This window comes from Chryseobacterium taeanense, assembly GCF_900099685.1.
Classification (GTDB): domain Bacteria; phylum Bacteroidota; class Bacteroidia; order Flavobacteriales; family Weeksellaceae; genus Chryseobacterium; species Chryseobacterium taeanense.
Genome location: NZ_FNDW01000002.1, coordinates 57,672 through 115,342, shown reverse-complemented (window position 1 = coordinate 115,342; position 57,671 = coordinate 57,672). Strand labels below are relative to the sequence as shown.

Sequence of the window (57,671 nt, the reverse complement as noted above, 5' to 3'; positions counted from 1 at the left end):
ATTTCCATCTTGTATAGGCTTCCAGATATTGTTCTTGTTTCTCGTGTTCAGGCTCTATCACTGCTATTTTTTCGAGTGATGAAAATGCTTCTTTAGAATCTGCATAAAATCCTATTCCTATTCCCGCCGCCCTAGCAGCTCCTACAGCTCCGTCGGTATCATAAAGTTCAATAACCGCATTGCTTACACTGGAAAGTGACTGTCTAAAAATTGAACTTAAAAACATATTGGCATTTCCCGCACGAATCACCTGAATATCCATCCCGATATTTCTCATGATGTTCATTCCGTATTCGTAAGAAAATACAATTCCTTCCTGCGCTGCACGCAGAATATCTCCTTTTGTATGAATGTTGAAATTAATTCCGTGGATTGAGCAGTTGGTTTCTTTGTTTTCCAGTACTCTTTCAGCTCCGTTTCCGAAAGGTATAATGCTTAATCCTTTAGAACCAACCGGTGACAACGATGCAAGCTCATTCATGTCTCCGTATGAAGATAATGAGGTGGCAAAATTATGCTTCAGCCATGAATTTAAAATCCCCGTTCCGTTGATGCAGAGCAAAACGCCAAGTCTGATCTGTTCCGGTGTATAATTTACGTGGGCAAATGTATTGACTCTTGATAGTTTATCATATTCAAGCTGATCGAGTACACCGTACACAACTCCTGAAGTTCCAGCAGTGGAAGCAATTTCTCCTGGATTAAAAACGTTCAGTGAAAGCGCATTGTTCGGCTGATCTCCTGCTCTGTAGGAAATCGGTGTTCCTTCTTTCAGACCTAATTCCTGAGCTGCTGCAGCAGAAACCGTTGCCTGAATTCCAAACGTAGGAATAATCTCAGGAAAAAAACTTTTTGGAATTCCGTAATGGCCGATTACGTCTTCCGAAATACAGTTGTTTCTAAAATCCCAGAATATCCCTTCTGATAATCCTTCGATGGTCATTCCGATTTGTCCGGACAGTTTCATGGCGATATAATCTCCCGGAAGCATTATTTTATCAATCTGATCAAAGATTTCAGGTTCGTTGTCTTTTACCCAGGCTAGTTTTGATGCGGTAAAATTTCCTGGTGAGTTCAATAAATGAGATAAGCATTTTTCTTCTCCGATTTCTTTAAAGGCTTTCTCACCATACGGTACTGCGCGGCTGTCGCACCAAATGATGGATGGCCTAAGTAAATTTTGATCTTTATCTACCAGGATAAGGCCGTGCATTTGCCACGTAATTCCTATTCCTTTGATATCCTCAGCATGTACACCAGATTCATGTATAACAGCTTCATGCGCCAGTTTCAGGTTTGTCCACCAATCGGCGGGGTTCTGCTCTGCCCATCCGGGATTTATAGCGGTGATTTTCATTTCCTTTTTTGGGGAAAATTCTGAAGCAATCACCTTTCCGCTGGATGCCTCGATGAGACAAACTTTCACAGAAGAACTGCCAATATCATAACCTAGTAAATACATAATTTATATAGAAGCGTGTTTATTTGATTAGTTTAGTATTGTTTTTCTTGTAAATCTTGGCATCGAACTTATAATATCTTGCGGCACGATGCGATACATTTTTTTCAATTTCATCCAACGGTACTATGTAGTTGAATGATGATATTTTTTTATGAAAATTTTTAATATCAATATATTTTTCGCTTAATGCACTGTAGAGCTGATACAGTTGTCTGATCGTAAATCTTTTCGGCAACAGCTCAAAAATAATGGAGAAGTCGGATTCTATCCATTTTCTGATTTCCACAAGCGATTCGCTGATAATCTTATTATGATCGAACGGCAAGGTTGGTACTTCATCAATTGGAAACCAGTCTACCGTATCATATTTTGTGCTGTTGATTTTATGATCGATCTTACAGAGAGATAAATACGCAACTGTGATGATCCTGTCTATATGATGCTTATACTCCTTTCCCATCCATTTTATATCGTGTTCATTATTGGCACGACTGGGATCTGCAAAACACTTGAACTGCTTCAGAACCATTTTCCGGATTCCTGTCAGTTCATGAAGTACTCTTTCAGCAGCATCATCTACATCTTCATCACTAAAAATCAAACTGCCCGGTAATTTTCTCTGTCTTTCCAAAGGGATTTCATCCACATGTCGCCGAACCAATAAAATGTTTAATCGGTTTTCAAGATCAAATCCGAATACTACACAATCAACAGATACATACGTATGAATAAAATTAGGGCTCATTTAATTGTTAACATTTATGTAACATCACAAATATAAAAATTCAATTGAATAAAAAAAATAAATTTACTCCTATTCCCTACATATCAGTAATTTACATATCGATTTTTTATGATAACAATTGTATATAAAATATGATAAGGTTATCATAAAAAATACACTTATGATTAAGTTAATAGATGAATTTACAACGCGTTGTAAAAAAAATATTCAAAAAAAATGATAAAATTTTCTTTATGAAATACTATGATAAGAAACGTAAAAAAAAATATTAAGTTTTTTATTAAAAAGTGTAAAAAAAACACTTTTAAGAGTTAAAATATTCAAAAAAATTGATTTTTTCTTTACCATTTTTACATCCAAGATCACAAAATTGTAGTAAAAAAGAAATATCGATGAAAGTTTGTAAATTAATTTATGATAACATTCCAATGAAAAAACTTAACGTTTTATATAGGTTAAATTTTGCAATGATAGTTATAGATCAGAAGAATTACTGATATTAAAATACCTACTCTAAGCTTCATTAAATAAAGAGAAAAACAATTTAATGTTAATAAACACATGCTGCCAATTTTATATTTGAAAATTCTTTGTATGGCACAACTTCTGATATATACAACACACAACACTAAAAATCAAAATTATGTCTGTACAAATACAAGTTGCCCTATGCAAGGACTGTAATGGCCACTTATCCTCTGCTCCTTTGAATAAAAAAGATGTTCATCATCCTGAAATTACCGATCACTTTTTCTATTATGGCGAACCATACTTTACTTTGGATAAAAATGCTTTTGCAAAATTTAAATACTATGAAAATACGGAAATCATCACCGTTGATCTCCATAAGCATCAAAGTCAGGATCATCAATATTGCAAATGTATTAAGAGAAAAGCTGTATCAAGGAAAAAGTATAAACACAACGCTTCCAAAAAGCAGAAAGAAGCTGTTTTTGTAGAGAAAAATGATATTGACAACGATATCTATTTTAAAGATTTATACTATACTTATAATAATTTTCATGGTATAAATTCAAATACTTACGGCAGTTCTAACATGAAATTTTATTAAAGATCATATTAAACATATTTTAAAGAAAATTTAATAAAAGAACCGGAGATAATTTAGAATTATCTCCGGTTTTATTTTTTACGGATCAGTATTTTTTTAGTTTTAAAAAGTTTATCTCCTACGATAAACCAGGTAATTTAGGTATAAATGATTTGTGAATAAATTATTAATTATTCACTGGTAAGTGTGTGATTTATGAAACTAAAATATTCTTTTTATTTGAAAAAACATTCATCATTATTTTCTCAATTCTTTTTCGATCATCATCCGTAAGATTTGATCCTGAAGGAAGACATAGACTTGTATTGAAAAGCGTTTCAGCAACGTTTTCTCCATAGTATGGAGCATCTTTGAAAACTGGCTGCATATGCATTGGTTTCCATATAGGGCGCGACTCTATGTCATCTTCTAAAAATGCAAGACGAAGATCTTCATGATTTCTTGATGCCAGTTTTTCATCCACCGTAATTACAGACAGCCAATGATTGCTGTAAAAGTCTTCATTTGGTTCAGAGAACATTTTAACACCTTCCATATTTTTTGTAATATCGGTATAAAAATCATGCATTTTTCTTCGTCCCTCTACCCTGCTTTTAAGAACTTCCATCTGACCTCTGCCGATTCCAGCACAAATGTTGCTCATTCTGTAATTATACCCTATCTCAGAATGCTGATAATGCGGGGCCTCGTCTCTGGCTTGGGTGGAAAGAAATACGGCTCTTTTTTTGTCTTCTTCAGAATGACATACCAAAGCTCCACCACCGGAAGTTGTAATGATTTTATTTCCGTTGAAAGACAATATACCGAAGCGCCCGAATGTTCCGCATGGTCTTCCTTTGTAGGTAGATCCTAATGATTCGGCAGCATCTTCAATCAAAGGGATATCAAATTCTGCAGCTACCGCTAAAATTTCATCCATTTTCGCAGGCATACCGTAGAGATTGACAGCAACAATCGCTTTCGGTTTCTTTCCTTTGGCTATCCTGTCATTTACGGCTTCTTTTAAAGCTATAGGACACATATTCCACGTATCTTTTTCTGAATCTACGAATACCGGTGTAGCCCCAAGATACACGATAGGATTTGCAGATGCGGAAAACGTCAAAGACTGGCAAATCACTTCGTCTCCATACCCTACATTACATTCAATTAATGCAAGATGTAAAGCTGCTGTACCTGAAGAAAGCGCAGCAACCTTGGTTTTTTGATTCAAAAAACTTTCCAAATCTCGTTCAAAACCATTTACATTAGGTCCCAGAGGGGCTATCCAATTGGTCTCAAAAGCCTGGTTGACATACTTTAGCTCTTCACCGCCCATATGAGGGGAGGAAAGCCATACCTTAGTGCTCATTTTTTAATTTTAATTTTATTATTTATAATTCGATAACTTTTATTATTCTACCCGGATTTCCTACTACTGTAGCACCATCGGGGATATCATTAATAATAACCGCTCCGGCTCCAATAGTACACCATCTTCCTATTTTGATCCCTTGGATTACACTTGCGCCCAACCCGATATGTGTTCCCTCTCCTACAAAAACATTACCTCCCAATGTCGCATTTGGTGAAATATGTACAAAGTCTTCAATAAAACAGTCATGATCGATGGATGAATTGGTATTGATAATGCAATGTTTTCCTATACTCACTGAAGAGTTGATACTTACTCCAGACATTACAACACTTCCTTTTTTCACATCAGCTCTTTTTGAGATTAATGAATTGGGATGAAGTAAAGTAACATAATTAAATAACGTATTTTTATCAGCAATATTTTTCCTTATTTTATTATTTCCTATTGAAATAATGATGTCTATATTTTTTAAAGGCAATTCATGAAACACCTGGTAATCAAGTATTTTATTTTTAGATAAATTTTCATCTATAAAACCAATAATGTGGTATCCGTTTTCTTCTGCAACTTCAGCAACTACCTTGCCATGACCACTTGCTCCGTATAAATACATTGTTGTTTCAGTTTAATTATTTCCGTTAAATACCTCTGTAGTAGCCTGCCCTTCTTTATTAATTCCTTCTTTTTTAAAAACTTTTTTAAAAGTGAAAATTACAATTTTGCAATCCATTACAAAAGACAAATGATCAATATACCACACATCCAGTTCAAATTTCTTAGCCCAAGAGATAGCATTTCTACCGTTTACCTGGGCCCAGCCTGTAATTCCCGGACGAACCTCGTGCCTTCGTTTTTGAAATTCATTATACAAAGGAAGATATTGTGGCAATAAAGGGCGGGGGCCTATTAAAGACATATCTCCTTTCAGCACATTAATGAGCTGTGGGATCTCATCAAGGGATGTCTGACGCACAAAACTTCCTACTTTTGTTAATCTCTCAGCATCCGGCAATAAATTTCCCTTATCGTCTTTTTTGTCAGTCATTGTTTTAAACTTAATGATCCTGAACATTTTTTCATTCAGACCTGGTCTGATTTGAAAAAAGAAAGGTTTACCATCATTCTGAAAATATAAGATGAGGAAGACAATTACAAAAACAGGTGACAAAAAGATCAATCCGATAAAAGCAATCAGGAAATCAATCATTCTTTTGAATAAGTTTTTATACATCTATATTTTTTTCTTTAAGGAGTTTTTTATATTCATGTAATAATTCATTCCATATTACAGACTGCTCATATCGCGATTCTATCATCGGGCGAGAATTCACTTTCAGTTGATGATACAAATCTACGTCCGAAAGCAGAGTTTCCATTGCATTTTTCAGCTTTTGGTTGTTTTTAACAGGAATAATCATTCCGTTTTGTTTTTCAACAATGATTTCGTTGCAGCCATTTATATCGGAAACGATACTTGGTAGTCCCATAGCTCCTGCCTGCATAACAACATTAGGAAAACCTTCACGGTAGCTTGGAAAAACCAGCGCGTCTGAAATCGCAAAATAAGGTCTCACATCTTTCTGAAATCCTAAATCTAAAATATCCGGATTACTTTTTATCTCTTCCAATGTTTCCGGCTGCAAAGGATCAAGATGTTCTTCCAAAGGTCCGATTAACAATAATTTCACCGGTTTTGAAAGATATGCATTTTTACTGATTTGTGAAAACGCCTCCACCAATTCGTTAATTCCTTTATCGCCCACCAAACGTCCTACGAATACAAAAACAAAATCTGACTGGGATATATTGAGTTCAATTTTCAGGTCATTTTTTTGCTCTCCCGAAATTTTATCTGGTGAGAAATAATCAAGATCAATTCCGTTAACATTCCCGTTTGCGATAACTTTCAATGGTTTTGAAGTGATTTTATATTTTATCAAATCTTTTTTAACACCTTGTCCTTCCGGATAAATATTGGTAGCTGCACTGCAAAGGAGCCGATCCATACTAATAAGAACTTTTTGCATAAATCCCTTTTTTGTGGGAAAAATTAGCCCTGTAAAGGTATGTAATCGAATGGGTACTCCCGCCATTTTCCCGGCAAGCATGGTTAGCAACCCTGCTTTAGGCGTAATGGAATGCACTATTGTCGGCTTTTCCGATTTTAAAATATGATATAATCTGAAAAGAGAAACGAGATCTTTTGCGGGACTGATTCCTCTTTCTATGTTGATGCTGATGGTTTTTATACCTTCGCGCTGTCTCACCTCGTCAAGCAACTCATCTCCAGAGGAAATGCCTACCACATCGAAAAAACCATTGAGAAATTTTAGCTGACCTTTCAGTAAAACGTTTAAAGATATAGATATTGTTGATGTACGAATTATTTTCATTTAATATAATGATTTAATATCATGTATTAATCTGTTTCTACTCGCGATAACCAATCCCATGGATTTATCAAGCTGATTTTTTATATTATCGTATTCCGAGATGGCTTTATCAAACATATTGATGAGCAGGTCAGATTCCACATCTTGGATCTGTACTACATAATCATCCAGTCTGAAATCACCCATAATTCCTTTTGCCTTATTACCTCCGTAACCTATTGCTATAGAAGGCACAAGTGAAGTCAGTGAGAAAATGATAGAATGAAAACGGGTTCCGATAAAAAAGTAAAAATTGGAATATACCGCTTTTAATATATCACATGAAAGGTTTTCGTTAATCCATATTATATTAGGATTATCCACTTGAGCAAGTAAATCTTTGATGGCATTACGGTCATCTTCATGGGAATTTGGTCCCAGTGACTGATTGCACAAAGCTACTTTATATCCTTTCGCCAACAGATGTTTGGTTAGATCTGCCACTGAACTGATATATTTTTTATACAGTGCTTCAGGATTCGATAATCCCGGAAAGCGCCAAGGGCGAATTGTTACGCCAACAATTTTATCTTCTTTTGACAGGTTATATTTCTCAAGGATTTTTACGGCTTCTTCCTGGCTTCCTTTTTCAAGGAAAAAACCAAGATCCATTTCAACAGGTATTTTTTTATGCATAAGCTGTCCCAAACTTTGTGCGGAGACATTTTCTCTTGCATACACAAGGTCAAGTTTTCCGAATACGGAGCTTACCTGTTTTTCTACGGTAAGTCCTATAAATGGTCCGTAAGAGTTTGGCAGGAAAACCACTTTTTTACCCAAAGCTTTTGCAAGTCTCACATAGAACAAGAAATACCACATGAGATAAGGCGCTGTTTTTTCACCATAAGCATGGATAAAGCCACCTCCTTTTACAAAAACCGTTTTGGCTTCGTGAAACTGCTTTATGGTTCGGTAGGTTTTATCGTCGAAGTTCTTTCTTACTTTTTCAAGATCATTGCAGATTTTTAACAGATATCTGGTATCTTTAAAATCCATTGCTGCATTTTTTATCTGCTTTAAGAGTTCCATTCTAGACTCTTTAATATGTTCTCCGGATTTGTGTTGTCCTCTCCTCGGGTGCTTTAAAATATTTTCTAGCAATTTAAAACCATGTTCTTCTGATTGTCTACATAGCAGTTTTCTTTCTTCATCATTGTCTCCGGCATCCAGGATATATACTTCATCATACAGCCCGGTATCTTTAGCAAGCCTCCAGCTTTCCCAGACCAAAGCTTGATCTCCTTTATTTAAATCTGTTACTCCAGGTACTATTATAGCGTTCATTTTAGTTTAATTTTCCTTGTTTAATACGATCCGTATTTTGTTTAATTTTATAGTTTATATAGATGTTCAGCAGAATTCCGAAGGGGATTGCGGCCAGAGTATATGTTTTGGCAGGAGAGTTTTTAAAAAAGTTCCAGTTTCCCGCAAAAAGACAGGAAGACACATAATGTATCGCATTTTTAAGCTTTACTTTTTTATTGATTCCATATTGCATTTTCACTTTTCTGTATTCCATGAATGATTTCGGGCTGTTTTTATATCTTTTATAAAGCCCATTTGACAATCCGTCCTGCTGATACTCTACAATACAATATATCTCATTGGAGATCAAAAACTTATACTCCTGATCTATTAAAGTAAAGATCCAGCTCACCTCATGAAAAATCTCATCTTCAAAATAGGGGTAAGGCAGAAACTTTTTATATACCAGTGTATCAAAAATATATTTCTTATCACCTTCCATTTTATAATGATCTACCAGTTCGGAGTAAGTAGCTTCTGTAATATCGGGAAGTTTCTTTCCTGCTATTTTTCCGTCTTCGTAGGAATCAAGACCTATTATACCGGCAGAATTGCTTTTTTTGTTGATTTTCCAGAATTCTATTATTTTCTCCACAGCGTCAGCGGGCATATAGTCATCAGAATCTATACAAGTAAAAAGCTCTGTATCGATATAATCTAGGGCTAATATCTGAGCTGCTAGTTTACCTTTATTTGTCTGGTAGTAATATTCTAATTCAATTACATTTTCTGCTTTCCATCTTTCAAATAAAGCAGCCGTATTATCGGCAGAGCCGTCATCAATAACCATCCATTTAAAATCCTGACTGGTCTGGCTGCGTAAAGAATCATAAAGCCTGACAAGGGTTTTTTCCCTATTATAAGTGGGGGTAAAAATGGTAACTGATTTTTTCATGAATTGCCCAATTTTTTAAAGATTTTGTGAAATGCTTCTATTTGGTTTTCTTTAGCATAATTACTTGCTATTAAATCTTTTGCATTATCTGCAATGAATTTATAAAGTTCCGGGTTGTAATAAAGCTTGGTGATGTAGTCATAATAATCGTTCACGTCATTATGATTGGCGATATATCCTGTAAAGTTATGCAGGATATAATCGGTAACACCACCTACAGGATTTGCGATGGCAGGCATTTCAAAAGCGAGTGATTCCATGATTACTCTTGGAAGTCCTTCTGTATCGGAAGGATGAATCAACACATCGCTTTCCTTAAAAACATTATAAGGATCTTTATGATTCAGTAGAATTTCAATATCATTTTCTAGTTCGAAAAGGTTGATGTCAGATTTTATTTTACTTAAAAATTTTACAGAAACTGGCGAATCATATACCGCTCCCATAAAAATCATTTTAAAATTAATCTGATTATCCTTCAGTTTTTTTGCTAAAGCAAGCGACATTTCCTGTCCTTTGGCAGGTAAAAAACCACCACAATGTAAAATAACCATCGGGTCTGATTCTGTTCTTTCACGCCGCAGTTGTTTATACTGTGCTACCTTCGAAAGATCGATGGCATTGGGAACTACAAAAATCTTTTCCAGGGGAGCAAGTCCGCCCGTAAAAATTGCCTGTCTTGTAGACTGTGAAACTCCGATAAAATAATCAGAATTATATTTAAACATGAGTTTTTTCAGGAAACTTATGGAACTGTATGCGAACCATCCTCTGGCAAAATAAGCAATTTTATAGCCTTTGCCTTTTCTTAGAATTGAATTGGTTTTAATATTATTGATGATAACAACATCCGGTCTGAAAGTCCTCTGAAATGAATTGAATTCTTTTTTTAGACTTATCCAGTCAAGTAAGAAAAGTGTTATATTTATGAATATTTTAAGCGGATTTCTTGAATTAAAAATAGCAATGGGAGCATCATTTTTTTTAAGAATGGTAAGGGGAATTTTGTTGTTGTGTACATCTTCAACAAATTCATCACAATTGCCCCAAAAATCTACAATAACAGCATTATGACCTTCTTCATTTAATCTTTTCGCCAGCTCAATAGTACTTTTACGGGCACCTCCGTGAATTTGAACAGCTTCAAGGAAAATTATATTCATTTTTTAATCACTTTCTTTATAATTATTGCAATTTAATATCTATCTGATTCAGTTAATTTTAAAGCAGTATCAATATACATTAACATAATACAGAAATTCGATAAAAGTTCTGCATATATATTGTAAAACTGTCTTTAAAGCTCCTATACCATTTAATATACGATCAATTACAACGCACCTTCATAAACTTGCAATTAACAAAAAGCTTTAAATAAAATATTAACAGGTCTTTAAATTGCTTGTCATAAATCTAAAAAGATTGTAAGTTTCTACATTCAAAGTCTGTATGATATTCTGTAATAAAAAGATTATAATCATTATTTATTACATCCTTAAGGCCGGCACAATCAACTTTATGATTTAGTATATATACATTCCATTCGAATACTTAATATTTTACTAAACCTAAGCAAATATACGAAAATCGCATTAACTACTTGTGGTATATCAATAATATATGGTAAATTACAAAATCTTAATATTGTTAGGTAAATAACTCATTTATCGTAAATCTTTACATTTAAAAAAAAGTTTAATTATTTTACATCACTATCCAGATTCTGCTTAAAATCTGATAGAAATTGGTTAAGTGGTAATGAAACTGCAGATAATTTAGCAGAAGTTCCAGCAGCGTTTGATCTTTTAAAATTCATATTTTGAAAGGAAAGGTCTATATTACTTTTTTTACCTTTATAATTTCTTATAAAAGCCTTCCCGGGAAATGTGTAATTAGAATTACTAATTATTATTTTACCACTGAGTGGCTGTATGTAATTAAGATTATTTCGGGTAACACCCAATCCTAGAGCTATTGCCGAGTTATAATCGTGATGGTTATTTATGGTTATAGAAATTGGCTGTGTACTGCCATTTAAGTTGCCGGTTGAAATGATAATTCCGTGAACTGCATTATTTTTTGTAGTAATATTATTCAGTACTATATTGGTGAGCCTGTTTTTACCATTATTAGGTTCAATATCGATTCCGCTTTGTGGGTTATGTCCTTTTGTATTGCTTATCGTTATATTTTTGAGTGTGATATCAATTCCTGATATTACTGAAATTCCGTTTCTGCGATTGTCGTTAATCAATCCTCCATTTACCGTTATATTTTGAGGAACAGAAGTTTCCTGTCCGATATATATTCCGTCTCCCCAACATTTTGAAATCATGGGTTTATAAAGCATAATATTGCTGCTTGATTTTATTAATACACCGTGCCCCCATTCACCTTCTGAAGACAGATGGTGATATTTGTCTCCTTCGATATTTACAAAATATGCCTTTACATTATTTATATTATTCATTTTAATTATCTCATATCCTCCTTTACTACTGCTTTTAAAAATCAGTTTAGAATTAGGCTGAAATAAAATGTATTGATTGGATCTAAAATTGATTCCTTTATCTGAGATAAGAACAGGATAATTTGGAAATATAATTTTGGTGTTTTCGTCTACAGCCTTTTGGAGAAGATCAGTATAATCTGTATTTCCACTTTTATCAACATTCTTAGGAAAATAGGTTTCAGCATAGATTTCATTGCTAAAATACTTGCTTTTTATACTTGCAAATTCTGCAATATTTACCTGTTGACCAAAGAAAATGTTTATATAGAATAAAAGCAAAATAATTTGCAATCTTTTCATTTTTAATACTTTTGTTGAATTCAAATTATGTGATTAAATTGTTCGGTGTTAATTATTTTTTATTTTTAACAGAATTATTATAAGAATCACTCATACTTTTTGTATAAATTGTAGTTCGAAATCTATAATAATCTTCTTTATTAAAAATACTCGAATATGGATAATACATATTAAACTTAGTAGTATCATGTAAAATATAATCGTAGGAAATTGAATAATACTGATATTTATAGTATAGAGTACCAAACGAAAGAAATAAAATTAATACAACTCGCACTTTTTTAAATACGTTAACATGCATAATAAGATATAATGTATTTACTAAAAACACCAACATAAACAGTCCAAAGTAATTAATAAATCGACCGAAACCTGAATAAGCAATGTATATTGAAATAATGAAGAAGTAAGGAAAAATGAGCTTTTCAAAATCAAGATTATTATAATATTTTTCATTAAGCTTTATCAAGTAATAGGGAATAACTGCAAAAATGATAAAATTATAAATCATTCCATTTATACTTAAAGAGTACCTGGAATATTTAACAAATTTTGACGATAAGCCATCTGAGAACGCAAAAATATTTATAATATTAGGAAATATTGAAAATATCGTTGTGATTAAGAACATAGATACAATTAAAACAATAATTCCTTTTTTGTTTAGTGAAAATTTACTCAGAAATGGAAAAAGCAATAAAATTATTGCAGAATTATGAAAGAAAATAAGTAATACATTCAACAAATAATATTTTTTATAATTTTCTTTTGCTAACGCAGGAAACATAAATCTCACAAAAATGCATATTGTAAATATTTCTCTTAAAATTTCCATATTAAAGTAGAAATAATAGATAACAGAATAAAATAATACTGCGGTAAAATAATATGGTGTATAACGTTTAAAGAACTGAAACAGAATAATCTGGACAAAAGTTGCCTGTACCAATTGAAAAAACCAAAATTCAGGAACTATTGTCTTACATATAGAATTAATTAAAACATAACCTGGCTCCCATCCAACCTTAATAAAATCTATATTTCCGAATTGATATATAGGATATATAAGCTTTTCGAATCTTTCTTGATATCCTAAGGAATCACCTCCTACTTTCCATCTTAATCCTGCAATAAGAATAAGGATAATCATTGACGAATAATAAAAAAAATTCTTCGGCCCCTTAGCTTTCAAAAAATCAAAGGCTAGTGAAAGCAACAGCAGGTAAATTAAAACTATTAAATAAATCATCTTGTAATTGTCTTTACATTTTTATAAGCAAAGACCAGTTGTATTCCAAAAAACACACACGCTCCAATTGCTATTAATATTCTTATAAGCAAATCAATATCATAATACATGATTAATAAAACTACAAAAGTTGTAGGCACAAGCATTAATACAAATTTAGCTACACTAAAAGGTATAGGATAAAGTTTATTTGAAATAAACCATGATACGATTACTAAAAATAAATTGGTAATAATCATTGCTAAAACTACACCTTTCAATTCCAAGAGATTAATGAGAACAAAAAGTGATATTACATTTACTATGACAGATAAGATAAATGTAAGGGATAAAAATTTTGTTTTCTCCTTTATTTTCGGACCTATATCTACGGTTTCTTTGATAATATAAAATGAAAAAAACAAAGACAGGCCACCTACATATTTTGATGCTGAATAAAACTCTTTTGTCGCGAGTAATTTGACCAATTCTAATGAAAATAAACTGATGAGACAAACAAATAAAAAAGTAACACCTACAACAACAGGAAATACGCCGGCGAAAACTTTCTTATTTTTATTGTTTTTAAACTGCGCATGCATAAAGGGAGCCCATGCCATAATAAATGCTGTATTGACAAGCTGTATTGCCGAAGCCAGTTTCATAGATACAGAATAAATACCAATTGCGGCTAATGAAAGATATCCCAGCATGAAAAATCTGTTAGCCTGTCCCAATACCATGCTTCCAACCCGTGCCGGAAACTGTGGCAGAGCATAATGTAAGTTTTTTCGTGACATAACATTAGAAAGCCGGTACACAAATTGTTTACGGACATAAAACATTACCAAAGCCGTTGAGCAAAATATTGCAATCAGCTGAGCTATAAAAACGCCTTTCAAACCAAGTTTAAAGTAAATAACGAAAATATAAACAAATAATAATGTTGTAATAACCTTAGTAATAATTATAGATAAGAATTTAACGTTTTCTTTCTCATACCGCAATAAAACCAATCCCAACATACTTAAATTAGTCAAAGGAAGTTGAATGGCTATCGTTTTAATGAGAATTGCATATTCTGTACTCCCGAAAAGCTTTTGTGAAAGAAAAGGAGAAATCAAAAAAATGATTAAGCTGATTACTATGGAACACAATGAGATCCAATAATAAATCGTGGAAATTAATAATTTCCTCTTAACATTATTATACTCATAATAGTATCTTTGTAACGATGTTTCTAATTGAAGTAGCCCGAATATAGTACCTATTTGCAAAATAGTTCCTATCATATCAATTATTCCATACTCTGTAACACTGAAATATTTAGTATAGATAGGGAGAATAATAAAACCTAAAAGTTTTTCTATAGACGTTGCTAGACCAAAAGATAAAAATGCTTTCAGGAAATTATTCATACTTTGTAAATCTGTTTAACCAATTTGAAAAGTCAAAATAATCAACTATTTCAGATTTTAATTCTTTAAATGGAGTATTTATAAATTCATCTATCGTATTAAAATCGTCATACTCCAGTATAAATATATTTGCGGGGTCATAAAAAAGCTCCTTTTGAATATTAATATCATTAGTTATCAGTTTTTTTCTAAAAAAAATTGATTCCATAGTCCTTACTGTATTTCCCGATTGTCCCTTTTGTATATAATCAAAAATACATTTAGACTGTGATACTAATTTTAAATAATCAGAATATAATAATGGTTTTATGTTCTGAGGGTTTGGCTGTCCTTTGTCTGGAACAATGTGAAATAATGTCTTAATGTTCGCAGCAATAAGATCATTATTTATTTTGTCTAGAAGTATTTTTCGTTTCTTATCTGCTCCAAGAAATAGTACATCATATTCTTTTATTGAATTATTATCAATTTCAATATTATTAAGATAAAATGTAGTATTAAATTTAAGATTATACTTTTTACAGTCTTCTTCATCAAAAGACCAATACTCAATATTTTTTTTATTTAATTTATCAGGTTCAAAGCATCGAAAAACAGGATTCCAGTACCATACTATAATTCTTAGATGTGGATAGTTATCTGCCAAATACTCAATAAAGTCATAACGGTTAGTTGCAAATATTATTACAGTTTCATCCAGATATGCATGCTTCTTCCACTCCCCATACCAAATATTTTTCTTCAGACCTGTTTTGAATGAAATCATCCGAAGAATTCTCTCAATACTACTGACTTTTTTGAATGATGAAAAACATTTTATACCTTTTTTTTTCATAAAAGGTATAAAATATGGTATTGAATCATATATAACCAAGGTTTTATTTAAGTTCATATCAACAACATTATCCTTAAATATATAAAAAGTTATTTACAATCTGGAATCACAATCTGCCAGAATTCCTTTTACATCGTAGATTACACCGTTTTCTTTAAGGTAATCCTTGAGATTAAGATTTATAAATTCCTTATGGGCAACGGTAAGAATAATAGCATCAAATTTTTGCTTAGGAATTTCATTAACTATGGAAAGCCCATATTCGTGTTTTACCTCTTCAGGATTTGCCCATGGGTCGAATGTAGTGACTTGTAATTGGTAATCTTCCAGCCCGCTGATAACATCTACAGCTTTTGTATTTCTTACGTCCGGGCAATTTTCTTTAAATGTGATTCCGAGGTTTAAAACCTGTCCACCATTTATGTTGATATTCTTTTTTATCATGCACTTTACCAGTTCTGAAGCAACGTATTGTCCCATAGAATCATTCAGACGGCGTCCTGCAAGGATGATTTCAGGATGATAACCATTTTCCTGTGCTTTCTGGGCAAGATAATAAGGGTCTACACCAATACAATGACCTCCAACCAGTCCCGGTTTGAATGGTAAAAAATTCCATTTTGTTCCTGCAGCCTTTAAAACTTCATGCGTATCAATTTCCAAAAGATTAAAAATTTTCGCCAATTCATTAACAAAAGCAATATTGATATCTCTTTGGGAATTTTCAATAACTTTAGCCGCTTCTGCCACTTTAATGGTTGGTGCCAAATGGGTACCTGCAACAATTACAGATTTATAAAGGTTATTTACAACCTCTCCAATTTCAGGAGTAGATCCGGAGGTAACTTTCAGAATTTTTTCTACCGTATGTTCTTTATCTCCGGGATTGATACGTTCCGGAGAATATCCTGCGAAGAAATCTTCATTAAATTTCATTCCAGAAATTTTTTCTAAGACAGGGATACATTCCTCTTCTGTAACTCCCGGATATACTGTAGATTCATAAATAACAATATCACCTTTTGATAAAACCTTTCCTACTGTTTCCGAAGATTTATATAATGGTGTAAGGTCAGGACGGTTATGCTTATCTACAGGAGTAGGAACCGTTACAATATAGATATTAGCATCATGAATATCATTAAGATCTGCGGAAGCAAAAAATCCTTTCTCATTTTTAATGAAAGGATTCTGCTGTACCAAAACCGATCGCAAAACATCACTTTCAACTTCAAGTGTACTATCGTTTCCTGCTCTCAGTTCCTCAATTCTTTTCTGATTGATATCAAACCCTACTACCGGATATTTTGTTGCAAATAAACGAGCCAATGGTAAACCTACGTAACCAAGGCCGATAACGGCAATTTTATATTGTTTTTCCACAAAGATTCTTTTTAATAGTTTATTTTAAATTCTCCCAATACCATTTAATGGCTTCTTTCAGTCCATTTTCAATGGTATGGCTTGGATGGTATCCCAAAAGAGCTTTAGCTTTTTCAATAGATGCCAATGAATGCGGAATATCTCCTACCCGATTTGGCCCGTGTACGATTTCAATATTAGCAATCTGATCATCGTATTCACTCAGATATTTTTTAATATAATTTACAAGATCGTTTAATGTTGTACGATCCCCTACAGCCGTGTTATAAACTGTATTAATAGCTTCAGTTTTTTCTGTAAGCATAGCCAACTCGTTCATTTGTATAACATTGTCTATGTAGGTAAAATCTCGTGAATAATCACCAGCTCCGTTGATTTTCGGAGACTCATGATTCATCAGCTGCTTTACAAACAAAGGAATTACTGCGGCGTAAGTTCCGTTAGGATCCTGTCTACGTCCGAAAACATTGAAATATCTTAGACCAATGCATTCTATGCCATAGGTTTTAGAAAAAACATCAGCATATAGTTCATTAACATACTTAGTGATCGCATATGGTGATAATGGTTTACCAATAACTTCTTCTACTTTCGGAAGTGAAGCAGAATCACCATATGTGGAAGATGAAGCAGCATACACAAAACGTTTTACTTTCGCATCTCTCGCAGCGACAAGCATATTCAGAAAACCTGAAACATTCACTTCATTGCTTGTAATGGGATCATTAATAGATCTCGGAACAGATCCCAAAGCAGCCTGATGAAGAACATAATCTACATTTTCTACCGCGTTTTTACATATCTCAACATCACAAATACTGCCTTCGATCAGTTTATAATCCGGATTTTTTAAGAATGGCTCAATGTTGTGACGATGTCCTGTTGAAAAATTATCCAGACAAACAACCTGATATCCTTTATTTAAAAAGTACTCCGTAAGATTAGAGCCTATGAATCCAGCTCCTCCTGTAATTAAAATTTTACCCATTTTTATTTAAAAATTTTACTCCACCAAGTTTTTTTAGCTTCTTTATTATTATATCCATAGCCATAACCATAATTATAGCCATATCCGTAGCCTCTTGCTTTTTTGGAAACATCATTAACAACAAAAGAAACATTCTTTAATTTTGATTCTTTTACAAGATCCTGAGCGAAATCAATAAGTATATTTCTGGAAACTCCTGATCTTACCACATATAGTGTTGCATCTGCTACGTCTGCAATGCTTAGAGTATCCGAGACAAGCATAAGCGGAGCAGAGTCAATAATTATATAAGCATATTGAGATGCCATCTGAGCAATCAGAGCCTGATATCTTCCGTTGGAAAGAAGTTCCTGAGGGTTCGGAGGAATTGCTCCTGCGTAGATTACGTCACAGTAAGAATTAGTGTACGACGTATGGATCAAATCTTCTACGTTTACTGATTCATCGTATAAAAATTCCGTAAGACCTTTTCTTTTTACAGGCTCACTATCATATCTCTGAATCTGAGGATTCCGGATATCTGAACCTATGAGCAGCGCTCTTCCACTTTTATTTGCCAGAGTTAGCGCAAGATTTACTGAAACCAAGGTTTTTCCTTCGCCTTTTACAGAAGATGTGACGATGATAACCTTTGCAGAATCTTTTTTAGGAAGCACAAATTTAAGATTGGAAGCTAAAACTCTAAATGATTCTGCAAGCTCTGTAAAATCATTTCTTTGTACCAAATGATTATCATCTACTTCTAAGGAAGGGATATCGACCAAAACACTAAGATTTGATCGTTCCTTGATATCATCTTTAGTGTAAATCTTATCATCCAGAAGAAAAATTAAATAGAACGCAGCAAATGGAATAAATAAACCTAATAAAAATGCTCCTAAAATAATAATATCTTTTTTTGGAGAAACAGGAATATCATCTGTATATGCGGGATTTACAATTTTTGCCTTTGGAACATCAACAGATAAATTGATAGCATTTTCTTCTCTTTTCTGAAGGAGAAATAAGAAAAGCTGTTCTTTAAGATTCTGCTGACGTTCTATACCTCTGTAAATTTTAGATTGCCCCGGAACCTTTTCTATAAGATTATTACTTGTATTGATCTGATTCTGTAATTGTGAAATGGTGGCTTTTACTGCATCTTTCTGTTCACGGATATTGTCTCGGATAATATCTTTTAAAGAAGCAATTTCCCGATTCATTTCTATTACAGCAGGGTTTTCATTGGTGGCCTGCTTCAGAGTCTTATTTCTGCTGATGAGCATCTGATTGTATTGCGCAATTGACTGCTCGAGTGAAGGATTTAATCCCAAATTTGATGGCATTAGCTGATTATTGCCTTTTGCGGCTTCAGACGTAAGTGAATTTAAAAGATCAAGCTGAGCCTGCTGTTGAAGGAGCGCTTTTGTATTGTCACTTGTATTTTGTAAAGCCAACTCAGCCTGTGCCTGAAGGTCAACGATGCGGTTTTGATTTTGAAAATTTTCTTTCTGATTTTCTACACCTGAAAGATCCTTGGTAATTACCTCTAATCTTTTATCAATAAATTTCTGAGTATTTTCTGCCTGCAGGTTTTTATCTTTTTGTCCGTCTAAATTGTACTGACGTGTCAACTCGTTAAGAATTGTTTCCGACTTTATAGGAATGGTTCCTACGAGGCTGATATCCATTAACAAAGCCTTATCATCTGGTATATCTACCTGAATTGTTTTTTCGAGTTTTTTAACTTTTTCAATCGGATTCCAAAAAATAATTTTATATCCTGATTTTAAAGCGTACCGAGCATCTCTTCTCAATATCACAGTCCCAAAATCAAGCTTAAGAGGCATATTGAATGTTCCTGTGAACTTTCCATATTTTTCATTAACAAGCGTAAAATTGTTTCCGCTAATTTTACCCAGATTATATTCGGAAGATTTAAACTTTTCATCAAACTTTAAAATAGTTGCTGATATCGGAATATCCGTAAACAACTGAGAATCTTTAATATCTCCTGTATTAAAATATTCAACATTCAGATTAAGATTTTGAACAACCTGATTGAGGATTGGCCTTGAGTTAACTACAGCAGCTTCACTTTTAAGCTCATCCGCATTTCCAAGTCCTATACCCAGATTACTAAGGTCAGACAATGCGGAAGTAAGATCGTTTTCCTTTTTATCGAATTTAAGTGTTGTTTTAGTCTGATATTTAGGGACACTGTATCTGAGATAAATATATGCACCGATCACACAAACTAAAACAGATGCCACAAACCATGGCCATTTGTAAAGGTACTTGGAGATGGTCTTTCTTAAATCAATTTTCTCTTCCTTTTCCTGAAGTTCTATTTGTTGCATATTTACACTTATCTTTTTAAAGCAATAATTAAAGTAGCTGCCGTTAATAATGTACCAATAATCTGAAAAGTAAGAGCTCTGTTAGGATTTGAATTTGCCTGAATCTGCTTATTTTTATCTGGCTGTACATACAATATATCATTTTGCTTCATATAATAATACGGAGAGTTTACGATGTCGGATCTTGTAAGATCAAGATTTACGATTTCATCACTACCTTCGTCTGTTGTTCTGATAAGCTTCACATGAGTACGATCACCAAAATCTGTCATATCACCTGCAAGACCAACTGCCTGGAATACATTGATTTTCTGGGAAACGCTTTCTTTCTGTCCAGGTTGTTTAACTTCACCTAAAACACTGACATTAAAGTTTTTAAGAGTAATTGTTACCAAAGGATCGGTAAGATATCTTTTTAAACGTGATTCAAGATCTTGTTTTAACTGAATCTGTGTCATTCCTTTAGTATATATGCTTCCTAAAACAGGAAAGTTAATATACCCCTCTTCATTCACAAGATATTCACTAGGTTGTACATATTGATTCATTCCAGTGGCAGTCTCACTTCCAACCTTATTTGCTGTGTTGAGATTAAAAGGCTTTACAGCAGCCTCGTCAAGCGCGGAAACAAGGATAAGAAGAACATCTCCTTCCTGAATGTGTAAACCCTGAAATTTTGCTTTGGCGACTTCTTCTTCCATGTTGCTTTTTGACATGTACACCATATTCTGTTTGGGTTTGCATGATAATAAAGTAATAGATACTAATATCAGAAGAGTGATAATATTTCTGTTCATATATAATTTTAATCTACTGTAATAACGCGTCTGCTTGTTTAAATATCTAACTAATGAGAGAACTAAACTTTTAATAAATCTTTTTTAAATTAAATTTTTAAATTTATCAACGTACTTCTTAATCAATTTGTTTGCCGAAATTACATTTTTGATGTAAAATTTTAGCTAAAATTCGTAATTACCACACAAACAGACAAATTAAATTATGTTAACTTTTTCAAACTAAACATAAATACTTTTTTGGAAAATGTAATTTTGTTTATTCATCACTTAAACTACTTAAGATCATCATTTTTTCATTTTTTACTAAAAAATTGGTTTCTTACTTTTACAGACATCATACAAAAATGCATCTTTAAAAATCTTCTGAATGTAAAATTCAGAATTAGTTTTTGCAAAGAATAAGAAAAATTTAAAAAGAAAAAAATAATTGAAAGAGAAATCAGAATCAATGAATATCTTTGTATAAGACCTGCCTCCATGGTATTTAAAAAAAACATATCACTCAAAAGAGTGTGAAGAAAAAGGCACAAGAGTTTCATTTTAATAGTATATGATTTCAGTACCCAAATATAACAATTATGTATAGATTAGCTATCAGTAATTATTTTATTAAGACGGTACAAATATAAGTTTTATTACAATTTAATCTTAAAAATTCCAATACGGCAAATATACATATAATCTTAATATTGCAAATCCATATTTAAAATTCTAATATTCTAGCTATATAAAATATCAAATAACGTCATCATAATTAATAAATTATTTTAACGAAACCCAGATGAATATTTTACTATTATCATGATAAAAAATCTTGTTTTAAGAAGATCACCAGCATAAATAGCAGAAGGAAATTAGAATAAATTCTCCTTATATTTTAATTAATTATAGACTTTATTATACTTTACGGAAAATATTAAACACAAACATTCTAATAATAGATTTATCCGCAAATCATCGTTTACTTTCACCTGAGCCAGATTATCCTTTATTTATAAACCTCCAAAGACATATTTCCATCAAAATATTAAAAATAAATATTCACATTTATAAATAAAGACTAACAAGAAAAATATCGAAATAATTCAATACTAATATAGAATTATCTCTAATCAAATAATATTTATAGCATAATTCAAAAAATTATATTAGTCGGCTACAAATTTTACTACAATATAAGATGTATATAATTACAGATCAGTTAAAGGATATTGGGTTTAGTGTGAATCGACTGGATCATATTATTAAAAGAAACAATAACAAAAAAAAACTGAATACTCTGGAATTTTATTGTATTTGTATTATTTTGAAAGACATCCGTATGAGTGTAGAAAACGTACCTTATACCATAGAATCCAGCAATATGGTTTTCATTGGACCTCAGAAAACTGTTGAATTTGATACGGCAAACGGTCACGATGCACTGATTATTACCTTCTCATCAAGTTTTTATGAAAGATCCGTGAAAGACAGTCTTTTCTTAAACTCAAAACTTTTTTTTAATGACAATTCAGACATATTCACCGCTCCGCTCATCAATCAAGAAGAAATGCGGATTGTCTTTATGGATCGAATGGAGAGCTTCCGGAAGAAAGACAGGAGTCTGTATATTTCAGCAGCGCATAATGCTATCGAGAAACTTATATTAGATGCTTTCTTATATATTCCTACGCAAGAGGTAAGAAAAGATGTAAAATTTGATTATCTTTATTGTGTTAATCGCTTCAAGATTATATTGCAGAGAGATTACAAAACAAGTAAAAAAGTTTCCCATTATGCCAGCGAGCTAAATATAACTCCCAGAAAACTAACAGAAATGACAGAATATATCCTTGGAAAAACAGCCAAGCATGTCATTATAGAAAAACTGATTCATGAGTCTAAAAAATTATTGAGTTATTCAAATTATACCATATCTCAAATCGCTTATGAGCTGGGATTCAGCGATGAAGGAAACTTTACAAATTTTTTTAAAAAACATACGCAAAAAAACCCTTCTGAAATGAGGAATAATTAAAAAATAATTGTATATTTGATTAAGTAACCATAAGGTGAAAAACAAACAGATGCATATCAAATATTTTTTTATTTTAGTCTGCCTCATTACTTTCACTTTTTTCCGTGCACAAAACGACGGAACAACGGTTAACATACGCTTGTACCCGACTCAGACACTTACCATTAATCCGGCAAAAACAGATACCGGATCTTCTAAGGAAAGTGATCACCAGGATACAAAATTTATTATGATTTCAAGCCCTTCAGGTTTTGAGGTAAAAATGTATCAGGATCTCTATAATGAGAAAGCCGGATTTAAAAATAAAAATCAGGAGATGCAGGAAAAAGAAAACATTCAAAACCTCATTAAATATAAAAAAGGAGTGATTGAAAAAATATTTGAAATAGAAAATAGTAAAAGTGATAATAAGAAAGGCTCATCTAAAGAAAAGAAACACTATATTCTGACGATGATGTCTAATTAATAAAGAAAAAATTACAATTAAGAGAATAAATTTTCACATTTAACCATTTGTTAATTTTTTATACATAATTTATTAATAGTACTTTTATCATAAAATATTATTAGTTGTAAAGTTATTTTCCCTTCCATAATTAATTTTTATTGAAAATTCAATAAAATAAATATCGTATGTTGCTAATTCTCAGCGACAAAAATCACAAAATATTAGTAGTTTTTCACAATAATCCTATCGAACTAAGTGTATACATTTGCATCAGATTTTTAAACTAATAACATTAAAAAAATAACCGCAATTATGAAAAAGTGTATTATAGCATCACTTGCTTTACTAGGGTTTGTAACCATCAATGCCCAAAACGTTACTCTAAACGTAAGACTAAAACCTATTCAAACACTCGTAGTAAACAACTCTCAGAAAATCGTTAACTTAGACTACGTAACAAAAGATGACTATGCTAATGGTGTATCATCCCTTAACACTGACCACTTGAGTATTTACAGTACAGGAGGATTCCAGGTTAAAGTAAAAAGCGCTAATGCAGCTTTACAAAACGGAGGAAAAAATATTCAGGCTAACACTATCCAGATCAAGGCAAGTGCAGGTTCTGAAGCCGTAAACGGAGCACAATATGCACAGGGTACTACTCTATCTGCCAACGAAACTACTTTAGTAACATCTACCGCTGGTGGTGTAAACAAAAAGATCAGCATCGAGTATAAAGGTGCAGGCGCCAATGCATACATTGATAATTATATTGCAGGACAAGACCCTACAATCTATACTACCGAACTTACCTACACTATTATTGCACAATAATAAGATACTGTAGATATTATAACCAAAATAAAATGCTACAAGTAATTGTGGCATTTTTTTTCTGCTGTCTCAGTCTTTACTATGATAATGAACAAGACCTACTTATCCCATTTTATTTTATTTTTTTTTCTGATTTCCTTTTTTTCGCTATTTCAGGCTCAAACCGGCGTTTCGGTTTCACCTCCGAGATTGTATTTTGAATCAACTGCAGGAAACAGTAATACACAGAAAATAACAGTCACCAATGTGAGTACCAAAAATTCTCTGGATCTGGCCATAAGCCTTGGCGACTGGGAATACAATGAGAAAGGCGAAAATATGATGTCTGCTGCCAATAGCCTGAAAGTATCCTGTGCAGGATGGGTCAGTGTAAAAAAAGAAGACAATTACTTTTCGTTAGGTCCAGGAGAAAGAAAAGATATTGATGTTACCATAACGGTTCCCAACAAACTGTCTGATACATTGGAGGCACACAGTGCCGTTTTGTATGTAAGCCAGATGAACCCGGTAGATGATGTAGACAGTAAAGGTGCAAAAATAAAAGTAAGTATCCGGTCCGGAATAAAAATATTTCACAAATTACCTTCTGCAAAAGCAAAAAAAATAGAAATACAGAACCTGACTTTCGATAAATCTAAAAAACAACTGAATTTGTTTTTTGAAAATGAAGGAAATGTATGGACAGACGGTAAAGTTTACACAGACTTTGTGAATGTGGAAAACGGTAAAAAAGTATCTATAGATGCTATCGTATTTTATACCATGCCCGGAAATAAAAGAGAAATGAATATTTCTCTCCCCGAAGATCTTCCGAAAGGAAAATATACAGCATCCGTAATGATCGATTACGGCGATAATAATCTTGAACTCGGCGAGTTAAATTTTATGTATGATTAAAATTTTTTCATTCCTGCTGCTATTGGCAGGTCAATATATATATTCACAAATTTCCTATTATTCATGGGTTAATAGCTACCTGCAAATCAATTCTTACGAGGGAAATACCAATCCCGATGCCTACACGGCTATGATGAGCGGAAACGGTAATTTTAATGTTCCGTTCTGGAAACTATCTGCAAAGCTTAAACAGCCTATCATGACCAACGATGGACAATACACTATGCCAGGCAATAAAGTTTCCCTGCATCCTGTTTCCGCTTCAGGACAGGCTGATCCTGGTCCAACTCCAGGCATTTCACAGATCGGAATGCCTCTTAATGTAGTACTTCAGGAAGGACAGGAAGTATTTCTAGTCCCGAAATCCAATGCCACACTATATAACCAGCCGGCACAGAATAACGGATATTACAATTTACAGATTAAATTTAGCCTGACTGTGATGGGAGGTGCTTACCTTGGTAATTATCCCGCTTGGATTAAATTCTATGCGCCCGTTGAATTTACAATGTATGACCAGTACAACAATGTCATTGGTAAAATGAATCATATTTTTGAACTGCAGATCGGCACCCTGTCCGGAACTCCTCCTGTAGACATTCCTGAATTGTCATTAACTTTTGCGCCAAGTGCGCAGAATGCTCTTCTCGAATTCAATAGCATGGATGATTACACGAATGGAGTAAGCGTAACCTACAATAATGCTTTAATGGTAAAAAGCAATACCAATTATCAGATTAAGCTAAAGTCTCTGCAATCTCAGTTTACATCATCATATGGTAATTCTATCCCGATTAATGCGGTAAAGATGGCTCTTAATTCTGCAACGGCTAATACGAGTGTATTTCCTATCTCGTTAAGCGCATCGCCACAGCTCGTCGCCAAAGGAAATGCCACACAGGGCAACACCGTATATTATGATGTGAAATATTCAACTATCCATAATGATGAAATATTTATTAACGCAAAATCAGACGATTATTCAGCTACTCTCCAGTATGAGATAACGCCCCAATAAAAACTCAAATGTCCTCTAATAACCTACAGAAAACTTTCCTTTTATTATTAATTTTATTCCTCTCAGTTTCAGCTTCTGCTCAAATTGGCAGCGGAATCAGCATGGAAATCCGTGACGAATCCAGCCTTGGAAGAGATCGTATCATAAGTACAATTGTTGAAATTAAAAATAATTCCCTGAACAACTTTAAAGGCAAATTATTCATCAATGTTCCTTCAGGTTTCAGGAATATCTCCGGAAATATGAATGAAATAGATGTAAACGCCGGTGATAATATCTATCTTCCCGTTAAATTCCTGATTAACAGCAACGCAGGTTTCGGAGAAAGTGAAATCGTATTTACCCTGAAAGATATGTTAGATCATGAAGTCTTGAAACAGACGATGACCCACAACATTCCCGAAAATAATGCATTAGCGATCAGTACAGACACTCCTTTAATCTATATGAGCAATGTAACCGACTCAATAGAAGTAAGGGCAAGAGTTTCAAATTTAGGAAACAAACCACAACACGTTACGGTCGTTTTCAAAATTCCGGAAGCAGATCAGGGAAGCTTTTTCGTAGAAAAAAAGGGAGTTATTGCGGTACAGAAAGATTCTGTGTTTATCTATCGATTCAGACCGTCGAGCAATCTTATGAAAACACCACAATTCAGTGTGAACATTGTCGGTTTCAGAGAACCCGATAAAGAAATGTTCGGAAATAGTATTACATCTATTCAGAACAATTCTTCAACACAACATTATATGTCTTTAGACAATAATAACCTCAATTATACCAAAAACAGTATTACTGCAAGCTACAGATATATGGGGCAGCAGACAGCATTGTACCAACTCATCGGCTCAGGAGGTTTTAATCTTCCTTCCGGATATGTTTTCATAAGAGGAAACATCTACAAAACCAATGGTTTGGAAGACCCTATCGTCAATAATACTTTCATCACATATCACAGGGAAAAAAGTGAATTTACCGTTGGGAATATCAGTAAGATCATAGAACTTTCTTTGTACGGACGAGGTGCAGAATATGCTTTCACTTCTCACGATAAAAATAAAAGGCTGGAAATTGGTTTTATAGATCAAAGTTTCAGTCTTATAGAGAGAACGCGATTTTTAGAATTAGGATACGGATTCTATGTGAGAGGAATATTGGGAGCAAATAATGCAAGTAAAAATATCTCTGCAGCATATGTTTTTAAAAGTGACCCTTACGAAAAGGTGAAGCATAATTTACTGGGTACAAATTTCCAATATGCATTTAATAAAGAATGGAATTTAAGCGCCAAACTTTACAGTGGAGTAAGTTTTTATGAAAGTATCAACAAAACAAAACCATCCGGAGCCCTTGAAACCCAATATTCCGGAAATATCAACAAGGTAAATATTAGCGGAAATTATTCCTTTAGTTCAAATTATTATCCCGGAAACCAGAGAGGTATAGTTCAGTTGCAGCAAAATATTTCTTCAAGTATTTTTAAAGATCATTCTGTTTTTGCCAATATGATGCTCTCTAATTTTTCGCCAAAATTTTATTTCTACGACAATAATTTAGAAACGAACAGTGTAAGACTGGAAACAGGATTCAACTTCCCTAAGAGAAAAAGCCTGGGACTGGGGCTCAGCTTTCAGTATCAGAATGAAAACTCAAATACCTACAATACTTTTTTCGGACTTACAGAGAATAAAGAGCTTAAAGAAATGACGGCAAAAAGACTCATTGAGCGTATAAGCTGGTCGAGTCCTGATAGAAAGCACTCCTCTATTCTCGGTATAGAGACAGGAATCGTAAACTATCCCGATTCTGACAAAGATAGATTTCAGATGAAATTTATGGGAAACTATGCCTACAAATGGCTTAATCTGCAATTCATCTATCAGTATGGAAGCTATTATCTTTCGGAATATGCCTTTTCAAAATTATTGGGAACCAACAATACTTACGAAAAAAAATCTGTTTCGGCGTTCATTACCCATACTATGCTTAAAGGTAAACTCAGTATTAATTCGGGGCTTTCTTACACTGATGATACGCTTTACGGAAAATCACCCTCCGGATTTGTAAATCTAAAGTATTCAAAAGAAAGATATGGCTTCTACGTGAATTCGTCATGGTTTAATTATTCAATGAATACTTTCACAAACAACCTTTTAACTGTTGAAGCCGGAGTTACAATTAATCTAAGAAGCAATAATCTGGATCCCGGAAAGAAAGGAAACATCAAGGCTTTTGTTTATTATGACCGCAACAATAATAATATTTATGATGAAGGCGACGAAAAGGCAGTTGGGCACATTATTATGCTTAATAATATTTCATTCAAAACCAATGATGAGGGAACTATTGAGTACAAAGCTATTCCTTACGACAGATACAGCCTTAAACAGGTAATCCAACAGGGTTGGTATTACGATGAATCTGAATTTGACGTTAATAAGCATCATTATACTTTTGAGATTCCATTACATCGAAACGGAACTGTTCAGGGTAAAATAAATTATGTTTTTGATACCAAAACTGCGCTTGAATTTGATCCTAAATCGGGAGGAATCCTCTTTGATATCTATAAAGATGAAAAAATGGTGAGACACATCATTACTGATGATAATGGTGAAATAATATCTTTCATTGAATCGGGAGATTACAAGATCCGACTGAACGAAAACTCCCTGCCGTCGAACACATACTGCGAAAATACGGTTCAGGATTTTAAGGTAGAAGCGGGTAAAATAACTGAGTTGAATACTTTTGTGATAAAAGTAAAGGAAAAGAAAATCAGAGTGAAGAAATTTAGCAGCCAATAGCCTGAAATTCAGCACTTGTAAAGGTAATGAGATTCGAAAAAAATAAAATTTTGTATAAATGACAGATTAGATGAACTATTTATTTTGAATTTTTTCATCTTCTGACTACATTTGTACAAATTTAAATTTATGAACTATACGCTTGATCTCAACACAGAGAAATCCGGCTCCAATCTTATCTTTAATACGATTACATTCGATTCGTTTAAAGTTAATATTATTGAAAGATACACTGGGAAAATGAATTTTAACCCAAAATTGTGTGAGGTTATATTTAAAGTGAGAACACTTGACAACGAACTTATTCAAAGAAGAGACGGGAACCTGAGAGTAAAAATCAAAGATGAAAAGTTTGAAACTTATCAGGAACTATCAAAAGTATTAAGCTCCTATAATTACAAAAACAAGCTTCTCAACAGAAAAGAAGCAGATCAGAATTACGTTCATTTTATGTTGAGTATGCTGATCCAGCATTATGAACTTAATTAATTTCTATCCGTATTGAGTTTGGTCTGTAAATATAATCATCATTAGCTTTATATATGCGACAGCAAACCACTGCTGTCGTATGACTGGCTGAACTCAAATATAGATATTATCCTCTTCCCCTAAGATAAACTATTTCATATTATACATACAGCTAAGGTGTAATGCCGCAGGCTATATTTTATTCTAAATATTTAGGTCAAGATATTCTGGGTTCAGACATTGAACATTTCATATGATTGTTCTCCAATATATTGCAAATAAAAACCCTTCATAAAGAAGGGCTGCATTATAAAAGGTTTACCATTTAATTCTCGGAAGAACTTTCCTGACTTCTCTTTCAATATTCCCGCCGGCTTTACGGAGTTCATTGCCTGTATTGCGAAGTAATTTCACCGCTTCATGATTATAACCCGGTCCTGTTGTGAAATCCTGAACCACATTATTAAAATTTCTCACAATATCATTATTGGGCCCAAAATGCTGACTGATTTCTTGTCCAAGAGAATTTAAAGTCCTTACAATCGTATTATTTTTACCGAAACATCCTTTATCACCCCCTACTCCTATTGTCAAACATTTATTAAGTTCCATTGCGGTAAGCTGACCGCCTGCACATCCAACAAATACGTAAGGCTGTCCGCCGGATGTAGCAGCACACTGAACTGCAATCGTCGCCTCAGTATTCAGATTAAATTTATCGGCTCCATAACACATGGCAGTATTCATAAAATTCACTTGCCCGGTCTGAGCCTGTTGTTTTACACAGGAAACGAGCTTTTGCAATTCAGGATCTGAGACTTCTCCTGCCAGACACAACGGATATTTGCTGTAGTCTGTCCCAAATTCTCTATAGCATTTTGCAAGGGTTTGAGCATATTGCTGCTCTTTGCTTCCTCCCATCACGCCAACCATACACAAAGTCTGCTCTTCCACGGTCGCCGAATTTTTAACACATTTATAGACTTCATTTTCTTTTCTACCAGTCATATTTGCAATCATACAGTCGCCAAAAGCACTTTGATTAAGCTGATTACCTGAAGTTAATGATTGATTATAACAATTGACGGCAGCCTGCTCAGAAGTTATCATTACGTCACCGAACGGCTGATCCTTGTTAACGAGATTAACCGGAATGGGAGTCACATTTCCACTTGCGGTCATGATTCCGATATTCGGGTTAGTCTGTACAGGTTGATATATTACCGTCAGCGGTGCGGGTGGCTGGAAATCGTATTTTCCAATCACTCTGCTGCCTAAAGCATAGTCGATCTCAATAAAGTTTCCGCGATAATCCAGAAAATAGGCATTTCTGTAAGGGTTAACAGCCGGCAGTCTCAGAAACATCATCCCTGAAGGATCGCGTTGTGCAAAGCCTCTGTTTCCGGGATTTCCGTCCTGAACGACTAAACCGTTATCGTATAAAGAGAAAACCTGCCCTCTTAACTGATCAAAAATTTTCCCGACATAGTTTTGTGCAGAGAAACTAACGCTGGTAAAGAGGAATATGATAATCCCCAGAAAGCATTTCACTTTTGTAATTAATGTCTTCATAATTAGTTATTTTGGTTTTATAAAATTACCTCTTTTAGCTAAAAATTTTAACCAATTAATTGAAAATACTACAAAAGTGTAATGCTTTCTAAAATATTTCATTTTATACTACAAGAATAATAATTGCAGGAAAGGGTTTTAGTTATTGATATTAATCTAACATTATCTTTCAGGTGCACCCAGATAACTGGGATATTTATCATTTGGGTTGACAATAATACGCTCTAATACCACTTCCGGATCTATCATAAAAACTTTTAATGTGTGAATACCTTCTGTTTTCACATCCAGCGTCGCATTCAGCCAACGCTGATTATCAAATACTTCGGTACGGCGAGGCTTTCCTCGTGAAATCAAAGCATAGTTGTGTCCGAATTCCGGTAGTGGTTTCAATACTTTTGAACGACTTAAATTTTCTGGTGTGTATTCTTTAAATTCATCGTGATAGCCTTTTCTAGCATCGATAATAACAGGTTCGCCATTGTCAATAGAAACTGCTATTCTTAATCCACGACCCGGGTTAACATCCTGTGTTGGAAGAATACCAAGTAAAACATTAGCAGCACCTGCTTCAGGAAGAAAAATATTATATTCCAATCGAGGGGCATTTTCAGGGGTTGAACTTGGAGCAGTTGTAGGATCAATGCCCATACAGGCTTCGGCTCTTCCCAATCCCGACAGAACAATCCATTTTGCATTATTTCCTGGTACATTAGCGCTGAATTTGTTTGCAGGAATAGAAAATTCACCGGAGTATCCTCCATAATAATTATCTTTACTTTTAGGCGCAGTTTTTTTTAATGCATTGATAATTATGGGTACTTTGGTATTGCCTTGATTAATCTCTATTAAACCAGAGCTCTTATCGGCAGGAGCTTTTTTCCAATCGATATCTACATAAATGCGTTGTTCTTTTACAGTCTTTCCTTTGGTTGTACTTAATCTGATCCACGGCTGATTTGCTTTAGCGGTAAATTGGACCAATCCTGTTCCACGGTTAAAAACGTCAATATAGTAACGCTGCTTATCCAGCGCATCAAATTGCGGAAGTTCTGCTTTTACTTCTGTTCCCGGCCAAGCATCTGTACTACCTTCCACTGCAACACCCAACGAAGGAGAAGCTAAAGGCGTAACCATATCAAGAGGAGGCAATGTATTCTCTCTCGGCATAGACCATTTTTGATAACCCAAATGTACATCGCTCATCATATTTTTCCATTTTCCACCGGCAATAGAATCATTGTAACGGGCAGTCAGTTTTTTATCCAACTCAAACAATTCTCTTGCACGTTCGGCGTAATCATTAGCACTTACCCTGCCTTGTTTGGCGTACAGATTGTTACGGCCAGCTGCCAGATAAATCTCCGCAACGCCGGCTGATGCTTTGGTTGGATAAAGCACCAACTGATAATAAGCATCCAATGCTTGTTTCGGCATTTTCTTTTCCAGAGCTTCTGCTTTTGCTGCAAAATCCCGCCAAAGCTTTTGTACACGTTCTGCTTCGTGATAATTCACGAAACTGAAAATATTAGGATCCTGAACCTCAGGCTTACGCATCAGGTTGTATTTGGAGTATTTTGATACGATTTCTGCGATTTCTGCGGCGTGCTCTTTTCCGAAAATCGAAGCTGCCCAATCCTGCATATAATCAAAAGTTTGGTTAGCAGAGATAGCATCGGGATTCCAGGCATAACGCATAATAAAATCAATCGGCATTTCCTTTGGTTTAAGGTCTCCAACATTTACAATCCAGATACGGTCGATGCCGCTTTTATACGCCAGGCTGAACTGTTCATGCAATTTTGGTACGGTAGTCGTATTGATCCAGCGATCATTCCACGGGCCTCCATTCATATCAATATGATAATATAATCCCATACCACCTTTACGTTTAAGCTCTTTTGCAGGTGCGGTACGTCGGATATAACCCCAATTGTTATCGCAGAAAAGCAGTGTCACATCATCCGGAACATTCATTCCGGCATCATAATAACGTTGTACTTCCGTGAATATCGCCCAGAGCTGAGGAACTTCTGCCGGATCTTTATTATACACTTTCTCGATAATCTCACGCTGGTCAGAGATCACTTGCTTGAGGATTTTAATATTCTCTGCATCATCACCTTTTCCCATTGCAACATCACCGTCACCACGCATACTCATTGTAATGATGTTATCGTAATTCTTATTTCTTTCCAGACCTTCGGTCCAGAATTTCTTCAGATTTTCTGCGTTTGTAACATAATCCCAAGCCCCGATTTGTTCTTTTCGTTTGGTGTATTCTTTCTGCGCCCGCATCATTGGTTCGTGATGAGACGTACCCATTACAATCCCATATTCATCGGCAAGGACAGGACTCATCGGGTCATCCTCATTAAAAGCATTACCCCACATTGCAGGCCACAAATAATTGGCTTTCAAACGAAGTAGTAATTCAAAAATATGAGTATATACTTTAGAATTTATTCCGCCAAAATGTTTTGCAGACCAACCAGAAAATGAAGGACTTTCATCATTAATGAAAATACCCCGGTACTTAACCTTTGGCGATTCCTGCAGATAACGACCTGCTTTCACATAAAGATCTGTACTTTTTTTTACCGGAGCATCAGCCCAATAATACCACGGGGATACCCCTATCTTTTCTGAAACATCATAAATGCCATATATCGTTCCGCGTTTATCACTACCGGCAATGATAAGATTATCTCCAACAGTTTGGATCACAAAAGATTCCCATTTGTTTTTTACGGCATCCACTTTCAGCTTACCGTTTGCTACAAGCTGATCGATCAATTTACTTTTGCCAATAGTCCCTACAATGATGGCTCCAGGCGAAAGTTTTGTATCTTTAACTACTGGGAATGCTACGTTTGTCACTTTACGTACATCATCGGCCAAATCATTTGCTGCACGTATAACGCCTTTCCAGTCATCCTGATCTACAATAATCTTTGCGGTAGTTCCGTTGGCTGCAATCCGGAAATCACCTTTTTCGCCTTTGGACTTTATATAATTTGGTAATAAACTAAGTGTATTATGAACATTTTGTGCATTTGTTAGTAAACCAATAAACAGCAAAGTGAGAAAAGCGAATTGTTTAAACATAATTGATTTTTGTGGAATTTACGCTACCTTTCAAACGCAGCATACTTAGATTAAATGATAAATATAAAAAATTAAATGTAATTTCTACAATTAATTAAAATATGAATCTTCACAAATTAAAAATTTGGTATTCAAGCGTCATTTTCTAATCATACAAATGATGAATTATAAAATTCACATAACTATTAAAACAAAAACATTAGACTGTTACATATCATAAATTATACTGTAAAAGAGCCTGAAATCCTCTGTTTTAATAACAATTTAATTTTTTTTTCAAGAAAAAAAAGCTTAGTTTTAAAACTTCTATCTGGAAAACTGTCAGAAATTAGATCATTTTAATTGTTGTTTTCTGCATCTGGCAACAATACCTAATTTTTTCAAATAATATAAATACAGGCATTAATAAGATTTAATATGAAAAATTATTTTATACTACTGTTATCATTATTCTCTTTCAATTTATTTGCAATAGATCACAATAACATTGTTTCTAATGAACTTAAACCTGGCAACTTTCCTCTGATAGAAAATGGTGTTCCGGGAAAAATACTTATTGATGAAAATGATGACTCGGCCGTAAAAATCGCAGTTGCCAATCTTCAAAAAGATTTTGAGAGAGTTTCGGGTCGACAAGCTGAAATGATGTTTACGTCTCAAGGCAACAGATTGATTATCATCGGTAGTTTGGGCAGTAGGTATATCAAAATGCTCATCAAAAATGGAAAAATCAACGAAAAAGAGTTAAAAAATAAAAACGAGAAATATATAATGACCGTTGTTAGCAATCCTCTGCCTGGCGTGCACGAAGCTTTGGTAATCGTTGGAAGCGACAGACGCGGAACGGTGTACGGAACTTATGAACTCTCTGAACAGATCGGGGTTTCTCCGTGGTACGACTGGGCAGATGTTCCCGTTATAAAGCATCAGAATTTATCTATCAAACCCGGAAAATATACCGCCGGTGAACCAGCAGTAAAATACAGAGGCATTTTTCTAAATGATGAAGCGCCTTGTCTGACGACCTGGGTATATAATACCTATGGCACAAAGTATGGTGACCACCGTTTTATGCCAGAGTTTTTGAGCTTTTGCTCCGTTTACGTGCCAACTACCTTTGGCCTGCAATGTGGAGCTGGAGTTTCTATGCGGATGATGATAAAAACAGCGAAACCGCAAACCAAATGGGCATTATTATGGGGACATCCCACCACGAGCCTATGGCGAGAAATCATCAGGAATGGGTAAGAAAAAGAAAGGAATATGGAGAATGGGATTACAGAACCAATCAGAAAAATATCGATCAGTTTTTTAAAGAAGGTATTCAGAGAGCTGCCAAGACGGAAGACCTGATTACCATCGGTATGCGTGGCGACGGAGATACACCAATGGGCGGAAAAGAGGGAGAAGATCATAAAACTGTTCCCAATGATGCAGAAAACATAAAACTACTTGAAAAAATTATCCGAAACCAAAGGAACATCATAAAAGATGTCACAGGAAAACCTGCCGATAAAACACCTCAGATGTGGGCATTGTACAAAGAGGTTCAAAGATACTATGACAATGGACTGAAACCACCCGATGACGTTATTATCTTACTTAGCGACGACAATTGGGGGAATTTGCGCCGTCTTCCGAGAGGAAAGGAAAAGAATCATCCGGGCGGGCGGGTACGGAATTTATTATCACGTAGATTATGTAGGTGCGCCACGTAATTCAAAAACGATCAATGTAAGCCCGATTCAAAACATCTGGGAACAGACACAACTGGCTTATGATTATGGTGTTGATAAAATATGGATCGTGAATGTAGGCGATCTGAAACCTATGGAATATCCGATTCCGTTATTTTTAAATATGGCCTGGAATCCGAAAAATTATACGAATGAAAATCTTCTGCAACATACCAGAGATTTCTGCGCACAGCAATTTGGAGATAATCAGGCAGATGAAGCGGCAAGGATATTAAATCTATACAGCAAATACAACGGAAGAGTAACTCCTGAAATGTTGGATGCCCAAACCTATAATCTTGAAAGCGGTGAATGGAAACAGGTTTCAGATGAGTATCTTAAACTGGAAGCCGAAGCTTTGCGTCAATATGTAAGTTTAAATCCTGAATACAAGGATGCCTATAAGCAATTAATCCTTTATCCGGTACAAATGATGGCTAACCTGTATGAGATGTATTATGCTCAGGCCATGAACCATAAATTGTACAAAGAAAATAACCCCGAAGCCAATTTTTGGGCAGACAAAGTAGAAAGTACTTTTAAAAGAGATGCTGATCTAAGTTACGATTACAATCACGTAATGTCCGGCGGAAAATGGAATGGCATGATGATTCAGAAAAAGATTGGTTATACTTCATGGAATGATAATTTTCCTAAAGATACATTACCGAAAATTTACCGTATTAACTCAGCTAATAAATCAGGAGGTTATGTTTTTACCGCAAAAAACAATGCAGTTGTGATAGAAGCCGAGCATTATTTTGAATCTAAAAATTCTCCATCTGCCAACTGGACAACCATTCCGTATATGGGCAGAACATTGAGCGGTGTCGCTTTGATGCCTTATAACAAAGAAGTAACCAATGCTTCCGTATCTTATAAAATGAACATTCCAGAAGGCATTGATAAAGTTAAAGTCCATGTTGTTGTCAAATCTACATAGCGTTTCATGATCCGAAAGGACATCATTACAGTGTGGGATTTGCGGGAAAAGAAGAAAAGATTATCAATTTCAATCAAAACCTTAATGAAGATCCAGCTAATATTTATTCGGTGTTCTATCCTACCGTTGCAAGGCGGGTCGTAGAAAACGAAACAGAACTTCAACTACCAAAAACTGAGGATGGACAGCAAACGTTAATCATCAAGCCTCTTGATCCTGGAATTGTTTTTGAGAAAATCATCGTTGATTTCGGAGGATATGAAAAAACCTATCTTTTTATGGATGAATCGCCGTTTACAAGATTACATTGAAACAATTTATTGACTTCTCGAATTCATTAAATTTATTTCCCATTTCAGTCGTATCTCATTAATCTCACTACCTATCGACTATAGAGATTTTGATCTATTTTTTGTAAAAGAATATTTTCAATATCAATCAACTATTAATCAGCAGTTAACGCAAAAATAATGAGTTCCAAATTTTAGTTTTGGAACTCATTTTATTTATTAGGCAGAACGGATTTTACATTCAATCTCCCATCGCTTTATGATCTGTGAAAAATCTGAAATTTTCCTTTTTCTCGATAAGCTGCATCGGGTATAATTCCGGATTGTACGCTCCGTTTAAGACTTCATTTAGTGCGTGCTTTTTAGATTCACCAAATGCTACCGCCAGTATATTTTCAGCCTTGTTAATGATCGGTGCGGTCAGTGTTATCCTGAACATTTCCTGAGGTTTCAGATAATAGGCATCTACCCATTTATCTTTTTCATTCAGAATTTCTTCACCCGGAAATAATGATGCTGTATGGCCGTCATCCCCCATTCCGAGAAGAATAAAATCAAAAATACCATCATATCCGAGAACGTTTCGGATCTGTGATTCATATTCCTTTGCAAAATCTTCAGGAAGAACGTTATCCTTATACATTGGGAAAATATGTTCTTTATGTGCCGGTACTTTATCTAATAATGTTTCAAAAGTCATTTTCGCGTTGCTTTTGTCATCATGTAACGGAACCCACCTTTCATCGACCCAGAAAAAATAGATTTTACTCCAGTCAATTCTTGTGGCATATTCATTCGTTGCCAACAATTTAAAAATAGCTTTAGGTGAAGAACCTCCGCTTAACGCTACAGAAAACTGTCCTTTTTTCTGTATTGCCTTTTCTGAAAGCTCAGCAAAAGTTTCCGCCGCTTCTTTATATAATTTATCTAAATCATCAAATACTGTGATATTCATTTTAAGTTCTTTACATTAATACTAATTTACCACCAGCTGTCTCCCTGCCTTTCTACCAGTGTAAAGCTTTCATCCGGTCCCCAGCTTCCAGCTTTATAGTTCGGGAAAGAATTGTCTTTACTGTTTTGCCAAGCTTCCTGTATCGTTTTTACCACATCCCATGCTTCCTCTACCTGATCGGAACGCATAAATAAGGTAAGGTCTCCCAAAAGAGCATCCAGCAGTAATGTTTCATAGGCTTCGGGCGTGTCATCCTGACATACGAAGTTATCAAATATCATTTCTACAGGTTTAAGTGCCAGTGAAAGTCCCGGTTTTTTTGCCATAAACTGCAACCTGATATCCATCAAAGGCTGAATATTAATGATAAGACGGTTGGCCGTCAAATGGTGTTGAGTATCTGAAAAAGTGGAATGCGGAAGCGGCTTGAACTGAATGGTAATATACGAGTGCTTTTCTTTCATTTTCTTCCCGGTGCGTACGTAGAAAGGAACGTCCTGCCAACGCTCGTTATCAAGGTAAAATTTTACAGCCACAAAAGTCTCGGTGTTGGAGTCCGGCGCAATACCTTCTTCCTGTCGATAGCCTTTAACTTCCATGCCGTGCAGGAAATTTTTCGCGTACTGCCCGCGTACGGCATAATGATCTACCTTATCTGCCGGAATTCTACGGATAGATTTCAGAACATCTACTTTGCGGTCTCTGATCTCGCCTGATTCCAGTGAAGCCGGTGGTTCCATGGCTACCATACAAAGAATTTGAAGCAAATGATTCTGGATCATATCACGCAATGCACCGGTCTGCTCATAAAAAGTACCTCTGGTCTCTACCCCTACTTCTTCCGCCACGGTAATCTGCACAGATTCTATATGCTTATGATCCCAAAGCGGCTCAAAAATAGAGTTTCCGAATCGGAAAGCCAGAATATTCTGCACAGTCTCTTTTCCCAAATAGTGATCGATTCTGTAGATCTGTTCTTCTTCAAAGGTTTCTGCAAGAAGTTTATTGAGCTCAATCGCAGACTGTTTGTCGTGTCCAAAAGGCTTTTCGATAATAATTCTGTCTTTTTTTGAGTCAGAAGCCAAAGAACTACTTTTAATGTGATTGGAAATGGTAGCAATAAAATTGGGACCAATGGATAAATAGAACAATCTGTTGGCTCTTGTTCCGTAAATGGCATCAAATTCGTCCAGTTTCTTCTGAAGATCCTTATAAGAGTTTTCTTCATCCAGCTGATGTCTGAAATAGGTAATATGAGCCTGAAATCCTGCCCAGTCTTCCTGTGTCAGTTTTTTTCTGGAGAAATTTTCCAGGTTTTCTTTGACGTAATTTTTAAAATACTCATCTGTATTGTCTGCCCTTCCTAAAGCGAGGATATTGAATCCTTTGGGCATTCTTCCGTCGATATATAAATTATAAAATGCCGGGAAAAGCTTTCTTTTTGCGAGGTCGCCTGTAGCACCGAAAATGATGATAGTAGTGGGCCGCAGGGTTTTATTTTCGTTCATTCTTCTCCGAATTTATTGATTTGTACTTTGCCACGACGTGTGAAAAACACCTTCTCTGTCGATTCTCTGATAAGTATGCGCGCCGAAATAGTCTCTTTGTGCCTGGATCATGTTTACAGGAAGTGATTTTGTAGTATAGGCATCAAAATATCCCAATGCTGTCTGCAATCCAAGACTTGGGATTCCGTTTGAAACGGCAAATGCAGCTGTTTTTCGTAGGGACTTTACTTTAGATTTTACCAATTCAGAAATTTCTTTATCAAGCAAAATATTTGTCAGTTCAGGATTTGCTGTGTAAGCGGTATAAAATTTCTCGAGAAGTAAAGAACGGATGATACATCCTCCTCTCCATATTTTCACCACATCTTTTAATGGAATACCGAAATTATATTCTTCAGAAGCTTTTATCAGCAGCGCCAATCCTTGTGCATAGCTGATAAGAGTCGCAAGATAAAGCGCATCCCCTACTTCACGGATAAACAGATCCTTGTCTTCAGGGCTTGCAATCTCTTTTTCGGAATACAGTTCGGAAGCCTGAATTCTTTCCTCTTTATAGGCAGATAAAATTCTTGAGGTAACGGCAATATCAATCGTCGGGATCGAAACACCTATTTCCATAGCCTGTTCGGAAGTCCATTTGCCTGTTCCTTTTGCACCGGCTTTGTCTAAGATTTTATCTAAAAGATCACCATCCGATAAAGAATCTTTCTGTTTAAAAATATCTCTTGTGATTTCTATCAGGAAGGAGTTCATTTCACCGCTATTCCAATCTCTGAAGACTTCATAAAGTTCATTATTATTAAGCTTTGCTCCTCTTTTAAGAAGATCATACGCTTCACTTATTAGCTGCATAATGGCATATTCGATTCCGTTGTGAACCATTTTCACATAATTTCCGGCTGAGCCACTTCCCATATAAGCGGTACATGCCTGGTTATCAACCTTCGCTGCGATTGCTTCAAGCATGGGCTGAATAAGATGAAAAGCTTCAGAATCTCCACCCGGCATAATGCTAGGACCTGTTCTGGCACCTTTTTCGCCACCTGAAACCCCTATTCCCATAAAATGCAGACCTTTAGACGACATATCTGCAATACGTCTGTCGGTATCTTTGAAATAAGAATTTCCGGCATCGATAACAATATCTCCTTGATTTAAAAGTGGTGAAATATCATTGATTACAGCATCTACAGGTTTTCCGGCCGGAACCATAAGAATGATTTTCCTGGGAGTTTCCAAGGTTGCTACAAATTCTTTCAGTGAAACTGTTCCTTTAATTTTCATTTCCGAAGTGGCATCACTGTGCAGTTGTTTTACTTTCTCTTCGTCGAGGTCGAAACCTGCTACAGAAAATCCGTTGTCTGCAATGTTGTAGAGAAGATTTCTACCCATGACACCGAGACCGATCATCCCGTAATTATATCCTTCCATTGTATTGATATTAATATAAATTCTGTTATACAGACAATAAATTTACGCAAATGCAAATGATGAAAAAAATAATGGTGAAAAAATCGTATTTCAGGCTTGAAAACCATGAAGGTAAATATTCAACCAAAACATTAAAATCACAATATTTATTTAAAAAATACAGCTTATCATTACTTTTTTAAAGTTAAAATCCACAATTAATTACATTTAACAAATTTATCTTAAAATACATGTAAGATATTTTCAAAAATACTTTTCATAAAGAAATTAATCCAAATCTTTTAATTATTTTTATACCAACACTGCAATAAATTAAAGTCTATGAAATCTCTCCATATATCAGGAATCATGAAACAAATTCGCTGGAAAGAGATTGTGGCCGTCGTCATTCTGCTTCTGGCTTTTGTTTTTTTCAGAAGTGAAAGGCACGAACTGGCATCTATCGGTCCTCAATTAAGTAGTTCTGATCCGGTATGGATATCTACAGGTGTTTTTTTATCCCTTGTTTATATTTTTCTTCAGGCTTTCATGTATGTAACCAGCTTCAAAAGTACAGGGCTTACTATCAGTATTTCTGATGCTGTTGGTTTATTTCTTAAACGTAATTTTTTAAGTGTTTTCCTTCCTGCCGGCGGCGTAAGTTCATTGGCTTACCTTCCCAGAAACATAAGAATATTGGGATATAAATCTTCAAAGATTCATCAGGCAAGTGCTATCTATGGTTTTGTAGGACTTCTTACCGTACTTATTGTCGGGGTTCCTCTTCTTGTTTATGCGGCTTATATCAATAAAAATCTCGGGAGCAGCTGGGGCGCAATTCTGATATTATGTCTTTTACTTTTAATACTATATGGCATTTTCATATCATTTAGAAAAAGAAACGGGCTTTATCGTTTTTTAGCAAGAAAATTTCCTAAAATAATAAGTTCTTCTGAAGAGATTTTCAGCAGTGAGATCGATAAGAAATATTTCTGGTACACTGTTGCTGTATCTGTTATTATAGAGTTTTGCGGGGTTTTTCATTTACTGATCGCAATGTATGCCTTCGGGGTTCGGGATTCTTTTTCTGCTGCTGCCATTTCCTACGTTATTTCCGTTTTACTGATGATCGTATCCCCTTTCCTGAGAGGACTGGGAGCTGTCGAATTTTCACTGACGTACATTCTTTCCAATTTCGGATATCAGCATGCTGAAGGTTTGGGAATTACTCTTCTTTATCGTTTTTTTGAATTCTGGCTTCCGCTTATTTTAGGAATCGGGGCTTTTCTCTGGAGCGGCAGAAAGCTATTTGCCAGATTATTGCCCATGATTATGATCTTTTTATTGGGAATCATCAATATTCTTTCAGTTATCACACCCGCACTTACAGACCGGCTCAGGCTTGTAAAAAATTACCTGTCGTTAGACTTCATTCATCTTTCAAAAATGCTTACTCTTATTGCGGGGGTTCTTTTGCTTGTGACTTCCGCAAACTTGTTTAAAGGAACCAAACGAGCATGGTATTTTGCAGTGGCACTTGCCATAACTTCTGTAATATTCAATGTTACAAAAGCATTGGATTATGAAGAGGCCTTGTTTGCGCTGTTTACTCTTGGACTGCTGTTTTACAGCCGTAAAGAATATCATTTCAGCAGCAGCAATATTTCCCTTCAACGCGGATTTGGTTGGTTTATAGGTATTTTTACCACAATCTTTGTATTTAATTATCTTGCATTTTATTTCATCAGCAAATCTCATTTCGGAATAGATTTCACCAAGCAACAGGCACTTTACTACACTTTACATACTTTTCTCTTATTTAAAGATTCGGGATTAGTACCCCATACAGGCTTTGCGAAAGACTTTCAAAAGCTTAATTATATTCTCGGTGCGCTTTCCTGGCTGGTTCTTATTTTTTCATTCTATAAAACAAATGCATACAAAAAGCATAACAATGACCAAAATCACAGCGATGCAGAACATCTTGTTGAGGAATATGGTATCTCATCTTTGGATTATTTTAAACTAACTTCTGAAAAACAGTTGTTTTTTACTGAAAACAGAGAAGGTTTTTTGTCCTACAGAACAGCCAACGGATTTGCTGTAGTTCTGGAAGATCCTGTTTGTTCGGAACGTAATAAAACCGGTTTTATTCATGAATTTGAAACACACTGTAGAAATCACAGTCTTAAAACAGTTTATTATCGCGTAGGAGAAAGCAGTCTCATTTATTTTGATTCTTTCCGGAAGCAAAAATTATTTATCGGGCAGGATGCAATTCTTGATGCTGAAAAATTTAGTCTGACAGGAAAGGAAAGAAAATCGCTGAGAAACGGGATTAATACACTTCAGAAATCAGGATATTCTGCAGAAATAAAATACGCGCCACAAAATGAGGAAATATTAAACCAGATTGAACGGGTCTCGACAGAATGGCTAAAAGAATTCGACAGGAAAGAAATTGTTTTTGCAGAGGGTATGTTCGACCGGGAAGTTTTAAGAAATCAAGATCTGATAACCGTTTCCGACGCAGAAGGAAACTGTGTTGCCTTTCTTAATATTATTCCTCACTGTGCCCCGGATGAATGCAGCTACGATATGATAAGGAAAACAGAAAACTCTCCGAATGGCAGCACAGATGCACTGATTGTAAAGCTTATAGAATATTCAAAGAATAAAAATCTGAAATTCATCAATATGGGAATGACACCTATGGCAGGCTTGACAGAACCCAGCAATACTGCGGAAGAAGTTTTAAAATTTGCTTACCAAAGAGTAGGAAGTTTTAAGCATTATCAGACTTTAAGAAATTTCAAGGAAAAGTACGCAGACCTTTGGGAAAATAAATATCTCGTTTATGATAATGATCTGGATTTACTTCAAATGCCTTCCGTTTTAAATAAAATAATGAAGCCATGAAAAAAATTTTCAATCTGATTATATCCTTTTCGGTCAGTCTGATAATGATCGGCTGTAATTCTGAAAGTGATTTTAAAATAACACAATGGAACTCTCATTCCGATAAACCGATTATCTTTTATATCAGCGGGGATGCCGGCTTTAATACTTTCTCAAAGACTCTCGGCGAAAATCTTCATACATTCGGCTACGATGTATTTGCTTTGAATACAAAAAACTATTTCTGGAATAAGAAAACGCCTCAGAAAACCTCTTCCGATATAGAGCATTATATCAATAAACAACTTAAGGGCAGGAATAATCAGCACGTTATCCTTCTCGGATTTTCTTTCGGTGCCGATGTTACTCCTTTTGTTTACAATCGTTTTACGGATGATTTAAAAAATAAAGTTCAAAAAGTTTTCATCATCGGGCCATCTAAAAGTAATGATTTTAAAATTCATCTTGAAGAGTATTTTGGCCAGGATATCAAGGGAAGCCTTGAAGTGATTCCGGAAATTAACCGAATGAATGATGTCCCGGTAATGGTTGTACTCAGTGATTTTGAGTTTGCTCATTTTCCTTATCAGAAAATTATCCTGAAAAATAATTACCAAATGAAACACATCGCCGGCGATCATCATTACGGTGGGAATACGAAAATGCTGGCAGATTTTATAAACAGGAATATAAATTAGTCATCAGATCCGCTGGAATTGAGCTATTATTAACAGAAAAAAATTATTTCCAAGCAATTAATCATTTGTAATCTATATTTATAAAGCGTATTTTGGTGCCGGATTAATCTTTTTCAAAAAACTATAATAATCAATTCGACCATATGCAGATATTATCTTTGAAAACAGCCACTTCAGCAGCAGCAATTTGTTTCAGTATGGTTGCTTTCGCACAACAGAAATATTCGGTAAGCGGCTCGGTGAAAGATATAAAAAACGGTGAATTAGTGATCGGTGTTACCGTAAAAGTAGCGGAAGATCCGTCAATTTCTGTTGTTTCTAACGATTACGGCTTCTACTCACTGTCTCTTCCAAAAGGCAATTATCATGTAATCATATCAAATGCAGGCTTTAAAAACTTTAAGCAGATGGTTGTAGTTGAGGACGACGTAAAACTGGATCTCCAGCTAAGCCCGGAGGAGGAAAGAACAGCAAAAATTGATGAAGTGGTGATTTCGGGTGTAAAAAAGGACAAAAACCTGACCTCTGCCCAAATGGGTACAGAAACATTAAGCATAAAAAATATCGAAAAACTGCCGGTTCTTTTTGGTGAAAAAGATATTATGAAAACCATTCAGCTTTTACCCGGAATCAAAAGTAATGGTGAAGGCAGCAGCGGCTTCAGCGTGCGGGGCGGGGCAACAGATCAGAATCTTATTTTACTTGATGAAGCAGCGGTTTACAATGCGTCTCATTTACTTGGTTTTTTCAGCACTTTTAACAGTGATGCACTGAAAGACGCCAGCATCATTAAAGGAAACAGTCCGTCTCAATATGGAGGCCGACTGTCTTCTGTACTGGATGTTAAAATGAAAGACGGAAACAATAAAGATTATAATGTAAATGGTGGAATCGGACTTATTAGTAGCAGATTGAGTGTAGAAGGACCCATTCAAAAAGAAAAATCTTCGTTTATCGTATCAGGAAGAAGAACTTATGCTGATGTTTTTTTAAAAGGCACGGATGATTTTAAAGACAGTAAACTGTATTTTTATGATTTAAATTTAAAAGCCAATTATCAGATCAATGAGAACAACAGGCTTTACTTATCCGGATATTTTGGTAGAGATGTCCTGGGATTAGGTGATACCTTTTCAACGGATTGGGGAAATACCACAGCAACTCTTCGATGGAACAGCATCATCAGCAGCAAGCTGTTTTCCAATACCTCTTTTATCTATAGTAATTACAACTATAATGTAAGTTTAAGCAGTAACAATAATACTTTTGGGTTGTCTTCCAAGATTGAAGACTGGAATCTCAAGCAGGATTTTACCTGGTTTGCAGGGAATAAACATTCCGTAAAGTTTGGTCTTCAGTCAATTTATCATACAATTACCCCTAGCAGCGCTTCCGGAACGAGTGTGAGCAGCTTTCCAAGAAATCCAAGATATTCGTGGGAAAATGCGTTCTACATCAACGACGATTATAAGATGACAGAAAATCTTACGGTAAATTATGGTGTGAGACTTTCAATGTTCAGCGTTTTAGGAGGCGATACTTTTAACACATATGAAAATGGAATTATTACGGATTCTGAATATATTGAAAAAGGGAAATTCGGAAAAACATACGTAAATCTTGAACCCAGAATCACTGCAAATTACCGCCTTAACGAAGTCAGCAGCATTAAAGGAGGGTATTCCCGAAATACACAGAATCTTCATTTGCTGAGCAACAGCGGAAGCGGAAATCCTACAGACCAATGGATAGGAAGCAGCTTTATGGTGAAGCCTGAGATTGCAGACCAGATAAGTGCAGGCTACAGCAGGAATTTCAGCAATAATAATTATGAGCTGAATGCAGAGGTTTATTATAAATTCATGCAACATCAGATTGATTATAAAAATGGTGCACAGATTACTTTTGATACTGCTGCCGATGTTGAAAGCGAACTTCTTTTTGGTAAAGGAAGAGCGTACGGACTTGAAATTATCGCCAAAAAGAAAAGCGGAAAACTTACAGGCTGGATTTCTTATACTTTATCTAAAACGGAAAGGAAAATCGACGGCATCAACAATAATAAATGGTATAATGCCCGAATGGATAAGACACATGATCTTTCTATCGTGGCAACGTATCAGCTTAATCCGAAATGGTCTTTTTCCGGGTTGTTTCTTTATAGCACCGGTAATGCTGTTACTTTTCCTACAGGAAAATATGAACTTAACGGACAAACTGTTTTTCAATACAGCAGCAGGAATGCTGACAGAATGCCGGCTTATCACAGAATGGATCTTAATGCTACTTATGAACCGGTGAATAATAAAAGGTTTAAAGGCTCATGGTCATTTGGAGTTTATAATATATACGGCCGTGAAAATGCTTATACCATAACCTTTGAAGACAATCCTAATAAGCCCGGAACGACAAGAGCTATACAGACTTCTTTGTTTCGTTGGGTTCCTAATATCACTTATAATTTTAAATTTTAATCATGAAAAATATATTTCTCATTATATTATCATTCATCACATTACATTCCTGTAAAAAAGAAATTGACCTGGATATTGAGGATGAAAGCGGACAAATCGTGATTGAAGCCAATATTACCGATCAGTCAGAACCATATTTTGTTAGGATTACAAAATCTGTTGCGTTCACATCAACCAATCAGTATCCTGCAGTAGAAAATGCTCAGGTTGTCATTAGTGACGATCTGGGACATACCGAAACTCTTCAGTACATTGGAAATGGAAATTACCGTGCATCTACATTTACTGGTGAACCGGGAAGAACCTACACCCTCAGAATAAATGCGGAGGGAAAAGAATATCTCGCTAAAAGTACAATGCCTCAACCTGTTGATTTTAATGATCTCCAACAGGACTCTTTTTCCGTAGGAGGAGAAACAACTTATACCCTTTTACCTGTTTTTGTTGATCCGCCAGCTTTGGGAAACCGCTACCTTTTTAGTTTTACAGTCAATAATAATCCAAAAAAGTTTTTTTCAGAATTTTCTGATAATGTTAATAATGGGCTGCCTAATCAGAGACCCCTTCTATTACCAAACGATGACACTGACCCGGATGATATAAAAGTTGTCGCCGGAGATACCATCAATGTAGAAATGCAATGTATAGATGAGAGTGTCTACACTTTCTATTCTGCGCTTCTTGAGATTTCAGATACAGGCGCTGGTGGTGGCATTACACCGGCAAACCCACCAAGCAATATCAGCAATGGTGCACTGGGATATTTTTCTGCTCATACGGTAAGAAAAATGTCGGCCGTTATTCAGTAATCGGTACAATCATTTTTATCCACCATCTGTTGTTTTATATCAATATATGAAACCGATATAGGTATTGATGAAAGATTTATGAATATATATTCGATTCGATCGGAAGGCATATCAAATTTTTCTTCACCAACAGATAGAGATCATCGAAATAAAAACGAAGAGAAATATCCTGTACTTCTGAAAGAATTTCTCCGTTTTCGTTGGTGCAGTACAGTGCAAAATTTTCTCCTTCAATTCTCTTAAGATGCCAGTTCTGCACTTCAGTGTTCAGTCTAGATTGTTCCTGAACAATAAGCTCTAATAACCAATCGCAGTCTTCACCATTAGTCAGATCAAAAACTCCTTGAGAAATATGGTAACCTGCTTTGAAGTCATACACATCTTCTACTGATTTATACATATCATATAATGTATTGGCAGAATTTCTTTTCTTTGCACGTTTAATTCTCATGAAATTAGTTTTTTTAATAAGTGTTTTTTCCATTTTAATTATTTTTTATATTATCGTTATTTAAGCAATAAGACCTATCTGTTTTATCACTTATCATTTTTACAAATTCATCATATTCGCTTGGCAGCAGTAGATAATTGCCCACTTTCCAGATAATAATTTCACTAAAGAAAAAATCCGGTGACGGGAAAGATTCTTCAAAAATGATATTGCTGTCATAATCTTTAGCCTGAAGAATATATTCTAAACCTTCTGCCCTTTTGAAAATCCAGGATTCAAAAAAATGATCTCCAGACATTTTCGGCTGAAAACAAATAATCTGTATTAGCCAGAAACATTGCTCTTCTTCTGCGATTCTGCAAATACCTTCCGAAAGTAAATACCCTGATGCAAACTCAACAAAATCTTTAGGCTGCACAAAATGACTATAATAGTCATTGGCAGATTGAATATAATTTTTCATTTATGTTATTATTCTATAATTTTGTTTTATCTTTGACAAATATAGACTAAATTCCGACTAATAAAAAATAATTATGGACAAAATTCAGACCACAAAAGAAAGAATTTTAATTTTCCTGGAAAAAAACAATATTAAAAAGGAATCTTTTTACAGAGAAACAGGTATCGCAGCGTCCAATTTCAAAGGTGTGGGTCTTAAAAGTGATTTGGGAGTAGATAAACTTGCAAAGATTCTGAAAGTATATCCTGATCTAAACGATAACCTGATGTGGCTGATTACAGGTGAAGGCGAATTGGAAAACAATATGGTAGTACAAAAGGAAAAAGACCACCAGTCTGGTGATCTTTATAATAGTGATATTAATGATAAAATTGGTGATCTGCTTGCAAATCTTTTTGCCCAGTATAATACTCAGGACAAAAGTTTAATGTTTTTACAAAGCCAGATCAATAAAATTGAAAAGAAATACAGTAAAGCTATTTCAGAACAAAATAAAATCTTAAATGAAATACTTCTGGCAACAAAATTATCCGCCGAATAAATCAGTTCTTATTAACTATAATCTTCTCCGAACCGTACATAAAACTTTTTGTCGGCACAGACATGACTAAATAACCAAGCTCACTAGTAAAAACTTCCAGTTCCTCAAGGGTTTTAATAAAACCGTTGTTGATTTCTTTTTTTACTAAATTCATTTTTCTTATGTATTCCTCCTCAGATATTACTGTATTGTCGTAATCTTCCCACAATTTATCCGAGAGAGCAACAAGAATCTTTAATCTTTCTCTATGACTGCTCATGTTTTCCTACTCGTTTAAATAATATGGAAGAAAATCTCTCTAACGTGCTGTTGTTAAATTTATCCAGAAGATAAATCTTCCGGTAATAACTATCCAACATAAAAACCAAGACAATAATTACAATCAGCAGAGATACGATGGCCATATCTGCAATCGCCGAAATCTTATTCTCATTGAAAAAAACAAATTTCACATAAGTACTTAAGTGAAAATATCCTGATATTAAAGCTGCGTAAAATGTAAATCTGTTGGCTTTGAACAAACCGCCCAACGCCAGTAGTATCATACAAACCGGTATTGATAAAAAGTAAATTGCAGAATCAAGATCCAGCCTTCTTTCGCCGGCATTATTTTGCAGTTGCACATTTACATCAATAAAATATCCGACAATATTATTCAGAAATGGTAATATAGCCGCAATAACCACAAAAGCAGATGCTGATATCTCAATAATCAGCTTACTTAGGCCGATCCGGTTTTGTAGGGTCGATTGTCTCGCCTGTGTCTTCTGCAACCTGCTGCGTTGTGGTTCCGTCTGGGTTGACTGTTGGGATTCCTTGTTGTGTTGCATTAATAATTTCCTTGGTTTTCAGTGAATCATCTACTATTTTGTCTGTTTCTGTTTTAGCTGTCTCCTCCGTACTTTCTTTTGAATTTTTAGAAAAAACGGAAACTTTACTTTGCTCAGCGGGTGACGAGGGCAACTCATCATTTCTATCAGAACAAGCCGCTAAAAGTGATAATAGTAAGACTCCTGATAATAATAGTTTTATATTCATAATAAATAATTTTTAATATCTAAAGATAAGACATTTAACTTAAATTCAGAATAGTAAAAATATAAAAATTACTTCATTTCTCATACAAAATCACGGTAAAAAATTCTCAGTAGAGATCTTATATCACCGCGTATTGATATCAAAAGTACTAAAAATTTAAATACAAATGCAATAAGAAATAAAAATATACAGTGAAAATATTTACTATCAGATGATTACTCTAATTTTTAAAACTTGAATTGAATAAATAAAATATAATATTTAAATTAAAACAAAATACATAAACACTTAAAAATCAAAAATTTAAAAACAAGACACAAACCATAAATAAATTATTCATCAAATAATAACTCCATTTTTTTATGATTTAATAAAAAATCAAAAAAAATTTACTTCAGCTTTACTAAATAGAAATCGAACGAGAGAAAAAACAAAAAAATAAATTCTAAAATAATTTCATTATCATTAAAAACTTCAATCTAAAAATAACATTACTTTCTTTAATTTTTATTGAGACTATTGTGATTTTATTTCCCAAACATAAAATATTATGTTTTATTCTTAATAGCAGAATTCACCAATATAACAAGTAAAATATACCATAAACCCGATAATTTGTGACATGGTCTGAATATTGTTGTCTGTACCTTTGTACTCGCAATCACAATGATATGGAAAAACTTGCAAAAATTAAAACAATACTCGTCGCTATAGACTTTACTCAAAAAGCTGATAGTGCAACAATACTTGCCATACACATGGCAAGACGGCATCATGCACGTATTATCCTTTTCCATAACTTCACTAATTTTTTTATTATTGACAGAACAGGAAGACAGGTAGTAGGGGAAGAAACCGTAAGCAAACATTACAAAGAGGCAGAAAACAGCCTTGAAAGAATGAAACTTTCTCTTCAGGAATCCTATAGTGATGTTACTTTTCTGACTGCTATCGGAAATGATACTATAATCAACAGTATCAATAAAATTATTCAGTCAGAAGGCGTGGATATTGTCATTACAGGAACTTCCGGTAAACAGGGAATTCGGGAACTGATTTTGGGGTCTTCATCATATCAGATTCTTACCGGTACAAACTGCTCAGTTCTTTTGATGCCGGAAAATTCCCAACAATATACCTTTGAAAAAATTCTGGTTCCGGTACGGGTTCTTGAAAAGCTTAATGAAAAGCTGGCAATTTCTAAACTTATTGCCGAAAAGAACAAAGGATTCATAAGCCTATTGGGAGTTTCCGGAGACGAAAAAATCAACGAAATCAGAAAAGCTTTTATAAAAACAAGGGAGTCGCTTAAAGGTACCGACACAGAACACTATGCTTCTTTTGTCGTAAGCAATGATAAAGCCGTAGAAATTTCAAAGGCTTCAAAGGATGCTGAATTCGACCTTATTATACTGAATTATCAGGATGAGGAAAGCTGGAAGTCATTCTTTGCCGAGAATTTTTTCAAGCAAATTATTAATAATACCTCTGTCCCGTTACTATTCTTTAAAGATAGCGACCTTATTACAGAACCCAACAAAGAGCCATTGGGATATGATATTACCATGCCCTTTCCGGGTTAATAACAATTAAGATGATAACATTAAAAATATACAACTCAGAACATTCAACACAAACTATTGACATCACCCTGATTACAGGATTTCTTTTTAAGCATCTTGAACAATATGGGGATTCCGAGGAAGATATTGCCAAAGCCATAAGCTATGCATTGGGAGAAAACAATAAGCCCGGCGGCCTCATCGTTACCGCTGCAGACGAATCTACAGGAGAACTAAGAGGCGTATGTGTGGTTAATAAAACAGGTATGACGGGATACATTCCGGAAAACATTCTGGTTTATATTGCCACAGATAAAGCGGTAAGAGGACAAGGAATCGGAAAGAAAATATTACAAAAGGTGATCGAAAGCACAGACGGAGATATCGCACTCCACTGTGAAAACGAAAACCCCGCAAAACACCTTTATGAAAAAATGGGGTTCACAAGCAAATACATCGAAATGCGATTAAAAAAATAATATGTCTTACATTACATTAAATACACAAAAACTAGCTCAAAATTATAATCATTTAAATAACATTTTTGAAAAACACCAGATCGAATGGGCGGTGGTAGCAAAACTTCTCTGCGGAAACGAAACATTTCTGAAGAGCCTGCTTTCAGTTATTGACAAAGATGTCTGCGATTCGCGTCTCAGTAATCTGAAAAAGATTAAAGAGCTGTCGCCAGAAACCAAAACTGTTTACATTAAACCTCCGGCAAAACGTCTCGCCAAAAGCATTGTAAAATATGCTGATGTAAGTTTTAATTCCGAACTTGACACCATAAAAGCATTATCGGAAGAAGCATTCAGACAGCACAAAACCCACAGGATTGTCATTATGATCGAAATGGGCGAACTGCGCGAAGGCATCATGGCAGATTCTCTGCTTGAATTTTATGCAGAGGTGATAAAGCTTCCGAATATTGAAATTACCGGAATTGGAACCAACCTAAAATGCCTTAACGGGATTCTGCCCGACCGTGAAAAACTGACACAACTTGTAAGGTATCGAAGAATTGCCGAGCAGACTTTTAAGAAAAAAATTCCATACATCAGTGCGGGGTCATCCGTAACGATTCCTCTTCTTGACAGCGGAAATGTTCCCGAAGGAATCAATCATTTCCGGGTAGGAGAAACCTTGTTTTTCGGAACAGATGTTTTTAACGACACTTACCTTAAAGGGATGCACCGGGATGTTTTCAAACTGACTGCAGAAGTGATAGAAATCCACGAAAAGCCAATGATTCCTACCGGAAAAGTCGGCAAAAACCTCACAGGAGAAAGCCCGGAATATAATCAGGAAGACAGAGGCAAGACCTCAGTAAGAGCAATTGTGGATCTCGGCGTTCTTGATATTGATGTGAAACAGGTAACCCCACTTACTGAAGGAATCGAAGTATTGGGCGCAAGTTCCGACATGATGATCCTGAACATCACCGATGAAGAAAAAGACATCAAGGTAGGCGACGAGCTTGATTTCGGAGTAAGCTATCTTGCTGTTCTGCGTGCGATGAATTCAGATTACGTAGACAAAAAAGTAGTGAGCACAGAAAAACTGAAGAAAATATCCGAAAAAGCAACAGCATAATTTTGAATAAGATCTAATCTAAATACCGCACATATCTGCGGTATTTTTTTTATTTTTATAGACTACGGAAAAGTTTATATTTTGGAAAACAATATCAAGACGCTTCATCTTCATCATCTGGAAAAAGTACATCCGCTCAAAAATGAAATTCTCATTATGCCCATTGCAAAACTGCTTGAGAATCATCATATGCAGAAACCATTGAGAAATCGGTTTTATGCTGTTTTCCTTTTTAAAGATGCCGCAGGATCGGTGGTGATTGACGACCAAATGTATGATCTCAGAAAAGACCGTTTTTTCTTTTTAAACTACAATCAGGTCTACCAATTCAGTCCGTCATCCGGTCCTGAAGGATATGTAATCCTTTTTACAAAATCATTTTACAACTACGTCTATACAGGAAATAAGCTCATAAAAAGCGATACCGCTCTGACAGGTATGCGACAGAACATTGATGTAAAAACTTCCTCCAGAAATGAGTTTTGGCAAAACTTCGAGGCGATCAGAAAAGAATATCTCAAAAACACACTTTTTTCAAAAGAGATCATCTGTATGCAGCTTAAGATCTTCACATTACGATTTATAAGAGGAGCAAAAACAAGCAAAGCACAACGTCTACCCGCTGACCATAAGAAAGAAATAACAGAAAAGTTTTCAGAATTGGTAAATCTCCATTACAAACAATTTAAAACCACTGCTCCCTATGCCGAAATGTTGAATCTTAGTCCGAATTATTTAAATACATTAATAAAAGAACAATTGGCTTTAAGTGCGGGGCGATTTATAAAAAACCGAGTTATTCTGGAAGCTGAAAGGCTATTGCTGCACACTACCCTTTCCGTAACGGAAATATCCTACGAACTGGGATTCACAGACAATTCACATTTTGGGAAATACTTCAAATCGGTCAAAAAAACATCTCCCAATGCATATAGAAACAGAAAAGCATTAGAGGATTGATTATTAATTAAAAACGATATACTGAAGTTATGCACACTTTCGCACGATGTAAGCACACACTTACGGCTGAGGTAACCTTCCACTTACGAGCGATATACACATCCACTTACGGAAGGCACAGGCTGAAAATAATTTCCACAGAGGTTAAATAAGATTCTTTTAGAAAAGATAAACGTATTCTTACAAACATTTAACACATCAAAAAATACCACGTTTTTAAATTCTTGTACGAGGTTTTAATACATTCGTAAGAAAATTAAAGTGCCTTATACGATAAAAACGACTAAAAATGGTTTAATCTATATTAAATCCTCCGGCATCATCAGTATAAGAAAGCCAAACTCTATTGATAGGGCTAAAACTGAAGGACATCCACTCATCATCAATGCAGATCATATTTCTTTTCTGAGCTTTGATACGGAAAATAAAGTGACCTATTTTATGATGAACGGCTTTCAGATATCAGTGAAAATCCTTTTTGATGAAGCTGAAGAAGCGCTTCAGGCCGCAAAATCACACATTGAGAAAATCATCAAAGCATAAATCAAATACCTGAAATCTTATACTACTTTTAAACCAGAAAACCACAAAAAAACATCCGCACGGAAACGGATGTTTATCAAAAATATTAAATCGTTCTTATTTTATTTTTAAAGCCTTTAATATCTTATGGAAAATTTCATTATTCTCATAAACGCCCATAAAGCTTTCAGCTCCCGGTCCATAAGAAAATACGGGAATAAGCGTCGCCGAGTGATCCTCCGTTGTAAAATCACCTTCTACAGTACTTGAAGCCATATCTCCGTGAGGAATACTGAAGCCGCCCGTTTCGTGGTCAGCAGTAATAACAACCAAAGTCCCGGGATTACGATCAGCAAACTGTATGGCTTTCGTTATGGCTCTGTCAAAATCAATACCTTCTGTCACAATAGTTCCTACGTTATTGGCATGACCTCCACTGTCGATCTGCGCTCCTTCAATCATAATGAAAAAAGGCTTTTTCTTATTATTCAGGAACTCAAGCGCTCCTTCTACGGTTTCTGCCAAAATATTTCCACGGCCTTTTAACACCTGTGGCACGCCGTTGTCGGAAAGGTAAAAAGATAAACGATCTGCTTTACTTTCAGCAATATCCTTTGCATTTCCAGCCACTTTAAAATGATCTACACCCGAAATCTTTGATCTTCCTCCCCCGGCAAAAAAAGTAAGCTTAGACCTCGTAAGATCTTCAGCAATTTGCTTTTCCATGCCACGATCTTTCTGATGAGCATAAAATGCGGCAGGCGTTGCACCAGTAATTTCATCGGTGGTGATAACCCCTGTATTAAAACCTTTCCCGGAAAGAATTTCAGTCATATTCGGAATAGCTTTCCCTGAAGGATCTACACCGATAAAGCGATTTTTAGTTTTTTGCCCTGTCGCAAAAGCGCTTCCGCCCGCAGCAGAATCTGTCGTAAAATTATCCGCCGAAGTTGTTTTTATAAGTCCTATATTTTTAAGCTGAGTTAAAGTAAGCTGCCCTTTGTTGGCTAAAACAGAAGATGATATCTGCGAAAGGCCGTTTCCGTCACCAATAAGAAGAATCACGTTTTTCACAGGGATATTTTTATTCTCATACAAAAACTTCGGATGATAAACCTCGCTTACCAATGTGTTTTTAAAAGTTCTCTCATCCAGCTTTTTAAGATAATCTGCACATTCCTTAGGATGATCCGTATTAATATAATCAACTCCCGCATGAGCGAAGAACTCCCAGGATGATTTTCCGTCCGGAATTGCCCAGAATCTGAAAGGTTTTTGGAAGGCTTTCGCTTTTTTAATAACTTCTGTTATTTTAGGAAGATCATCAACCGTTGGTGCACCTTTCCCGTTCCATACGGAGTAATTTTTAAAATTCAGACTTACTAAACCTACCTTCTGCCATTGCTGTGGCGTAAGATTTTCCAGTGATTGGTAATCAAATTTTATAAAATCGGGATAAGCCGCAAACTTCTCTGGAGCCGGTTGATTTCCGGAAATGACAAAGCTGATATTTTTATGCCCGATGATTTCAGGATATTTTGAAATCTGAGAAACAACACTTTTTAAGGTAGATTCTCCTTCGGTCTTAAGATCGATCAAGAGCTGGATCGGCTGATCGGTAATAATCCCAAGTTGCAAAGCTTTATCTAAAGGTTTAAGATAAAGATTATCAAATGTTTTTTCTTTATTTATATCCTTTTGCTCATGAGAGACATACAGCTCATTATTTCTGAGAAAGACATCTGCTTCAATAGAAGTTGCTCCCGCTCCCAGTGCATACCAGAAAGGAACTTTCTGTTCATAATCATTATGCGAATGCGCAGTGTAATGTTGTGCAAGAGCCATACTTGCTACCGTTAGTGCTACCGTAAGGCTGATTTTTCTAAGACTTAAAAACATAATTATCTTTACTTAATGTTAATACCGGATTTCTTCAATGCTTCTACAAGCTTGTGATAAATCGTATTGTTCGGATATATTCCGGAAAACAATTCTTCACCTTTTCCCATTGCAAACACAGGAACTAAAGCTGCTGTGTGCTGTCCGTCAATAAAATTAATCTGAACCTTGTCTTTCACCTCCTTTAGTTTTCCGCCAGCCGGATCTTTCTCCATGAATTTTCCGATGCTTGCTCCTCCCGTTTCGTGATCTGCCGTTACAACCAGAAGCGTATTAGGATTTTTTTTGATGAAATCCATAACAACCCCAATCGTTTTGTCGAAATCAAGAACCTCTTTTACCATCATTTCGGCATTATTGGCATGCCCGCCCCAATCGATGAAAGAGCCTTCCACCATCAGAAAAAAAGGCTTATTATCATTTGAAAGGAAATCCAGGGCAGTCTGAGTTGCCTCGGGAAGAAAATCTTTTCGTCCCTGTACTTTATTTGGAAGCTCATCCTGCGCCATCAGATATAAATTTCTCTTTCCGGCAATTGGTTTTGAGAGAGATGTCGTGTCAATTCTATATTTTTTTTTAGTTAAATCTTTCAGAAGATCCCTTTTATCTTTTCTTTTATTAAAAAACTTCAATCCTCCCCCTGCGGCGAAATCAATATCAGATTTGAGAAAATCCAGAGCA

50 protein-coding genes and 1 pseudogene (2 of these 51 cut by a window edge) are annotated in these 57,671 nt (G+C 35.0%); 22 read left to right on the top strand and 29 right to left on the bottom strand.

Annotation, left to right across the window (positions count from 1 at the left end; translation table 11 throughout):
• Positions 1-1,462: the 5' portion of a xylulokinase gene (locus tag BLR30_RS03645; protein ID WP_089854925.1), read on the bottom strand. It extends 23 nt beyond the left edge of the window; only the first 1,462 of its 1,485 coding nucleotides appear in the window; the start codon lies at positions 1,460-1,462; its stop codon lies off the left edge, out of view.
• A gap of 19 nt (positions 1,463-1,481) precedes the next feature.
• Positions 1,482-2,207: an NUDIX hydrolase gene (locus BLR30_RS03640; protein ID WP_089854921.1), complete on the bottom strand. Its 726-nt coding sequence runs from the start codon at positions 2,205-2,207 to the stop codon at positions 1,482-1,484.
• Positions 2,208-2,850: 643 nt separating this feature from the next.
• Between BLR30_RS03640 and BLR30_RS03635 the strand changes: the two genes are divergently transcribed.
• Positions 2,851-3,279: a hypothetical protein gene (locus BLR30_RS03635; RefSeq protein ID WP_139164582.1), complete on the top strand. Its 429-nt coding sequence runs from the start codon at positions 2,851-2,853 to the stop codon at positions 3,277-3,279.
• 193 nt (positions 3,280-3,472) lie between these two features.
• On the opposite strand, the gene BLR30_RS03630 is transcribed toward BLR30_RS03635, so the two are convergent.
• The 15 genes from BLR30_RS03630 to BLR30_RS03560 all read right to left on the bottom strand — a co-directional run bounded on the left by BLR30_RS03630 (position 3,473) and on the right by BLR30_RS03560 (position 21,068).
• A complete protein-coding gene (locus tag BLR30_RS03630) occupies positions 3,473-4,630 on the bottom strand; it encodes a DegT/DnrJ/EryC1/StrS family aminotransferase (protein WP_089854915.1) in 1,158 nt (385 codons plus the stop codon).
• Positions 4,631-4,652: 22 nt separating this feature from the next.
• Positions 4,653-5,249 carry an acetyltransferase gene (locus BLR30_RS03625; protein WP_089854912.1) on the bottom strand — a complete coding sequence of 199 codons (597 nt, stop codon included), beginning with the start codon at positions 5,247-5,249 and terminating at the stop codon, positions 4,653-4,655.
• A 12-nt stretch (positions 5,250-5,261) separates the two neighbouring features.
• A complete protein-coding gene (locus BLR30_RS03620; RefSeq protein WP_089854909.1) occupies positions 5,262-5,867 on the bottom strand; it encodes a sugar transferase in 606 nt (201 codons plus the stop codon).
• The gene (locus BLR30_RS03615; RefSeq protein ID WP_089854906.1) at positions 5,860-7,029 is read right to left on the bottom strand and encodes a glycosyltransferase family 4 protein; all 1,170 of its coding nucleotides are present in this window, start codon (positions 7,027-7,029) and stop codon (positions 5,860-5,862) included. Before BLR30_RS03615 ends, BLR30_RS03620 begins: the two co-directional genes overlap by 8 nt.
• Entirely contained in the window at positions 7,030-8,352 is a 1,323-nt protein-coding gene (locus BLR30_RS03610; RefSeq protein WP_089854903.1) for a polysaccharide pyruvyl transferase family protein, read from the bottom strand.
• 1 nt (position 8,353) lies between these two features.
• Positions 8,354-9,268 (bottom strand): glycosyltransferase family 2 protein, encoded by a 915-nt coding sequence (locus tag BLR30_RS03605; protein WP_089854901.1) that lies wholly within the window; start codon positions 9,266-9,268, stop codon positions 8,354-8,356.
• On the bottom strand, positions 9,265-10,431 hold the full coding sequence (locus BLR30_RS03600) for a glycosyltransferase family 4 protein (RefSeq protein ID WP_089854898.1): 1,167 nt from the start codon (positions 10,429-10,431) through the stop codon (positions 9,265-9,267). Before BLR30_RS03600 ends, BLR30_RS03605 begins: the two co-directional genes overlap by 4 nt.
• A 536-nt stretch (positions 10,432-10,967) precedes the next feature.
• Complete coding sequence (locus tag BLR30_RS03595; RefSeq protein WP_089854895.1) at positions 10,968-12,080, bottom strand: hypothetical protein; 1,113 nt, start codon at positions 12,078-12,080, stop codon at positions 10,968-10,970.
• Between the two features lie 52 nt (positions 12,081-12,132).
• Positions 12,133-13,329, bottom strand: a complete 1,197-nt coding sequence (locus BLR30_RS03590) for an EpsG family protein (protein ID WP_089854891.1) — start codon at positions 13,327-13,329, stop codon at positions 12,133-12,135.
• Complete coding sequence (locus tag BLR30_RS03585; protein WP_089854888.1) at positions 13,326-14,726, bottom strand: lipopolysaccharide biosynthesis protein; 1,401 nt, start codon at positions 14,724-14,726, stop codon at positions 13,326-13,328. The genes BLR30_RS03590 and BLR30_RS03585 overlap by 4 nt, the downstream gene beginning before the upstream one ends.
• On the bottom strand, positions 14,719-15,618 hold the full coding sequence (locus BLR30_RS03580; protein WP_089854885.1) for a WaaS/CpsH family glycosyltransferase: 900 nt from the start codon (positions 15,616-15,618) through the stop codon (positions 14,719-14,721). The genes BLR30_RS03585 and BLR30_RS03580 overlap by 8 nt, the downstream gene beginning before the upstream one ends.
• 36 nt (positions 15,619-15,654) lie before the next feature.
• Positions 15,655-16,944 (bottom strand): nucleotide sugar dehydrogenase, encoded by a 1,290-nt coding sequence (locus tag BLR30_RS03575; RefSeq protein ID WP_089854882.1) that lies wholly within the window; start codon positions 16,942-16,944, stop codon positions 15,655-15,657.
• Positions 16,945-16,963: 19 nt separating this feature from the next.
• The gene (locus BLR30_RS03570) at positions 16,964-17,932 is read right to left on the bottom strand and encodes an SDR family oxidoreductase (protein ID WP_175443596.1); all 969 of its coding nucleotides are present in this window, start codon (positions 17,930-17,932) and stop codon (positions 16,964-16,966) included.
• Between the two features lie 2 nt (positions 17,933-17,934).
• Positions 17,935-20,271: a GumC family protein gene (locus BLR30_RS03565; protein ID WP_089854876.1), complete on the bottom strand. Its 2,337-nt coding sequence runs from the start codon at positions 20,269-20,271 to the stop codon at positions 17,935-17,937.
• An 8-nt stretch (positions 20,272-20,279) separates the two neighbouring features.
• Entirely contained in the window at positions 20,280-21,068 is a 789-nt protein-coding gene (locus BLR30_RS03560) for a polysaccharide biosynthesis/export family protein (RefSeq protein WP_089854874.1), read from the bottom strand.
• Between the two features lie 1,324 nt (positions 21,069-22,392).
• Here BLR30_RS03560 and BLR30_RS03550 point away from each other — a divergent pair.
• From BLR30_RS03550 to BLR30_RS03520, 7 genes are all read left to right on the top strand, one after another.
• Positions 22,393-23,088 carry a helix-turn-helix domain-containing protein gene (locus BLR30_RS03550; RefSeq protein ID WP_175443595.1) on the top strand — a complete coding sequence of 232 codons (696 nt, stop codon included), beginning with the start codon at positions 22,393-22,395 and terminating at the stop codon, positions 23,086-23,088.
• A 49-nt stretch (positions 23,089-23,137) separates the two neighbouring features.
• Entirely contained in the window at positions 23,138-23,554 is a 417-nt protein-coding gene (locus BLR30_RS03545; protein ID WP_089854864.1) for a hypothetical protein, read from the top strand.
• 294 nt (positions 23,555-23,848) lie between these two features.
• Positions 23,849-24,370: a hypothetical protein gene (locus tag BLR30_RS03540; protein WP_089854862.1), complete on the top strand. Its 522-nt coding sequence runs from the start codon at positions 23,849-23,851 to the stop codon at positions 24,368-24,370.
• Positions 24,371-24,457: 87 nt separating this feature from the next.
• Positions 24,458-25,267, top strand: a complete 810-nt coding sequence (locus BLR30_RS03535) for a fimbrial biogenesis chaperone (RefSeq protein WP_089854859.1) — start codon at positions 24,458-24,460, stop codon at positions 25,265-25,267.
• A complete protein-coding gene (locus BLR30_RS03530) occupies positions 25,260-26,285 on the top strand; it encodes a hypothetical protein (protein WP_089854856.1) in 1,026 nt (341 codons plus the stop codon). The genes BLR30_RS03535 and BLR30_RS03530 overlap by 8 nt, the downstream gene beginning before the upstream one ends.
• 8 nt (positions 26,286-26,293) lie before the next feature.
• Entirely contained in the window at positions 26,294-29,092 is a 2,799-nt protein-coding gene (locus BLR30_RS03525; protein ID WP_139164580.1) for a hypothetical protein, read from the top strand.
• Positions 29,093-29,221: 129 nt separating this feature from the next.
• Positions 29,222-29,581 carry a prevent-host-death protein gene (locus BLR30_RS03520; RefSeq protein ID WP_089854849.1) on the top strand — a complete coding sequence of 120 codons (360 nt, stop codon included), beginning with the start codon at positions 29,222-29,224 and terminating at the stop codon, positions 29,579-29,581.
• Between the two features lie 297 nt (positions 29,582-29,878).
• Here BLR30_RS03520 and BLR30_RS03515 read toward each other — a convergent pair whose 3' ends face one another.
• Positions 29,879-31,132 carry a hypothetical protein gene (locus tag BLR30_RS03515; RefSeq protein ID WP_089854846.1) on the bottom strand — a complete coding sequence of 418 codons (1,254 nt, stop codon included), beginning with the start codon at positions 31,130-31,132 and terminating at the stop codon, positions 29,879-29,881.
• Between the two features lie 162 nt (positions 31,133-31,294).
• Positions 31,295-34,240 (bottom strand): glycosyl hydrolase 115 family protein, encoded by a 2,946-nt coding sequence (locus BLR30_RS03510; RefSeq protein ID WP_089854844.1) that lies wholly within the window; start codon positions 34,238-34,240, stop codon positions 31,295-31,297.
• A gap of 417 nt (positions 34,241-34,657) precedes the next feature.
• On the opposite strand from BLR30_RS03510, the pseudogene BLR30_RS17995 reads away from it, so the two are divergent.
• The 4 genes and pseudogenes from BLR30_RS17995 to BLR30_RS17980 form a co-directional block, all read left to right on the top strand.
• A pseudogene (locus BLR30_RS17995) lies at positions 34,658-35,293 on the top strand (glycosyl hydrolase 115 family protein); the annotation flags it as partial.
• A 74-nt stretch (positions 35,294-35,367) separates the two neighbouring features.
• The gene (locus tag BLR30_RS17990) at positions 35,368-35,958 is read left to right on the top strand and encodes a glycosyl hydrolase 115 family protein (protein WP_262484102.1); all 591 of its coding nucleotides are present in this window, start codon (positions 35,368-35,370) and stop codon (positions 35,956-35,958) included.
• Positions 35,855-36,919 (top strand): glycosyl hydrolase 115 family protein, encoded by a 1,065-nt coding sequence (locus BLR30_RS17985; protein WP_262484103.1) that lies wholly within the window; start codon positions 35,855-35,857, stop codon positions 36,917-36,919. The genes BLR30_RS17990 and BLR30_RS17985 overlap by 104 nt, the downstream gene beginning before the upstream one ends.
• Positions 36,910-37,230, top strand: coding sequence for a hypothetical protein (locus BLR30_RS17980; protein ID WP_449390415.1), 321 nt, complete (start codon positions 36,910-36,912; stop codon positions 37,228-37,230). Before BLR30_RS17985 ends, BLR30_RS17980 begins: the two co-directional genes overlap by 10 nt.
• Before the next feature lie 220 nt (positions 37,231-37,450).
• Here BLR30_RS17980 and pgl read toward each other — a convergent pair whose 3' ends face one another.
• The 3 genes from pgl to gndA are packed head-to-tail and all read right to left on the bottom strand — an operon-like array spanning position 37,451 to position 41,103.
• Positions 37,451-38,164, bottom strand: coding sequence for a 6-phosphogluconolactonase (gene pgl / locus BLR30_RS03500; protein WP_089854840.1), 714 nt, complete (start codon positions 38,162-38,164; stop codon positions 37,451-37,453).
• A 26-nt stretch (positions 38,165-38,190) separates the two neighbouring features.
• Positions 38,191-39,672 (bottom strand): glucose-6-phosphate dehydrogenase, encoded by a 1,482-nt coding sequence (zwf, locus tag BLR30_RS03495; protein WP_089854837.1) that lies wholly within the window; start codon positions 39,670-39,672, stop codon positions 38,191-38,193.
• Between the two features lie 12 nt (positions 39,673-39,684).
• Positions 39,685-41,103 (bottom strand): NADP-dependent phosphogluconate dehydrogenase, encoded by a 1,419-nt coding sequence (gndA, locus tag BLR30_RS03490; RefSeq protein WP_089854834.1) that lies wholly within the window; start codon positions 41,101-41,103, stop codon positions 39,685-39,687.
• Positions 41,104-41,424: 321 nt separating this feature from the next.
• Here gndA and BLR30_RS03485 point away from each other — a divergent pair, with 321 nt between their 5' ends.
• The 4 genes from BLR30_RS03485 (at position 41,425) to BLR30_RS03470 (ending at position 47,961) form a co-directional block, all read left to right on the top strand.
• Entirely contained in the window at positions 41,425-44,001 is a 2,577-nt protein-coding gene (locus tag BLR30_RS03485) for a phosphatidylglycerol lysyltransferase domain-containing protein (protein ID WP_089854831.1), read from the top strand.
• Positions 43,998-44,678, top strand: coding sequence for an AcvB/VirJ family lysyl-phosphatidylglycerol hydrolase (locus tag BLR30_RS03480; RefSeq protein ID WP_089854827.1), 681 nt, complete (start codon positions 43,998-44,000; stop codon positions 44,676-44,678). Before BLR30_RS03485 ends, BLR30_RS03480 begins: the two co-directional genes overlap by 4 nt.
• Positions 44,679-44,821: 143 nt before the next feature.
• Positions 44,822-47,152: a TonB-dependent receptor gene (locus BLR30_RS03475; RefSeq protein ID WP_089854824.1), complete on the top strand. Its 2,331-nt coding sequence runs from the start codon at positions 44,822-44,824 to the stop codon at positions 47,150-47,152.
• A gap of 2 nt (positions 47,153-47,154) precedes the next feature.
• Positions 47,155-47,961 (top strand): DUF4249 domain-containing protein, encoded by an 807-nt coding sequence (locus BLR30_RS03470; RefSeq protein ID WP_089854821.1) that lies wholly within the window; start codon positions 47,155-47,157, stop codon positions 47,959-47,961.
• Between the two features lie 76 nt (positions 47,962-48,037).
• Here the strand turns inward: BLR30_RS03470 and BLR30_RS03465 are convergent, their stop codons facing one another.
• Positions 48,038-48,445 (bottom strand): DUF6876 family protein, encoded by a 408-nt coding sequence (locus tag BLR30_RS03465; RefSeq protein ID WP_089854818.1) that lies wholly within the window; start codon positions 48,443-48,445, stop codon positions 48,038-48,040.
• A 1-nt stretch (position 48,446) separates the two neighbouring features.
• Positions 48,447-48,875, bottom strand: a complete 429-nt coding sequence (locus BLR30_RS03460) for a DUF6876 family protein (protein WP_089854815.1) — start codon at positions 48,873-48,875, stop codon at positions 48,447-48,449.
• A gap of 73 nt (positions 48,876-48,948) precedes the next feature.
• Between BLR30_RS03460 and BLR30_RS03455 the strand changes: the two genes are divergently transcribed.
• Positions 48,949-49,416 (top strand): hypothetical protein, encoded by a 468-nt coding sequence (locus BLR30_RS03455; protein ID WP_089854812.1) that lies wholly within the window; start codon positions 48,949-48,951, stop codon positions 49,414-49,416.
• Between the two features lies 1 nt (position 49,417).
• Here the strand turns inward: BLR30_RS03455 and BLR30_RS03450 are convergent, their stop codons facing one another.
• Genes BLR30_RS03450 through BLR30_RS03440 form a run of 3 tightly spaced genes read right to left on the bottom strand, consistent with a single transcriptional unit; the run spans position 49,418 to position 50,454 of the window.
• On the bottom strand, positions 49,418-49,675 hold the full coding sequence (locus tag BLR30_RS03450; protein ID WP_089854809.1) for a hypothetical protein: 258 nt from the start codon (positions 49,673-49,675) through the stop codon (positions 49,418-49,420).
• Complete coding sequence (locus BLR30_RS03445; RefSeq protein WP_139164579.1) at positions 49,662-50,189, bottom strand: hypothetical protein; 528 nt, start codon at positions 50,187-50,189, stop codon at positions 49,662-49,664. The genes BLR30_RS03450 and BLR30_RS03445 overlap by 14 nt, the downstream gene beginning before the upstream one ends.
• Positions 50,134-50,454: a hypothetical protein gene (locus BLR30_RS03440; protein WP_089854804.1), complete on the bottom strand. Its 321-nt coding sequence runs from the start codon at positions 50,452-50,454 to the stop codon at positions 50,134-50,136. The genes BLR30_RS03445 and BLR30_RS03440 overlap by 56 nt, the downstream gene beginning before the upstream one ends.
• Positions 50,455-51,125: 671 nt before the next feature.
• Here BLR30_RS03440 and BLR30_RS03435 point away from each other — a divergent pair.
• The 5 genes from BLR30_RS03435 to BLR30_RS03415 all read left to right on the top strand — a co-directional run bounded on the left by BLR30_RS03435 (position 51,126) and on the right by BLR30_RS03415 (position 55,112).
• Positions 51,126-52,037 (top strand): universal stress protein, encoded by a 912-nt coding sequence (locus BLR30_RS03435; protein WP_089854801.1) that lies wholly within the window; start codon positions 51,126-51,128, stop codon positions 52,035-52,037.
• A gap of 11 nt (positions 52,038-52,048) precedes the next feature.
• The gene (locus tag BLR30_RS03430) at positions 52,049-52,495 is read left to right on the top strand and encodes a GNAT family N-acetyltransferase (protein WP_089854799.1); all 447 of its coding nucleotides are present in this window, start codon (positions 52,049-52,051) and stop codon (positions 52,493-52,495) included.
• Between the two features lies 1 nt (position 52,496).
• Positions 52,497-53,609 (top strand): alanine racemase, encoded by a 1,113-nt coding sequence (locus tag BLR30_RS03425; protein WP_089854796.1) that lies wholly within the window; start codon positions 52,497-52,499, stop codon positions 53,607-53,609.
• Positions 53,610-53,690: 81 nt separating this feature from the next.
• Entirely contained in the window at positions 53,691-54,569 is an 879-nt protein-coding gene (locus tag BLR30_RS03420) for a helix-turn-helix domain-containing protein (protein ID WP_089854793.1), read from the top strand.
• Positions 54,570-54,830: 261 nt separating this feature from the next.
• The gene (locus tag BLR30_RS03415) at positions 54,831-55,112 is read left to right on the top strand and encodes a hypothetical protein (RefSeq protein WP_089854789.1); all 282 of its coding nucleotides are present in this window, start codon (positions 54,831-54,833) and stop codon (positions 55,110-55,112) included.
• Between the two features lie 96 nt (positions 55,113-55,208).
• On the opposite strand, the gene BLR30_RS03410 is transcribed toward BLR30_RS03415, so the two are convergent.
• Positions 55,209-56,990, bottom strand: coding sequence for an alkaline phosphatase (locus tag BLR30_RS03410; RefSeq protein ID WP_228400694.1), 1,782 nt, complete (start codon positions 56,988-56,990; stop codon positions 55,209-55,211).
• 8 nt (positions 56,991-56,998) lie between these two features.
• Positions 56,999-57,671, bottom strand: the 3' portion of a protein-coding gene (locus tag BLR30_RS03405) for an alkaline phosphatase (protein ID WP_089854786.1). It continues 455 nt past the right edge of the window; the window shows 673 of its 1,128 coding nt (coding positions 456-1,128); the start codon falls outside the window, past its right edge — the gene reads right to left on this strand; its stop codon occupies positions 56,999-57,001.

Bases quoted from the DNA above. Each gene is read 5' to 3' on its own strand.
- BLR30_RS03640 (WP_089854921.1), bottom strand. From the start codon at position 2,207: ATGAGCCCTAATTTTATTCATACGTATGTATCTGTTGATTGTGTAGTA.
- BLR30_RS03635 (WP_139164582.1), top strand. From the start codon at position 2,851: ATGTCTGTACAAATACAAGTTGCCCTATGCAAGGACTGTAATGGCCAC.
- BLR30_RS03630 (WP_089854915.1), bottom strand. From the start codon at position 4,630: ATGAGCACTAAGGTATGGCTTTCCTCCCCTCATATGGGCGGTGAAGAG.
- BLR30_RS03625 (WP_089854912.1), bottom strand. From the start codon at position 5,249: ATGTATTTATACGGAGCAAGTGGTCATGGCAAGGTAGTTGCTGAAGTT.
- BLR30_RS03620 (WP_089854909.1), bottom strand. From the start codon at position 5,867: ATGTATAAAAACTTATTCAAAAGAATGATTGATTTCCTGATTGCTTTT.
- BLR30_RS03615 (WP_089854906.1), bottom strand. From the start codon at position 7,029: ATGAAAATAATTCGTACATCAACAATATCTATATCTTTAAACGTTTTA.
- BLR30_RS03610 (WP_089854903.1), bottom strand. From the start codon at position 8,352: ATGAACGCTATAATAGTACCTGGAGTAACAGATTTAAATAAAGGAGAT.
- BLR30_RS03605 (WP_089854901.1), bottom strand. From the start codon at position 9,268: ATGAAAAAATCAGTTACCATTTTTACCCCCACTTATAATAGGGAAAAA.
- BLR30_RS03600 (WP_089854898.1), bottom strand. From the start codon at position 10,431: ATGAATATAATTTTCCTTGAAGCTGTTCAAATTCACGGAGGTGCCCGT.
- BLR30_RS03595 (WP_089854895.1), bottom strand. From the start codon at position 12,080: ATGAAAAGATTGCAAATTATTTTGCTTTTATTCTATATAAACATTTTC.
- BLR30_RS03590 (WP_089854891.1), bottom strand. From the start codon at position 13,329: ATGATTTATTTAATAGTTTTAATTTACCTGCTGTTGCTTTCACTAGCC.
- BLR30_RS03585 (WP_089854888.1), bottom strand. From the start codon at position 14,726: ATGAATAATTTCCTGAAAGCATTTTTATCTTTTGGTCTAGCAACGTCT.
- BLR30_RS03580 (WP_089854885.1), bottom strand. From the start codon at position 15,618: ATGAACTTAAATAAAACCTTGGTTATATATGATTCAATACCATATTTT.
- BLR30_RS03570 (WP_175443596.1), bottom strand. From the start codon at position 17,932: ATGGGTAAAATTTTAATTACAGGAGGAGCTGGATTCATAGGCTCTAAT.
- BLR30_RS03565 (WP_089854876.1), bottom strand. From the start codon at position 20,271: ATGCAACAAATAGAACTTCAGGAAAAGGAAGAGAAAATTGATTTAAGA.
- BLR30_RS03560 (WP_089854874.1), bottom strand. From the start codon at position 21,068: ATGAACAGAAATATTATCACTCTTCTGATATTAGTATCTATTACTTTA.
- BLR30_RS03550 (WP_175443595.1), top strand. From the start codon at position 22,393: ATGAGTGTAGAAAACGTACCTTATACCATAGAATCCAGCAATATGGTT.
- BLR30_RS03545 (WP_089854864.1), top strand. From the start codon at position 23,138: ATGCATATCAAATATTTTTTTATTTTAGTCTGCCTCATTACTTTCACT.
- BLR30_RS03540 (WP_089854862.1), top strand. From the start codon at position 23,849: ATGAAAAAGTGTATTATAGCATCACTTGCTTTACTAGGGTTTGTAACC.
- BLR30_RS03535 (WP_089854859.1), top strand. From the start codon at position 24,458: ATGAACAAGACCTACTTATCCCATTTTATTTTATTTTTTTTTCTGATT.
- BLR30_RS03530 (WP_089854856.1), top strand. From the start codon at position 25,260: ATGATTAAAATTTTTTCATTCCTGCTGCTATTGGCAGGTCAATATATA.
- BLR30_RS03525 (WP_139164580.1), top strand. From the start codon at position 26,294: ATGTCCTCTAATAACCTACAGAAAACTTTCCTTTTATTATTAATTTTA.
- BLR30_RS03520 (WP_089854849.1), top strand. From the start codon at position 29,222: ATGAACTATACGCTTGATCTCAACACAGAGAAATCCGGCTCCAATCTT.
- BLR30_RS03515 (WP_089854846.1), bottom strand. From the start codon at position 31,132: ATGAAGACATTAATTACAAAAGTGAAATGCTTTCTGGGGATTATCATA.
- BLR30_RS03510 (WP_089854844.1), bottom strand. From the start codon at position 34,240: ATGTTTAAACAATTCGCTTTTCTCACTTTGCTGTTTATTGGTTTACTA.
- BLR30_RS17990 (WP_262484102.1), top strand. From the start codon at position 35,368: ATGTGGAGCTGGAGTTTCTATGCGGATGATGATAAAAACAGCGAAACC.
- pgl (WP_089854840.1), bottom strand. From the start codon at position 38,164: ATGAATATCACAGTATTTGATGATTTAGATAAATTATATAAAGAAGCG.
- zwf (WP_089854837.1), bottom strand. From the start codon at position 39,672: ATGAACGAAAATAAAACCCTGCGGCCCACTACTATCATCATTTTCGGT.
- gndA (WP_089854834.1), bottom strand. From the start codon at position 41,103: ATGGAAGGATATAATTACGGGATGATCGGTCTCGGTGTCATGGGTAGA.
- BLR30_RS03485 (WP_089854831.1), top strand. From the start codon at position 41,425: ATGAAATCTCTCCATATATCAGGAATCATGAAACAAATTCGCTGGAAA.
- BLR30_RS03480 (WP_089854827.1), top strand. From the start codon at position 43,998: ATGAAAAAAATTTTCAATCTGATTATATCCTTTTCGGTCAGTCTGATA.
- BLR30_RS03475 (WP_089854824.1), top strand. From the start codon at position 44,822: ATGCAGATATTATCTTTGAAAACAGCCACTTCAGCAGCAGCAATTTGT.
- BLR30_RS03470 (WP_089854821.1), top strand. From the start codon at position 47,155: ATGAAAAATATATTTCTCATTATATTATCATTCATCACATTACATTCC.
- BLR30_RS03465 (WP_089854818.1), bottom strand. From the start codon at position 48,445: ATGGAAAAAACACTTATTAAAAAAACTAATTTCATGAGAATTAAACGT.
- BLR30_RS03460 (WP_089854815.1), bottom strand. From the start codon at position 48,875: ATGAAAAATTATATTCAATCTGCCAATGACTATTATAGTCATTTTGTG.
- BLR30_RS03455 (WP_089854812.1), top strand. From the start codon at position 48,949: ATGGACAAAATTCAGACCACAAAAGAAAGAATTTTAATTTTCCTGGAA.
- BLR30_RS03450 (WP_089854809.1), bottom strand. From the start codon at position 49,675: ATGAGCAGTCATAGAGAAAGATTAAAGATTCTTGTTGCTCTCTCGGAT.
- BLR30_RS03440 (WP_089854804.1), bottom strand. From the start codon at position 50,454: ATGAATATAAAACTATTATTATCAGGAGTCTTACTATTATCACTTTTA.
- BLR30_RS03435 (WP_089854801.1), top strand. From the start codon at position 51,126: ATGGAAAAACTTGCAAAAATTAAAACAATACTCGTCGCTATAGACTTT.
- BLR30_RS03430 (WP_089854799.1), top strand. From the start codon at position 52,049: ATGATAACATTAAAAATATACAACTCAGAACATTCAACACAAACTATT.
- BLR30_RS03425 (WP_089854796.1), top strand. From the start codon at position 52,497: ATGTCTTACATTACATTAAATACACAAAAACTAGCTCAAAATTATAAT.
- BLR30_RS03410 (WP_228400694.1), bottom strand. From the start codon at position 56,990: ATGTTTTTAAGTCTTAGAAAAATCAGCCTTACGGTAGCACTAACGGTA.